Source organism: Bacillus sp. Xin1, from assembly GCF_013314535.1.
Taxonomy (GTDB): Bacteria; Bacillota; Bacilli; order Bacillales; family Bacillaceae_G; genus Bacillus_A.
Genome location: NZ_JABUAE010000010.1, coordinates 57672 through 115342, shown reverse-complemented (window position 1 = coordinate 115342; position 57671 = coordinate 57672). Strand labels below are relative to the sequence as shown.

Annotated in this window: 56 protein-coding genes, 1 tRNA gene, 1 other RNA gene and 1 pseudogene (2 of these 59 cut by a window edge); 44 read left to right on the top strand and 15 right to left on the bottom strand. The window is 38.1% G+C overall.

What is annotated here, in order from left to right:
• From prfB to HRG09_RS12100, 8 genes are all read left to right on the top strand, one after another.
• Positions 1-874 (top strand): peptide chain release factor 2 gene (gene prfB, locus HRG09_RS12135; RefSeq protein ID WP_174101043.1) (it extends 228 nt beyond the left edge of the window). Within the gene, positions 1-874 belong to an annotated coding region that runs on past the window's edge; the region does not span the whole gene.
• 449 nt (positions 875-1323) lie between these two features.
• The gene (gene cccB / locus HRG09_RS12130; protein WP_174101042.1) at positions 1324-1647 is read left to right on the top strand and encodes a cytochrome c551; all 324 of its coding nucleotides are present in this window, start codon (positions 1324-1326) and stop codon (positions 1645-1647) included.
• 521 nt (positions 1648-2168) lie between these two features.
• A complete protein-coding gene (ftsE, locus tag HRG09_RS12125) occupies positions 2169-2855 on the top strand; it encodes a cell division ATP-binding protein FtsE (protein WP_174101041.1) in 687 nt (228 codons plus the stop codon).
• On the top strand, positions 2845-3738 hold the full coding sequence (gene ftsX, locus HRG09_RS12120) for a permease-like cell division protein FtsX (RefSeq protein WP_174101040.1): 894 nt from the start codon (positions 2845-2847) through the stop codon (positions 3736-3738). The genes ftsE and ftsX overlap by 11 nt, the downstream gene beginning before the upstream one ends.
• A gap of 118 nt (positions 3739-3856) precedes the next feature.
• A complete protein-coding gene (locus tag HRG09_RS12115) occupies positions 3857-5293 on the top strand; it encodes a S41 family peptidase (protein ID WP_483862110.1) in 1437 nt (478 codons plus the stop codon).
• A 140-nt stretch (positions 5294-5433) separates the two neighbouring features.
• Positions 5434-6636, top strand: coding sequence for a PDZ domain-containing protein (locus tag HRG09_RS12110; protein ID WP_174101038.1), 1203 nt, complete (start codon positions 5434-5436; stop codon positions 6634-6636).
• A gap of 153 nt (positions 6637-6789) precedes the next feature.
• Positions 6790-8505, top strand: a complete 1716-nt coding sequence (locus HRG09_RS12105) for an ABC transporter ATP-binding protein (protein ID WP_174101037.1) — start codon at positions 6790-6792, stop codon at positions 8503-8505.
• A 93-nt stretch (positions 8506-8598) separates the two neighbouring features.
• On the top strand, positions 8599-8910 hold the full coding sequence (locus tag HRG09_RS12100) for a heavy metal-binding domain-containing protein (protein WP_174101036.1): 312 nt from the start codon (positions 8599-8601) through the stop codon (positions 8908-8910).
• Between the two features lie 157 nt (positions 8911-9067).
• Here the strand turns inward: HRG09_RS12100 and abc-f are convergent, their stop codons facing one another.
• From abc-f to HRG09_RS12085, 3 genes and pseudogenes are all read right to left on the bottom strand, one after another.
• Entirely contained in the window at positions 9068-10702 is a 1635-nt protein-coding gene (gene abc-f / locus HRG09_RS12095; protein ID WP_174101035.1) for a ribosomal protection-like ABC-F family protein, read from the bottom strand.
• A gap of 274 nt (positions 10703-10976) precedes the next feature.
• Positions 10977-11150, bottom strand: a pseudogene (locus HRG09_RS12090) (flavodoxin family protein); the annotation flags it as partial.
• Positions 11147-12040 (bottom strand): LysR family transcriptional regulator, encoded by an 894-nt coding sequence (locus tag HRG09_RS12085; RefSeq protein ID WP_174101034.1) that lies wholly within the window; start codon positions 12038-12040, stop codon positions 11147-11149. The pseudogene HRG09_RS12090 and the gene HRG09_RS12085, both read right to left, overlap by 4 nt.
• Positions 12041-12293: 253 nt before the next feature.
• On the opposite strand from HRG09_RS12085, the gene HRG09_RS12080 reads away from it, so the two are divergent.
• The 4 genes from HRG09_RS12080 (at position 12294) to HRG09_RS12060 (ending at position 15345) form a co-directional block, all read left to right on the top strand.
• Entirely contained in the window at positions 12294-13316 is a 1023-nt protein-coding gene (locus HRG09_RS12080) for a YeiH family protein (protein ID WP_174101033.1), read from the top strand.
• A gap of 333 nt (positions 13317-13649) precedes the next feature.
• Entirely contained in the window at positions 13650-13877 is a 228-nt protein-coding gene (locus tag HRG09_RS12070) for a hypothetical protein (protein WP_174101032.1), read from the top strand.
• Between the two features lie 104 nt (positions 13878-13981).
• Positions 13982-14737, top strand: a complete 756-nt coding sequence (locus HRG09_RS12065; RefSeq protein ID WP_174101062.1) for a MerR family transcriptional regulator — start codon at positions 13982-13984, stop codon at positions 14735-14737.
• Positions 14734-15345 carry a hypothetical protein gene (locus tag HRG09_RS12060; RefSeq protein WP_174101031.1) on the top strand — a complete coding sequence of 204 codons (612 nt, stop codon included), beginning with the start codon at positions 14734-14736 and terminating at the stop codon, positions 15343-15345. The genes HRG09_RS12065 and HRG09_RS12060 overlap by 4 nt, the downstream gene beginning before the upstream one ends.
• Before the next feature lie 18 nt (positions 15346-15363).
• Here the strand turns inward: HRG09_RS12060 and bcaP are convergent, their stop codons facing one another.
• The gene (gene bcaP, locus HRG09_RS12055) at positions 15364-16773 is read right to left on the bottom strand and encodes a branched-chain amino acid transporter BcaP (protein ID WP_174101030.1); all 1410 of its coding nucleotides are present in this window, start codon (positions 16771-16773) and stop codon (positions 15364-15366) included.
• 234 nt (positions 16774-17007) lie between these two features.
• Here bcaP and HRG09_RS12050 point away from each other — a divergent pair, with 234 nt between their 5' ends.
• From HRG09_RS12050 to HRG09_RS11975, 16 genes are all read left to right on the top strand, one after another.
• Complete coding sequence (locus HRG09_RS12050) at positions 17008-17436, top strand: DUF4362 domain-containing protein (protein WP_174101029.1); 429 nt, start codon at positions 17008-17010, stop codon at positions 17434-17436.
• 159 nt (positions 17437-17595) lie between these two features.
• Positions 17596-19572: an excinuclease ABC subunit B gene (gene uvrB / locus HRG09_RS12045; RefSeq protein ID WP_174101028.1), complete on the top strand. Its 1977-nt coding sequence runs from the start codon at positions 17596-17598 to the stop codon at positions 19570-19572.
• A 5-nt stretch (positions 19573-19577) separates the two neighbouring features.
• Positions 19578-22448: an excinuclease ABC subunit UvrA gene (gene uvrA, locus HRG09_RS12040; RefSeq protein WP_174101027.1), complete on the top strand. Its 2871-nt coding sequence runs from the start codon at positions 19578-19580 to the stop codon at positions 22446-22448.
• Between the two features lie 341 nt (positions 22449-22789).
• Positions 22790-23164: a phage holin family protein gene (locus tag HRG09_RS12035; RefSeq protein ID WP_174101026.1), complete on the top strand. Its 375-nt coding sequence runs from the start codon at positions 22790-22792 to the stop codon at positions 23162-23164.
• A gap of 162 nt (positions 23165-23326) precedes the next feature.
• The gene (gene hprK, locus HRG09_RS12030; protein WP_174101025.1) at positions 23327-24256 is read left to right on the top strand and encodes an HPr(Ser) kinase/phosphatase; all 930 of its coding nucleotides are present in this window, start codon (positions 23327-23329) and stop codon (positions 24254-24256) included.
• Positions 24257-24279: 23 nt separating this feature from the next.
• Positions 24280-25092 carry a prolipoprotein diacylglyceryl transferase gene (gene lgt / locus HRG09_RS12025; protein ID WP_174101024.1) on the top strand — a complete coding sequence of 271 codons (813 nt, stop codon included), beginning with the start codon at positions 24280-24282 and terminating at the stop codon, positions 25090-25092.
• A gap of 65 nt (positions 25093-25157) precedes the next feature.
• A complete protein-coding gene (gene ppaX, locus HRG09_RS12020) occupies positions 25158-25796 on the top strand; it encodes a pyrophosphatase PpaX (protein WP_174101023.1) in 639 nt (212 codons plus the stop codon).
• Positions 25797-25817: 21 nt separating this feature from the next.
• The gene (locus HRG09_RS12015; protein ID WP_174101022.1) at positions 25818-26339 is read left to right on the top strand and encodes an acyltransferase; all 522 of its coding nucleotides are present in this window, start codon (positions 25818-25820) and stop codon (positions 26337-26339) included.
• Positions 26340-26469: 130 nt separating this feature from the next.
• Positions 26470-27981 (top strand): tetratricopeptide repeat protein, encoded by a 1512-nt coding sequence (locus HRG09_RS12010; protein WP_174101021.1) that lies wholly within the window; start codon positions 26470-26472, stop codon positions 27979-27981.
• Positions 27982-28058: 77 nt separating this feature from the next.
• Positions 28059-29015, top strand: a complete 957-nt coding sequence (gene trxB, locus HRG09_RS12005; protein ID WP_174101020.1) for a thioredoxin-disulfide reductase — start codon at positions 28059-28061, stop codon at positions 29013-29015.
• Between the two features lie 175 nt (positions 29016-29190).
• Complete coding sequence (locus tag HRG09_RS12000) at positions 29191-29997, top strand: DUF368 domain-containing protein (protein WP_174101019.1); 807 nt, start codon at positions 29191-29193, stop codon at positions 29995-29997.
• Between the two features lie 362 nt (positions 29998-30359).
• Positions 30360-30818 (top strand): NUDIX hydrolase, encoded by a 459-nt coding sequence (locus HRG09_RS11995; RefSeq protein WP_001190078.1) that lies wholly within the window; start codon positions 30360-30362, stop codon positions 30816-30818.
• Positions 30819-30837: 19 nt separating this feature from the next.
• Positions 30838-31719, top strand: a complete 882-nt coding sequence (gene rapZ, locus HRG09_RS11990) for an RNase adapter RapZ (protein ID WP_174101018.1) — start codon at positions 30838-30840, stop codon at positions 31717-31719.
• A gap of 3 nt (positions 31720-31722) precedes the next feature.
• On the top strand, positions 31723-32676 hold the full coding sequence (locus HRG09_RS11985; protein ID WP_174101017.1) for a gluconeogenesis factor YvcK family protein: 954 nt from the start codon (positions 31723-31725) through the stop codon (positions 32674-32676).
• Positions 32677-32763: 87 nt separating this feature from the next.
• A complete protein-coding gene (gene whiA, locus HRG09_RS11980; protein WP_003201892.1) occupies positions 32764-33714 on the top strand; it encodes a DNA-binding protein WhiA in 951 nt (316 codons plus the stop codon).
• 22 nt (positions 33715-33736) lie between these two features.
• A complete protein-coding gene (locus HRG09_RS11975; RefSeq protein ID WP_174101016.1) occupies positions 33737-33994 on the top strand; it encodes an HPr family phosphocarrier protein in 258 nt (85 codons plus the stop codon).
• Between the two features lie 92 nt (positions 33995-34086).
• Here HRG09_RS11975 and HRG09_RS11970 read toward each other — a convergent pair whose 3' ends face one another.
• The 10 genes from HRG09_RS11970 to HRG09_RS11925 all read right to left on the bottom strand — a co-directional run bounded on the left by HRG09_RS11970 (position 34087) and on the right by HRG09_RS11925 (position 40526).
• Positions 34087-35316 (bottom strand): DUF438 domain-containing protein, encoded by a 1230-nt coding sequence (locus HRG09_RS11970; protein ID WP_174101015.1) that lies wholly within the window; start codon positions 35314-35316, stop codon positions 34087-34089.
• Positions 35317-35328: 12 nt separating this feature from the next.
• Positions 35329-35556 carry a DUF1858 domain-containing protein gene (locus tag HRG09_RS11965; protein WP_174101061.1) on the bottom strand — a complete coding sequence of 76 codons (228 nt, stop codon included), beginning with the start codon at positions 35554-35556 and terminating at the stop codon, positions 35329-35331.
• Positions 35557-35910: 354 nt separating this feature from the next.
• Positions 35911-36492: an ATP-dependent Clp endopeptidase proteolytic subunit ClpP gene (gene clpP, locus HRG09_RS11960; RefSeq protein ID WP_174101014.1), complete on the bottom strand. Its 582-nt coding sequence runs from the start codon at positions 36490-36492 to the stop codon at positions 35911-35913.
• Between the two features lie 239 nt (positions 36493-36731).
• Positions 36732-37601 (bottom strand): DUF421 domain-containing protein, encoded by an 870-nt coding sequence (locus HRG09_RS11955; protein ID WP_174101013.1) that lies wholly within the window; start codon positions 37599-37601, stop codon positions 36732-36734.
• 21 nt (positions 37602-37622) lie between these two features.
• The gene (locus tag HRG09_RS11950; RefSeq protein WP_174101012.1) at positions 37623-37829 is read right to left on the bottom strand and encodes a DUF1657 domain-containing protein; all 207 of its coding nucleotides are present in this window, start codon (positions 37827-37829) and stop codon (positions 37623-37625) included.
• An 11-nt stretch (positions 37830-37840) separates the two neighbouring features.
• The gene (spoVAE, locus tag HRG09_RS11945) at positions 37841-38191 is read right to left on the bottom strand and encodes a stage V sporulation protein AE (RefSeq protein WP_098610244.1); all 351 of its coding nucleotides are present in this window, start codon (positions 38189-38191) and stop codon (positions 37841-37843) included.
• On the bottom strand, positions 38188-39204 hold the full coding sequence (spoVAD, locus tag HRG09_RS11940; protein WP_174101011.1) for a stage V sporulation protein AD: 1017 nt from the start codon (positions 39202-39204) through the stop codon (positions 38188-38190). The genes spoVAE and spoVAD overlap by 4 nt, the downstream gene beginning before the upstream one ends.
• Positions 39205-39681: a stage V sporulation protein AC gene (gene spoVAC, locus HRG09_RS11935; protein WP_174101010.1), complete on the bottom strand. Its 477-nt coding sequence runs from the start codon at positions 39679-39681 to the stop codon at positions 39205-39207. It lies immediately after the preceding gene.
• 34 nt (positions 39682-39715) lie between these two features.
• Positions 39716-40204: a YhcN/YlaJ family sporulation lipoprotein gene (locus HRG09_RS11930; protein ID WP_174101009.1), complete on the bottom strand. Its 489-nt coding sequence runs from the start codon at positions 40202-40204 to the stop codon at positions 39716-39718.
• A 115-nt stretch (positions 40205-40319) separates the two neighbouring features.
• Complete coding sequence (locus tag HRG09_RS11925) at positions 40320-40526, bottom strand: DUF1657 domain-containing protein (RefSeq protein WP_174101008.1); 207 nt, start codon at positions 40524-40526, stop codon at positions 40320-40322.
• Positions 40527-40705: 179 nt separating this feature from the next.
• On the opposite strand from HRG09_RS11925, the gene HRG09_RS11920 reads away from it, so the two are divergent.
• From HRG09_RS11920 to eno, 9 genes are all read left to right on the top strand, one after another.
• Positions 40706-40781 (top strand) — tRNA-Arg (locus HRG09_RS11920).
• 706 nt (positions 40782-41487) lie between these two features.
• Positions 41488-42798, top strand: a complete 1311-nt coding sequence (gene rpoN, locus HRG09_RS11915) for an RNA polymerase factor sigma-54 (RefSeq protein ID WP_174101007.1) — start codon at positions 41488-41490, stop codon at positions 42796-42798.
• 9 nt (positions 42799-42807) lie between these two features.
• A complete protein-coding gene (locus tag HRG09_RS11910) occupies positions 42808-43053 on the top strand; it encodes a glutaredoxin family protein (protein ID WP_174101006.1) in 246 nt (81 codons plus the stop codon).
• A gap of 135 nt (positions 43054-43188) precedes the next feature.
• Positions 43189-44217 (top strand): gapA transcriptional regulator CggR, encoded by a 1029-nt coding sequence (cggR, locus tag HRG09_RS11905; RefSeq protein ID WP_174101005.1) that lies wholly within the window; start codon positions 43189-43191, stop codon positions 44215-44217.
• A gap of 26 nt (positions 44218-44243) precedes the next feature.
• Positions 44244-45248 (top strand): type I glyceraldehyde-3-phosphate dehydrogenase, encoded by a 1005-nt coding sequence (gap, locus tag HRG09_RS11900; RefSeq protein WP_174101004.1) that lies wholly within the window; start codon positions 44244-44246, stop codon positions 45246-45248.
• Between the two features lie 134 nt (positions 45249-45382).
• Entirely contained in the window at positions 45383-46567 is a 1185-nt protein-coding gene (locus HRG09_RS11895; RefSeq protein WP_174101003.1) for a phosphoglycerate kinase, read from the top strand.
• A gap of 32 nt (positions 46568-46599) precedes the next feature.
• Positions 46600-47355, top strand: a complete 756-nt coding sequence (gene tpiA, locus HRG09_RS11890; RefSeq protein WP_174101002.1) for a triose-phosphate isomerase — start codon at positions 46600-46602, stop codon at positions 47353-47355.
• Positions 47352-48881 (top strand): 2,3-bisphosphoglycerate-independent phosphoglycerate mutase, encoded by a 1530-nt coding sequence (gpmI, locus tag HRG09_RS11885; RefSeq protein ID WP_174101001.1) that lies wholly within the window; start codon positions 47352-47354, stop codon positions 48879-48881. Before tpiA ends, gpmI begins: the two co-directional genes overlap by 4 nt.
• Positions 48882-48914: 33 nt before the next feature.
• Positions 48915-50210 carry a phosphopyruvate hydratase gene (gene eno / locus HRG09_RS11880; RefSeq protein WP_174101000.1) on the top strand — a complete coding sequence of 432 codons (1296 nt, stop codon included), beginning with the start codon at positions 48915-48917 and terminating at the stop codon, positions 50208-50210.
• Positions 50211-50257: 47 nt separating this feature from the next.
• On the opposite strand, the gene HRG09_RS11875 is transcribed toward eno, so the two are convergent.
• Positions 50258-51208: a nucleoside hydrolase gene (locus HRG09_RS11875; protein WP_174100999.1), complete on the bottom strand. Its 951-nt coding sequence runs from the start codon at positions 51206-51208 to the stop codon at positions 50258-50260.
• 425 nt (positions 51209-51633) lie between these two features.
• Here HRG09_RS11875 and HRG09_RS11870 point away from each other — a divergent pair, with 425 nt between their 5' ends.
• The 7 genes from HRG09_RS11870 to ssrA form a co-directional block, all read left to right on the top strand.
• Positions 51634-52002, top strand: a complete 369-nt coding sequence (locus HRG09_RS11870) for a CidA/LrgA family holin-like protein (protein ID WP_174100998.1) — start codon at positions 51634-51636, stop codon at positions 52000-52002.
• Positions 51999-52691: an LrgB family protein gene (locus HRG09_RS11865; RefSeq protein WP_174100997.1), complete on the top strand. Its 693-nt coding sequence runs from the start codon at positions 51999-52001 to the stop codon at positions 52689-52691. The genes HRG09_RS11870 and HRG09_RS11865 overlap by 4 nt, the downstream gene beginning before the upstream one ends.
• 95 nt (positions 52692-52786) lie before the next feature.
• The gene (secG, locus tag HRG09_RS11860; protein ID WP_017153348.1) at positions 52787-53020 is read left to right on the top strand and encodes a preprotein translocase subunit SecG; all 234 of its coding nucleotides are present in this window, start codon (positions 52787-52789) and stop codon (positions 53018-53020) included.
• Between the two features lie 198 nt (positions 53021-53218).
• Positions 53219-53959: an alpha/beta hydrolase gene (locus HRG09_RS11855; RefSeq protein ID WP_174100996.1), complete on the top strand. Its 741-nt coding sequence runs from the start codon at positions 53219-53221 to the stop codon at positions 53957-53959.
• Between the two features lie 536 nt (positions 53960-54495).
• Positions 54496-56907: a ribonuclease R gene (gene rnr, locus HRG09_RS11850; RefSeq protein WP_174100995.1), complete on the top strand. Its 2412-nt coding sequence runs from the start codon at positions 54496-54498 to the stop codon at positions 56905-56907.
• 93 nt (positions 56908-57000) lie between these two features.
• The gene (gene smpB / locus HRG09_RS11845; RefSeq protein WP_017153345.1) at positions 57001-57468 is read left to right on the top strand and encodes an SsrA-binding protein; all 468 of its coding nucleotides are present in this window, start codon (positions 57001-57003) and stop codon (positions 57466-57468) included.
• 127 nt (positions 57469-57595) lie between these two features.
• Positions 57596-57671: a transfer-messenger RNA gene (ssrA, locus tag HRG09_RS11840) on the top strand; it runs 283 nt beyond the window's last position.

The following is a 57671-nucleotide window of genomic DNA, read 5'->3' as shown; positions in this document are numbered from 1 at the left end:
TGAAAACTTAGAAGTAACACACGAGCTTTTAAAAGAAGAATACGATGAGGATTTACATGAAGAGCTAGAATCTGAAGTGAAATCTTTAATTCAAGAAATGAATGAGTATGAGCTTCAGTTATTATTAAGCGATCCTTATGATAAAAATAATGCTATTTTAGAACTGCATCCAGGTGCAGGTGGAACAGAGTCACAAGACTGGGGTTCTATGTTATTACGTATGTATACAAGATGGGCTGAAAAACGTGGATTTAAAGTAGAGACAGTTGACTATCTACCAGGTGATGAAGCTGGAATTAAGAGTGTTACGCTATTAATTAAAGGACATAACGCTTATGGCTACTTGAAAGCTGAGAAAGGTGTGCATCGTCTTGTACGTATTTCACCATTCGATTCTTCAGGTCGCCGTCATACATCGTTCGTATCTTGTGAAGTTGTACCTGAATTCAATGATGAAGTTGAAATTGAAGTGCGTACAGAAGATTTAAAAATAGATACGTATCGTGCGAGTGGTGCAGGTGGACAGCACGTTAATACGACGGATTCAGCGGTTCGTATCACGCATACGCCAACGAATACAGTTGTAACGTGCCAATCAGAACGTTCGCAGATTAAAAACCGTGAGCATGCAATGAAAATGTTGAAGGCGAAACTATATCAAAAGAAATTAGAAGAACAACAAGCTGAGTTAGATGAAATCCGTGGTGAACAAAAAGAAATTGGCTGGGGTAGCCAAATTCGTTCTTACGTATTCCACCCATACTCTCTAGTGAAAGATCATCGTACAAATACGGAAGTTGGGAATGTACAAGCGGTTATGGATGGAGAAATTGATCCATTTATTGATGCTTATTTACGCTCTCGTATTTCCTAAGAAAAAAGCCAACGGACTGTTGGCCTATCGGTGAGGAGATAGAAGGTATAAAGAGGTATACTTTGTCTCTAGTGATAGAAGAAGGAGGAAGAGAAGTTGGGTGACAACTTCTCTTTTTGATGAGATTGGTTTTATCATACAAGATCGCATATTGTTTTGTAAAAAGAAGAAAATAAAAGAACTGAGCTGTAATTGATGAGGAAACTATATAGGATTTTTTTATTCTGTTTTTTAGAAAAAGGTTCTTTGCGGTAATTTGTATCTGTTCACAGAATTGAAACAATTGCTGGAAGCTTTGTATCAGTAGGTTTCTCATCATTTTGTAAAAAATATCCTCTATAGGTTGGTTTTTCTGTAAGAGGATAATTATTATAATGGCTAGTGAGAGCTGTGTAAAAGTATAGCTGCATCCATAATGAGAAGGACATCAATAACGGGGAGCGATATAAGTGAAAAAGAAATTGTTGACTATTGCATTAGGAACAACATTAGTTTTTGCTGTAGGAGCATGCGGGAAGAAAGAGGAAAGTAAGTCTTCTAATCAATCAGCGAGTACGGATAGTGCCGAACAGATTTACAAAAAGAGCTGTGCAGGTTGCCATGCTAATGATTTATCAGGTGCAACTGGACCGGATTTACGAACAGTAGGCGGCAAGTATGATGCGGCAGATATTGAAAAAATTATTGAAAAAGGCCGCGGCATGATGTCTCCAGGAATTATTCAAGGTGAGGATGCTAAAAAAGTATCAGAATGGCTAGCAGAACATAAATAAGAAAAGCGAAAGCGGCTCGTTTAGAATAGGAGGAGGATGGAGCTTCAGACGAAGAGGTGCAGTTTGTCTCATGGGAAGAAGTGAAGCCACCTCCGCTTCTAATTGGTTTTTATACTTATTTTATAGAAAGCATAATAAGATGATTTATATTTTAATAGAGAATATTTGCAAAACATTATAGATTGTTAAATGATTAAATATGGACTTGTTATCGGTAAAATAGGGCTCTAGATAGCTGTTTTTTCGTGTTTCTTTTTATGCTGTAACATAACTGTAACAAAATTGTATCCGAATTGGAAACCGAATGATGTTACAATGTAGTTTGTAGAATTTTGCTGAAACATGTACATAAGCAGCAGTGATAGACTGGAAATGTTTTCACTGTTCATTGAAACAACAGAAATACATCTATAGATTTGCAGTACAACAGAGTGTAAGTAAGGGTGAAAGCTTTTGCTTTCATGTTCAGATAGACAGAGAAAGTATGTCGAAAAAAATCATTAAGTATTGGGTGATAAATAATGATAAAAATGACGAATGTTTATAAGGAGTATCCAAATGGTATGAAAGCCATCGATGGGCTCACAGTTAACATTAAGCAAGGTGAATTTGTATACGTAGTTGGACCGAGTGGAGCCGGGAAATCTACATTTATTAAGATGATGTATCGTGAAGAAAAATCAACAACAGGATCTATCAATGTGAATGGACTTGTAATTGAAACGTTAGCAGAGCGAGATGTACCATATTTCCGTCGTCAGCTAGGCGTAATTTTCCAAGATTTCAAATTGCTACCTAAATTAACAGTATATGAGAATGTAGCGTTTGCTTTAGAAGTAATTGAAGAAGAACCTGATGCGATTCGTGAACGCGTTACTGAAGTGTTAGGTCTTGTAGGTCTTGATGATCGTGCAGATGCACTTCCAAATGAGCTTTCTGGTGGAGAACAACAGCGTGTGGCGATTGCAAGAGCAATTGTAAACAAGCCCAAAGTTGTAATTGCCGATGAGCCAACAGGAAACTTAGATATTGATACAGCGCTTGATATTATGAATATCTTTAAACGTATTAATGAGCGTGGTACAACAATTGTTATGGCGACGCATAATGCAGATATCGTAAATACAATCCGTCATCGTGTAATTGCGATTGAAGGCGGAAAAATTGTTCGAGATGAGATTGAGGGAGGATACGGATATGAAGAATAAAACCCTTAGTCGACATTTACGAGAAGGTGTAAAAAATCTATCACGTAACGGATGGATGACGTTTGCTTCTGTAAGTGCAGTAACTGTTACATTATTACTTGTAGGTGTCTTTTTAACAGCGATTATGAATATGAACCACTTCGCAACGAAAGTGGAGCAAGATGTAGAGATTCGTGTACACATTGATCCAGCAGCGAAAGAAGAGGATCAAAAGAAATTGGATGAAGATCTTAGCAAAATTGCAAAAGTAGATTCTGTTAAATATTCTTCTAAAGAAGAAGAGTTAAAACGTTTGATTAAAAGCTTAGGTGACAGCGGAAAAACGTTCGAGCTATTTGAGCAAGATAATCCACTTAAAAACGTATTTATTGTAAAAGCGAAAGAACCAACAGATACAGCAACAATTGCGAAAAAAATTGAAAAAATGCAGTTTGTAAGTACAGTTCAATATGGTAAAGGCCAAGTTGAAAAATTATTTGATACAGTGAACACAGGCCGTAATATTGGGATCCTGTTAATTGCTGGTCTATTATTCACAGCAATGTTCTTAATCTCTAACACAATCAAAATTACAATTTATGCGCGAAGTACAGAGATTGAAATTATGAAACTTGTAGGTGCGACAAACTGGTTTATCCGTTGGCCGTTCTTACTAGAAGGTTTATTCTTAGGGGTACTCGGTTCAATTCTTCCGATTATCGTGATTTTATCTACTTATAATTCGCTTCAAAATATGTTTAACCAAAAGCTTGGAGGAACGATTTTCGAACTTCTTCCATATAGTCCGTTTGTATTCCAACTTTCCGGTTTATTAGTGTTAATTGGTGCATTAATCGGTATGTGGGGAAGTGTAATGTCAATTCGTCGCTTCTTAAAAGTATAAAAAGTTGCAAACATAATTCGTACAAGCTTATCATATAGTAGAAATAGGTAAAGGCATCACACAATGTGTGATGCCTTTTGCTACACCACCTGTGTGTTTTGGAAAGGGGAATTCCGCATTGAAACGTAGAGTTGCGATTATTGGAATGGTTGTTGCATTTTTAATTGGTGCTGGCGGAATGTTTGCAGGTATGTATATGTTTGGAATCAATCCATCTTATATGACGCAAACAATTTCAAGTGATAGTACTGGCACGAAGCAAGGGGATTTAGCTAAAATTAATGAAGCGTATGCATTGATTGATTCGCGTTATGTGGAAGACGTGAAGGACGGCAAGCTTGTGGAGGGTGCGATACAGGGAATGTTGTCTACGCTGAAAGACCCTTATTCCACGTATATGGATAAAGAAACAGCGAAACAATTTGAGCAATCACTTGATCCGGAGCTCGAAGGTATTGGTGCTGAGGTGAACAAAACGGACGGGAAATTGATCATTGTCTCTCCAATTAAAGGATCACCGGCAGAAAAAGCAGGCATTAAACCAAATGATCAAATTCTATCAGTAGATGGAAACAGTGTAAAAGATTTATCACGTGAAGAAGCAGTCTTAAAGATTCGTGGTAAGAAAGGAACGACTGTTGCCATTGAAATCAAAAGGCCTGGTGTGACGGATCCACTCGAATTTAAAATTAAACGTGAAAAGATTCCGATTTTTACTGTATTTAGTTCTGTAAAGGAAGAGAAGGGGAAAAATATAGGTTATATTCAAATTACATCTTTCTCTGAAAATACAGCGAAAGAATTTAAAGATCAATTAAAAGAACTTGAAAAGAAAGATATAACAGGTCTTATCATTGACGTGCGTGGTAATCCAGGGGGTTACTTAAATAGTGTGCAAGATATTTTAGGATTAATCATGACAGACAAAAAGCCAATGATGCAAGTTGAACAACGAAATGGTGAGAAAAAGAAATTTTCAACTGAATTAAAAGAGAGAAAACCATATCCGATTTCAGTATTAATTGATAAAGGAAGTGCATCTGCTTCTGAAATTTTAGCGGGTGCATTAAAAGAAGGAGAAGGATACGATTTAATTGGTGAAACAACATTTGGAAAAGGCACTGTTCAGCAAGCTGTTCCGTTTAAAGACGGCAGTAACATTAAACTGACAATGTTTAAATGGCTTACACCAGATGGCAATTGGATTCATAAGAAAGGAATTGCCCCAACAGTGGAAGTGAAACAGCCAGGTTATTATCATGCAACACCAATTCAAATTGAGAAAACACTTTCTTATAATGCGAATGACGTGCAAGTAAAACATGCACAAGAAATGTTGAAAAGTTTAGGGTATGTTCCTGGGCGTGAGGATGGATACTTCAGTAAAGAAACTGAGTCGGCTTTAAAAGCTTTCCAAAATGCAAATGAAATGGAAGTAACGGGCCAACTTGATAAAAAGACAGCTGAAGTCCTTCAAAATAAAATTATTGAAAAAATCCGCTCTGGTGAAAATGACTTACAATTACAGGCTGCATTAAAATTAATGGCGAAGTAAGAAAAAATACAGGCATGTTATTGCCTGTATTTTTTTGTATGTATTTGTAATGTAATAACAGCAAGGAAAGCGAATGTTGAAGAAAACCCCACTGATTAAAGTTTCACTTTATGATAAGATAAAAAGAAAGAATGATATAAATGGTGGTGAATCGGTTCGTGGAGGCATGGTCTTTTGAGATAATGCGAGCAGTTGGGCGTTTTTTCTTACATCCTGCTGTTTATGTGTTTTTGATAAGTAGCATCTTTGTTGGATACTTACGTATATTACGAGAACGAAAAGATTTTTCTTTTAAAGTATATGATGTTTGGTTTGAACTACGAACATCTCTGTTTGCAGGAGTTGGATATGGATTTATTGTATCCATCATAACAGTCGGGGCTGGGCTAGTTTTGTCGCAAGCAAGTATATGGATCATTTTGATTTGGACACTTGTATTTGGATTAGCTGCTGGATATAGATATTTATCTGCTGCTTATACATTTGGTGTGGCAATTGTAGCAGCTTTATTGTCTTCTAAGCTCCCAATCTCTTTCTTACAGTTTGGGGAAGGGGAAGAGAGCACGATTGCATCACTTGCCATTTTACTTGGCTTGATGCTAGTTGTAGAAGGACTATTAATTTCGAAAAATGCAGTGCGGTATTCAACGCCAAAAATGCGTAAAGGCAAGCGTGGTTTGAATATTGGATTGCATGAATCAAAGCGTTTATGGCTCGTTCCAATTTTTATTCTTGTGCCAGGAGATGCTGTCACACAATTTGTTTCGTGGTGGCCAGTCGTTTCGGTTGGCTCGCAAACATATTCCTTATTCCTAGTTCCGTTTGTAATTGGCTTTATGCGAACAATTAGAAGTGAGGAACCGACGGAAGCGTTATGGTTTACAGGAAGACGTATATTTGGATTAGCGACTCTTGTTCTTATTTTAGGTGTAGTTAGTTATTGGTGGTCTGTTTTAGCGATTATTGCAATGGGAGTTGCAATGCTTGGTCGCTTTACTATTTCAATGCGAGAGCGGATCGCTGATGAAACGCGTCCAGCGTACTTTGCAGCGCGCGATGATGGATTAGTTGTATTAGGTATTATTCCAAATACAGTCGGTGCAGAATTAGATTTGAAGCCCGGAGAGGTTATTACGAAAGTAAACGGTGTAATTCCTAAAACTGCAGAGGAGTTTTATGATGCGCTTCAGTTTAAGACGACAGGGGCATTTTGTAAATTAGAAGTGCTTGATACAAATGGTGAGCTTCGCCTTGCTCAAACTGCATTATATGCGGGTGGACATCATGAATTAGGTATCGTGTTTGTAGAGCAAGATCATAAGTGGGATACGGAAGCAGTGTAAATGAAAAGACCTTCATTCATGAAGGTCTTTTTTCATTTAGAATAAGAGATTTGTAGACAGATAACTTGAATAAACACTTGATAATGGTTATCATTTAGTAGGGGCTTTGTTATGATGCAAAGTCTTTTTTATTTTGAATGAGGGAGGAACTTTATGCTACGTCGATTTTTTTCTTACTATAAGCCATACAAAGGTTTATTCGTACTCGATTTTTCCTGTGCGGTTATTGCGGGCTTGCTGGAACTTGGGTTTCCGCTTATCGTAAATCAGTTTATTGATAAATTGTTGCCAGGACAAGATTGGACACTTATTTTATGGGCTTGCATCGGGCTATTCGCAATCTATGTGTTAAATGCAGGATTACAATATATTGTTACATATTGGGGACATATGCTTGGTGTTAATATTGAAACAGATATGCGCCAAAAATTATTTGATCATATTCAAAAGCTATCATTCCGATTTTTTGATAATAACAAAACAGGTCATTTAATTTCACGCCTTACAAATGATTTAATGGAAATTGGTGAAATTGCTCACCATGGACCCGAGGACTTATTTATTGCGATTATGACTTTAATTGGGGCCTTTTCATTTATGATGATTATTAACTGGAAGTTAGCCCTACTTACTTTCTTGGTAATTCCATTCTTACTATGGTTAGCACTTTATTTCAATCGTAAGATGACAGGAACGTTTAGACGTTTATTTTCAGATATTGCTGACTTTAATGCGTGCATTGAAAATAATGTTGGGGGAATTCGTGTTGTCCAAGCATTCGGAAACGAAAAGTTTGAGAAGGAGCAGTTTGCGGTAAACAATGCTCGTTTTCGTACGACAAAGCTAATGGCATATAAAATCATGGCTTTAAATTCATCGATTAGTTATATGTTGATGCGCCTTGTAACATTGTTTGTTTTAATTTGCGGAACTTGGTTTGTTCTGCAAGGAGAATTAACATATGGTGGGTTTATCGGATTTGTATTATTAACGAATATTTTCTTCCGTCCAATTGAAAAAATTAATGCGGTGATTGAAAGCTATCCAAAAGGAATTGCAGGTTTTAAAAGATATGTAGAACTTCTTGAAACAGAACCTGACATTGTAGATTCTAAGGATGCAATAGAAGTAAAACAAGTACATGGTGATATTGAATATAAGAACATCACTTTCGGATATGACAAACAAGAGCCGATCTTAAAAAATATTGACTTAAAAATTAATGCGGGAGAAACGGTTGCGTTTGTTGGCGCATCCGGTGCTGGAAAGACAACGCTATGTAGTTTATTGCCACGTTTCTATGAGCTTGCAGATGGCTCTATCACAATTGACGGTATTGATACAAAAGACATGACGTTATCGTCACTTCGTAAGCAAATTGGAATTGTGCAGCAGGATGTGTTCTTATTCTCTGGAACGATTCGAGAGAATATTGCGTATGGAAACTTACAGGCTTCAGAAGCTGAAATTTGGAAAGCGGTTAAGCGTGCACAATTAGAGGACTTAATTTACTCGCAGCCAGACGGATTAGATACTGTCATTGGTGAGCGGGGGGTGAAACTTTCAGGAGGACAAAAACAACGTTTAGCAATTGCTCGTATGTTCCTGAAAAATCCACCAATATTAATCTTAGATGAAGCAACTTCTGCGCTGGATACAGAAACGGAACTTGCGATTCAGAAATCGCTTGCTGAATTATCAGTTGGCCGCACGACATTAGTAATCGCTCATAGACTTGCAACAATTAAAAATGCAGATCGCATCGTTGTTGTAAATAAAGATGGTATCGCTGAGCAAGGATCCCATGAAGAATTAATCGAGCAAGGCGGTGGATATAGCAGATTATACGAAGCGCAGTTTAGTTCTTAAGATATAAGAGAATTTGATATATGTAATTTAAACGGAAGTGGAGTATCATATATGTAGGTAACAAAAAGATACATATATAGGAGGATGTAAAAAATGATTGTAACAACAACTTCTACTATTCAAGGGAAAGAAATTATCGAGTATATTGATATTGTAAACGGCGAGGCAATTATGGGGGCAAATATCGTTCGCGATTTATTCGCTTCTGTTCGTGACGTTGTCGGTGGCCGTTCCGGTGCATATGAAAGTAAATTAAAAGAAGCGCGTGATATTGCGATGGAAGAGATGAAATCTCTTGCGAAGCAAAAAGGTGCGAATGCGATTGTTGGCATTGATGTGGACTATGAAGTAGTTCGCGAAGGAATGTTAATGGTTGCGGTCAGCGGTACAGCTGTCCGTGTATAACATATAAAGAAAAAAGCCGTGCTCATTGCACGGCTTTTTTATGTTCACGAATGTCTTATATTGTAGAAGCGTTGATATATTTGGGTCACCCTAGCATATCGAACCTCCGATATTTCTTGGGAAATGGCGGGAACCTCGTCGATATATAGGGAAGACGCTAGAGTGCTTCCTTGCAACTCCGAATTCTCTTCAATAACTCTTCATATTCTTGCTCAAGAAGTACAATGTCATCGTAGCGATCTGGCATGGAAATACGTCCGATAACTTCTGTTAGTTTTGTTTGTAATCGTAATAGTTCTTGCTCGGTCGTGTTGACAGAAGTTTGTTCTGTTCGTTTCGTATATTGATCATAATTCCCGTGAAAGAGTCGTGGTTCTGTCTCATCGATATGCAAAATATGATCTGCAACGGAGCGAATAAAGGCGCGGTCATGGCTAATGAAAAGGACGGTGCCAGGGTACTCTTGCAAAATGTTCTCTAGTTCTTCTTGCGTTGTTAAATCTAAATAATTCGTTGGTTCATCGAGCAGAAGCATATTATAGTTTCCTAAAAATACTTTTGCGAGTGCAACTTTTGTCCGCTCACCTCCGCTTAATACGTGCACAGGTTTATGCACATCTTCGCGTCGGAAGAGAAGGCGAGCTAATATTGTACGAACGAATGCTTCTGTGTAATTCGTTTCTTCCATCACGTTTTCTAAAATTGTTTTATCTGTTTTTAAAATGGATAACGTCTGTTCAAAGTATCCGATTTTACAACTTTTTGAAAGTTGAATGCCACGCTCTTTTGCGAGGATCATTTTGAATAACGTTGTTTTTCCGCTTCCATTCGCTCCTAAAATAGCAAGTTTTGCCCTAGGAGCAACACCGCCATTCATATTTTGAAACAGTGTGCGGTTTTCAAGCTTTTTCGTTGTTTTATTAAACTGTATAGCCGTTTTACTGTGAATGGGTGCATGATACTGTACATCAAATTGAGCTTGCGAAAACTCTTTTGGTTTTTCTTTCTTTTCTAGTTTTTCCAGTCTCGTTTCTAATGCTTTTGCTGCTTTGCTAACGTTCTCTTGGCTAAGGGCAGCACCTAATTTATAAAGTTTAGACTCAGAAGAACTATACCGAGTTGGAATCTTTGTCATACTAGAAGCGCGCTGCTTTCGGTGTAAAATAGATTGTTCTAATCGCGTCTTTTCTTGTACGTATTGCTCATATTCGGCTTGTTTTTGGATTCGTTCACGCTCTTTTTGTTCACGGTAATTTGAATAGTTCCCTCTATATTCACGAACTGTACCATCTTCAATTTCAATAATCTTTGTACAAATTGCATCTAGAAATGCACGGTCATGAGAGATTAGGACAATTGCGCCTTTATAAGACAAAAGTGCTTGTTCTAGTTGTTCTGTACCATACATATCTAAATGACTCGTCGGTTCATCTGCAAACAAAATAGATGCTTCTTGCTCAAGAGCATGAGCAATCTTTAAGCGCATCCGCTCACCGCCGCTCATTGTCTCTGAAACGCTCGAAATGTTCCACTTTCCCTTTGCGAGAGAGGAAGCAGTTGCTAACGTCTCTTCGCTAAACTGAGGAATGATAGCGATAGAGCCGTGATGCGTAACCGTAACTTCATCAGGTTCTACTTCTTTGCTTAATATTTGTAATAACGTAGACTTTCCAGCACCGTTAATCCCGACGATTCCGATGCGATCATTCGCCTGTATTTCAAGTGATTGTAATGTGAATATAGTGCGGTTACCGAAGCCTTTTTCAATATTGCGTGCAAATAAAATGGTCATAAAAAATCCTCCCTAGTTTCACTAGAGAGGATAGACGACGCCCATATATGTAAAAAAGTGTGCGAAAATAAGCGATGCACATATTTTTACACGATCACGATAAAAGAAAGTATCGACAAATGGACAGACTAATCCTCTTCTAGTTTTCATCATTTTGTTTCACTATTTGTGATGAATGATTAGAAAAGAGAATTAGAACTTCATTGGCCGGGTTACCTTCCTTTCATAATATTATTTTTATTGTATGCGCATACAAACTAATTTGTCAAACCAATTATTGGTCGTTATTTTTAAAGTGTTCATTATATAGTTTTATTTTTGCTAATGCTTCTTTATCCTTTGAAATTTCACCGGGCGCGTTGGCATCACCGATAATATAGCCTTCAAACGAAGAACCGACAAAATCAAAGATGTATTAGAGTTGTGCGATAAGCGGCAATGCTTTTAAATCTGTTTTTGTACAAATGATTGAACGTGATCTAAAAAGACTTGAATCGCTTTAGAGTGGATAAAGTATTTACCACGAACGATAGAGAAAGGACGGATGAGTTTTTCGTTTGGAACTTCGATATGAAAAATCTCCTTTGCTTGCAATTCTTTCCTTACAGTCCAGTCGGAAAGGATTGCGATGCCAAGCCCCGCGGCAACGGCTTCCTTTACACTTTGAATGCTGCTAAAGGTAAAGAAGCGCTTCATTTTTAAATGGTGATGATGGATAAAGCGATCGCTATAGGCACGTGTGCCAGAGCCAGTTTCTCTCAGAACCCATACTTGATCTTGGAGGGAAGCTTCATCGATTGTATGCATGCTCAGAAGAGGGTGATTTGGTGGAACAACAAGTTTCATTTCATCTTCCATAAAAGTCTCTACATCTATGTCGGTGTATACGACTTGACCTTCTACTAAGCCGATATCGATTTGGTTGGAACGAAGGCTTTGGAGAACTTCTTCTGTATTGGAGATGAACGTATGTACCTCTACGTGCGGATTTTCATTGGCATAGCGCGCCAATATTTTCGGAAGTAAGTACTCACCGATCGTAAAGCTCGCTCCGATGCGCAGCGTTCCCGTGACAACGTTATGTAGTTCGTTAATTTCTTGTTTTGCTTCTTCATAAAGAGATAGCATTTGCTTTGCATGGATATATAAAATGTTACCGGCCTCTGTCACTTGAACATGCTTTGGGGAGCGCTGAATAAGAGTAGTACCAAATTCGTTTTCCAAGTTACGGATATGCATGCTGACGCCGGGCTGTGAAAGATTGAGTAGTTCTGCCGCGCGCGAGAAATGCTTTTGTTCTACGACAGTCACAAATATTTTTAAGATATCAACGTTCATTGTATATACTCCCTTACTTTAGATTTGGCTGTGCTCGGTCTCTTCGCGTCTTCCTGCGAGGCAAAGGACGCCTCTACGTCAGAAGCTCCATCCTCCTCCCATTCTGAACGAGCCACTTACGCTTTTCTAGTTTACCATAAGTTTTTCTGATGATTGAGATTGAATATTGGTATTAAACTTATCATTGAAACTCTTCTATAATGTAAATATAAAGAACATGCATGTTCCAATATGATTATTGGAGTGGTACGAAGTGGAACAAACACTTGTTATACAAAAGAAGAAGCGCCTCGGTTTTTCGCAAGGGATTGGAATTACGTTATTAATTGCCATTGCTGCGAAATATTTAGCAACGCTTCCGTTTTTAAATATTATGGGGCAATTAGTGATCGCTATTCTAATTGGGATGATTTGGAGAGCGACAATTAGTGTACCTTATGAAGCAATCGCAGGAACAAATTTCGCTAGTAAGAAGTTACTTCGCTTCGGAATTATTTTACTTGGAATGCGTTTGAATCTAGTTGATATTGCAAAGGCTGGGCCCAAGGTGTTAGTGATTGCAGCTGTTGTTATTGCATTTACACTTGTTGTTGTATACGCATTAACACGCTTTTTTAAAGTAGATAAAAAGCTTGGTATTTTAACGGCGTGCGGGACAGCGATTTGCGGCGCGGCTGCAGTCGTGGCAATTGCGCCACAAGTGAAAGCGAAGGATGATGAAACGGCAGTTGGAGCGGCGATTATTGCTATTTTAGGTACGATTTTCACGCTCATTTATACGTTATTATATCCGGTTCTCGGTTTATCTCCTTACGGTTACGGTGTATTTTCTGGAGCAACACTTCATGAAATTGCCCATGTCATCGCTGCGGCCGCGCCAGGCGGAAGCGCATCTGTTGATATTGCGGTTATTGTGAAATTAACGCGCGTTACGATGCTTGTACCAGTGGCGATTTTAATTGGTTTATGGTTTAAGCGTAATGAAGGGAATGGACAAAAAAGTTCTTGGCGTGATATTCCGATTCCATGGTTTATTTTAGGATTCTTGGCAATGAGTGCGGTGCATTCGTTAGGTATCGTACCAGAGAATATTGCAGGGTCCATTGTAACCGTCGCTTACATGCTTATCGCGATGGCAATGGCTGGGCTTGGCTTAAATGTAGAGTTTACGACGTTTCGTAAGTTAGGAAGTAAAGCGTTTGTTGCGGGATTAGTAGGATCAGTTTGCCTTTCGGCTCTTGGTTATATTCTTGTATATGCGTTAGGATTTATGTAAGGTAAAAAAGGAGGCATAGTGAATATGTCTCTTTTTTTATTTCGTAAAGACCCCTTTACCTATATATGGAAAAATAATATAATTAAAGTAAAGTGTATGGGTGCGAAAAATAGAACTAAAGAGCTAAGAAAGTAAAATCCAATTACGCGAAATGATGAAAATGATACAAGTGACAAGGTAGATAATTGAGGCGATTGAAAATCATCATTATCATTCAGACTTAGAATTGTCACTGAAGATCACGAAATATTTTCGGATGGGTATGGAGGAGATTTTTAAGGTGGAATAACAGATATAAAGATTTGTAAACAGATAAATAAAGGGGAAAACAGAATGGGATTAGCGGTTTTATGTGTGGTAGCGGCGTTATTTGCATTTATATGGGGGATGCAAAATTTTGTTCACAATCCAGTGCCGAGTATGCTCGTTGTTATTGGAGTTGTTGGATTATCGTATTATTTACTAGTATCAGCACACTATCACAAAACAGCAACAAGTGTTCTAGTTGGTGCGATCTTTTTGACATGTGGACGTACAATTCAAAAAATAGTATTTCCGTAAAAGCTGGTTTATTTATGTAATCAGCTTTTTTTCATTTTTTTACAAAAATACTTGAAAGTTACGTTACGTCATCTTTTACAATGAAAGAGGAAAGGGTGATGGGAATGATTTCGATTCAAGAACTTACAAAGGAAACAGGGGTTACAGTAAGAACGCTCCGTTATTACGATCAAATTGATTTATTAAAACCGAGCGGAAAAACTGAGGGTGGGCACCGTTTATATAGTGAAGTGGATGTCATTCGGTTGCAGCAAATTTTGTTTCTAAAAGAAATGGGTTTCTCGTTAAAAGAGATTATGAATATGCTAATGACAGATGAATTAAGTTTGAAAGGATCGTTGGAAAAACAGCTTGCATTTGTACAAGAAGAGCAGAAAAAATTTAACCGAATGGAAAAGATTTTGCAGGCTGTCGTTTATTCGGCAGAACTTGAAGGAGAACTGGATTGGAAAATCATGTTTGAGCTGATTCAACTTTCAAAGCAGTCTCCGCGTATACGCGAAATGTTTCAAAAAAAGATATTTTCAGAGGAAGAACAAAAATTGCTTGGCAATTTGCCGAATATGAGTGAGGAAGATAAAAATGTTCGAGAATGGGTGGATGTATTCAAGCAATTACGCAGCTTTATGAAAGAAGGAAAAGATGCATCTCATGATGAAGTACAAGAGGCTACAAAAAGGCTAATGGAGAAATGTATGGAGATGGCAAATGGCGATGAAGCATTTCTAGATAAATTGTGGGAAGTAAGAAAGTCAAAAGAAGATTCACAGAAGATGAATATGTATCCAATTGAAGAAGAGCTTCTAGCGTATATGGATGAGGCTTTTCGTATATATGATGAGAGGGAGCGGACGAAATGAGTCTACTTGCAGAATATCGTTGGTATTTCTTGATTGGAGCGGAAGTTGTATTTTGGATATCAGCTATTGGATTTTTTTTACTGCGTTATGGGTTTCGATTACGGAAAGCAAGTTTTATCATGGGGATTGTATTGCTGCTTAATGAAGTATTTATTTTGACTTTAGGAGTTATTGACTATTATCACACAGGGAAATTTTCTAACTTTCAAATCATAACTTTAGTGATATTACTTTACGCACTCTTTTATGGGAAAAAAGATTTAAAGAAATTAGATATACGTATCCAGAAGCTTGTTGCCAAATGGCGAAATGAACCGATGCCTATTATTGAAGATCCATTAGAAGTTACTGGATGGGCTCATACGAAGCAGGAAATATGGGAATGGAGCCTACATCTCATTTTATTTACTGTCGTTCATATTGTATTTTTCTTTATGTATGGGCTCGTGCCAATGGAACAGTGGGGAGATTGGCTTGAAAAAGGTATTGTTTTAAATAAGGCGGCAAGTCGAGTGAGCCAGGTATGGGGTGTTGTGTTTTTAGTTGATACGGTAATTACATTTTCATATCTCATTTTTCCTAAAAAAGAAAAAAAGCTGTCGTCCTAATTGGACAACAGCTTTTTTCTATGCAACGTCTTCTGTTTTTTCTTTTCGAAGAGTACTATTTTTGTAACCATAGCTGAAATAGACAACAAGTCCAATTACAAGCCATACGGCAAAGCCAATCCATGTTGTTACTGGTAGTTGCAATGCAAGGTATCCACAGAATAGAACAGCTAAAGCGGGAATCCATGGTACCAATGGCACTTTAAAAGCACGCGGTAGTTCTGGTTGTTTTTTGCGTAAGATGATTACCCCAATTGATACAACTATGAATGCGAATAATGTACCGATATTTGTTAATTCTGCTAGTTTATTTAAAGGAACAAAACCAGCAAAGAAAGCAACCATAGTTGCAGTGACCCAACTATTGATAACAGGTGTTTTTGTTTTTTTATTTACGCGAGAGAGTGCTTTTGGTAGTAAACCATCGCGACTGATTGCGTAAAATAAACGTGTTTGTCCATAGAGCATAACGAGTAATACAGTTGTAATTCCAGTAATTGCTCCTAAAGAAATGAAACCAGCAACCCAATCTTGTTGAATGTATTGTAGTGCAAAGGCAACAGGATTTTTTACACCTAATTGGTCGTATGGAACGATTCCAGTTAATATTAATGAAACGACAATATATAAAATAGTACAGATTGTTAAAGAAGCAATAATGCCGATTGGCATGTTACGCTGTGGATTCTTTACTTCTTCAGCGGCTGTTGATACAGCATCAAATCCAATGTAAGCAAAGAATACAGTTGCTGCTCCAGCTGTTACGCCAGAGAAGCCAAATGGCATAAATGGTGTCCAATTTTCAGGCTTTACATAGAAAGCACCAACGCCGATAAATAGAAGGATGACAAAGAGTTTTATAGCTACCATAATGGCATTGAAACGAGCTGATTTTTTCGCACCTTTTGTTAATAATAATGTCATTAGAAAAATAATACAGATTGCCGGTAAGTCTACGTATGTTCCAGCCTCGGGATTATAAGCGCTTGTTAGAGCGGTAGGTAATGTAATACCGAAACCACTTAATAACCCTTGGAAATATCCTGACCAACCCGACGCAACAGCTGAGGAAGCTAACCCGTATTCCAGGATTAAATCCCATCCTAAAATCCAAGCGATTAATTCTCCAAATGTTGCGTAGCTATAAGTGTACGCACTACCTGAAACCGGTACAGTTGAAGCGAATTCAGAGTAGCATAGTGCCGCAAATATACAGGCTAAACCGGATAAAATAAATGATATAATAAGTGCTGGTCCTGCATGCTCTGCCGCGACAACACCGGTAAGAACGAAAATGCCGGTTCCGATAATAGCGCCGACCCCTAACATAGTAAGGTCAAATGCGCCGAGTTCTTTCTTTAAAGACGCCCCTTTTTGTTCGGACTGTGCTAGTAATGCTGAAATGGATTTTTTTCGAAATAGATTCATATAGTTTCCTCATCTCCTTTTTGTTTAAAAATTCTGAAAAACAACTCCGTTTTGTCGTATAATGTCGAATCCTTGTAGTTTGTATTCTAATGTGGAAAAATAACTTTGTAAATAATTATTTTTTAGAAAATTCTACCTTTTCTTATTTGTGAGTATATATGCATTTTTCTTTTACCAACTGATTTCGTGTTGAATACATAGTATAAAGCCAAAACGAGCTGGAGAGGATTGAATATGAGAAAAGGAATTACTTCATTGTGTTTTCTATTTTGTATTAGCAGTTTAGTAGCATGTTTACACCCTGACAGTAAAATCGATGAGAAAAATGATGTAATTGCAAAAGGGCATGAAATTTCTAATTTACATAAGTTCGAGAAGTTCATTACAAATGTTGAAAAAGGAGACAGAGATAAAATAAGGATTGTGAATTATACAGATGAAGGAGACCCAATCTTTCAAACGTTAGAATATGATGAAAAAGAAATTAGCTATTCTTTAGATAGTTCCTATGATAAATTTGCAGGTAAAGATAAAGGGATTTACTCTGATACTTGTAAAAAGGTAATAAAAGATATTCGTGAAGATATAAGGTATACGCTACATGATTGTAAGAAGGAAACTGGTCATAATGGGTATCACTTGTTCGGTTTGCCAATAAAATAAATGAGATTAAACAGGAAGGGACTTACATAAAGAAGGATCCTTCCTTTTTCTATTTATATTGTCGAAAACTTTACCGAATATCTGTTCGTTTCTTGGTTTTTTTATGGGCATTCGTGGTAAAATGGGAATACAGATTTTTTACGAGGAGGTCGGTTTTGTTTGGAACATCAATTTGAGATTGTCTCAGAATATTCCCCGCAAGGTGATCAGCCGAGGGCGATAAAGCAGCTGGTCGCGGGGATTAATAATGGTAAGAAACATCAAGTATTGCTTGGAGCGACAGGAACGGGTAAGACATTTACGATTTCGAATGTGATTAAAGAAGTGAAGAAGCCAACACTTGTAATGGCTCATAATAAAACGTTAGCGGGACAGTTGTATAGTGAGCTCAAGGATTTCTTTCCGAACAATGCGGTTGAGTATTTTGTGAGTTATTACGATTATTATCAACCGGAAGCGTATGTACCACAAACCGATACGTTTATTGAGAAAGATGCACAAATTAATGATGAGATTGATAAATTGCGCCACTCCGCAACATCAGCTTTATTTGAACGTGATGATGTCATTATTGTGGCAAGTGTTTCTTGTATTTATGGTTTAGGTTCACCAGAAGAATATCGTGAACTTGTCGTTTCTTTGCGCGTTGGTATGGAGAAGGACCGTAATCAGTTGCTTCGTGAACTTGTTGATGTGCAGTATGGCCGTAATGACATTGATTTCCAGCGTGGGACATTTCGTGTACGCGGGGATGTAGTTGAGATTTTTCCAGCATCACTTGATGAACATTGCATTCGGATTGAGTTTTTTGGAGATGAGATTGATCGAATCCGTGAAGTGAATGCCTTAACAGGTGAAGTATTAGCAGAACGTGAACATGTAGCAATCTTCCCGGCATCTCACTTCGTTACACGTGAAGAAAAAATGAAAGTTGCCATTGAAAATATCGAAAAAGAATTAGAAGAACGTTTAAAAGAATTAAATGATAACGGTAAGTTGTTAGAAGCACAGCGGATCGAACAGCGAACTCGTTACGATTTAGAAATGATGCGCGAGATGGGCTTTTGTTCAGGGATTGAGAACTACTCCCGTCATTTGACGCTTCGTCCAGCGGGTTCAACGCCTTATACATTAATAGATTACTTCCCTGATGATTTCTTAATTGTTATGGATGAGTCACATGTAACAGTGCCCCAAGTAAGAGCTATGTATAACGGGGATCAGGCACGTAAACAAGTGCTTGTTGACCATGGGTTCCGTCTGCCATCAGCGATGGATAACAGACCGCTTATGTTTGAAGAGTTTGAAGAGAAAACGAATCAAGTTGTGTATGTATCAGCAACGCCGGGTCCATACGAACTAGAGCATGTACCGGAAGTTGTGGAGCAAATTATCCGTCCAACGGGGCTTTTAGATCCGCAAATTGATGTAAGGCCAATTGAAGGACAAATTGATGATTTATTAGGAGAAATACAAGACCGAATTGCGAAAAATGAGCGCGTATTAATTACGACACTAACAAAGAAAATGTCAGAGGATTTAACAGATTACTTAAAAGATGTGGGGATTAAAGTAAACTATCTGCATTCTGAAATTAAAACGCTAGAGCGGATTGAAATTATTCGTGATCTTCGTCTTGGTAAGTTTGATGTGCTTGTCGGTATTAACTTATTACGAGAAGGACTCGATATTCCGGAAGTGTCACTCGTAGCGATTTTAGATGCGGATAAAGAAGGTTTCTTACGTTCAGAGCGATCTTTGATTCAAACAATTGGTCGTGCAGCGCGTAATGAAAACGGTCATGTAATCATGTACGCAGATCGGATCACGAAATCGATGAATATTGCAATGGAAGAGACGAAACGCCGTCGTCAAAAGCAAGAAGCTTACAATGAGGAACATGGTATTACGCCGAAAACAATTCAAAAAGAAGTGCGTGACGTAATTCGTGCAACAACAGCCGCAGAAGAAACAGAAGTATATGAAACAACGCCGGCTAAGAAAATGACGAAGAAAGAACGGGAAAAAACAATCGCGAAGATGGAAGCAGAAATGAAGGAAGCGGCAAAAGCACTAGATTTTGAGCGTGCAGCTGAGCTGAGAGATTTACTGCTAGAATTAAAAGCGGAAGGGTGAAAAGAGTGAGCAAAGATTTTATCGTTGTAAAAGGTGCGAGAGCGCATAACTTAAAAAATATTGATGTAACCATTCCGAGAAATCAGCTCGTTGTTGTGACAGGTTTGTCTGGTTCAGGGAAATCATCATTAGCATTTGATACGATTTATGCAGAAGGGCAGCGCAGATATGTGGAGTCTTTATCCGCGTATGCGCGCCAATTCTTAGGACAAATGGATAAACCGGATGTGGATACAATTGAAGGTTTGTCTCCAGCCATTTCAATTGATCAAAAAACGACGAGTCGTAATCCTCGTTCAACGGTCGGAACCGTGACGGAGATTTATGACTATTTACGTCTATTATTTGCACGTATTGGGACGCCAATCTGTCCGAATCATGGGATTGAAATTACATCACAAACGGTAGAACAGATGGTAGACCGTGTTTTGGAATACCCAGAGCGTACAAAATTGCAAGTGTTAGCACCGGTTGTGTCAGGACGTAAAGGTGCACACGTGAAAGTATTAGAAGATATAAAGAAACAGGGTTATGTTCGTGTTCGTGTTGATGGAGAAATGCTTGATGTTTCTGAAGAGATTACATTAGATAAAAACAAGAAGCATTCGATTGAAGTTGTAATTGACCGTATCGTTATAAAAGAAGGAATTGCGAGCCGCCTTGCCGACTCCCTTGAGAGCGCACTCAAGCTTGGCGGAGGTCGTGTATTAATTGATGTGATTGGAGAAGAGGAGCTTTTATTTAGTGAGCATCACGCTTGTCCGCATTGCGGTTTCTCGATCGGGGAGTTAGAGCCTCGTATGTTCTCTTTCAATAGTCCATTTGGAGCTTGTCCGTCTTGTGATGGGCTCGGTTCGAAATTAGAGGTAGATTTAGAACTAGTGATTCCAAACTGGGATTTATCTTTAAATGGGCATGCGATTGCCCCTTGGGAACCGACTAGTTCGCAATATTATCCGCAATTATTACAATCGGTATGTAATCATTACGGCATTGATATGGATATGCCTGTAAAGGATATACCGAAAGATTTGTTTGATAAGGTATTGTATGGAAGCGGAGAAGAGAAGGTTTATTTCCGTTATGTGAATGACTTTGGTCAAGTGAAAGAGAGTGAGATTTTATTTGAAGGAGTTATTCCAAATATTGAGCGTCGTTACCGTGAAACGAGTTCGGATTATATTCGTGAGCAAATGGAGAAATATATGGCCGAGCAGGCGTGTCCGAAATGTAAGGGAGGCCGCTTAAAGCCAGAAAGCTTAGCTGTTTTTGTTGACGGAAAAACAATTTCGGATGTAACAAAGTATTCTGTTCAAGAAGTGTATGATTTCTTCGATGCCATTGAACTAACAGAAAAACAGGAAAAGATTGCTCGTTTAATTTTACGTGAAATTAAAGAGCGGGTAAGTTTCTTAATTAACGTAGGACTTGATTATTTAACATTAAGCCGTGCGGCGGGAACATTATCAGGCGGTGAAGCACAGCGTATTCGTCTGGCAACGCAAATTGGTTCTCGTTTAACAGGTGTATTATATATTCTTGATGAACCTTCTATTGGCTTACACCAACGTGATAATGATCGTCTCATTCGTACATTGCAGGAAATGCGCGATTTAGGAAATACATTAATCGTTGTTGAGCATGATGAAGATACAATGATGGCGGCCGATTACTTGCTTGATATCGGTCCTGGTGCAGGGATTCATGGTGGGCAGGTTGTATCAGCTGGATCACCAGATGAAGTGATGAATGATGATGATTCATTAACAGGACAATATTTAAGTGGTAAGAAGTTTATTCCGGTTCCACTTGAAAGGCGTAAAGGGGACGGACGAAAAGTTGAGATTATTGGTGCAAAAGAAAATAACTTAAAAAATGCGAAAATGTCATTCCCGCTTGGTACATTTGTAGCAGTAACAGGTGTATCTGGTTCTGGAAAAAGTACGATGATCAATGAAGTTTTATATAAATCGTTAGCGCAGAAATTATATAAAGCAAAAAGTAAGCCAGGCGCACATAAGGACATTAAAGGCCTTGAACATTTAGATAAAGTTATTGATATTGATCAATCACCAATTGGACGTACGCCACGTTCAAACCCTGCAACATATACAGGTGTGTTTGATGATATTCGCGATGTGTTTGCACAAACGAATGAAGCGAAGGTACGTGGATATCAAAAAGGACGCTTTAGCTTTAACGTCAAAGGTGGCCGCTGCGAAGCTTGTCGTGGTGATGGCATTATAAAAATTGAAATGCACTTCTTACCGGATGTATATGTTCCATGTGAAGTATGTCATGGAAAACGTTATAATCGTGAAACGTTAGAAGTGAAATATAAAGATAAGAACATTTCTGAAGTACTAGGAATGACGATTGAAGATGGGGTAGAATTCTTTGCGAATATCCCGAAAATTAAACGGAAGTTACAGACGCTTGTAGATGTAGGACTAGGTTATATGAAATTAGGACAGCCGGCCACTACATTATCGGGTGGTGAAGCGCAGCGTGTGAAACTTGCCTCTGAATTACACCGCCGTTCTACAGGTCGTACGTTATATATTTTAGATGAGCCAACAACAGGTTTACATGCACATGATATTGCACGTCTTCTAGAAGTATTGCAGCGCCTTGTTGAAAGTGGGGAAACTGTGCTTGTCATTGAGCATAATTTAGATGTAATTAAAACAGCTGATTACATTGTTGACCTTGGCCCAGAAGGTGGAGACAAAGGCGGACAAATCGTTGCTTCAGGGACTCCGGAGCAAGTTGTAAAAGAAGAGCGTTCGTATACAGGAAAGTATTTAAAAGGTATTTTAGAGCGTGATACAGCTCGTATGAAAGAGAAAATGAAAGAAGTTGAAGTAGGGAGCTAAGCCGATTTGGCTAGCTCCTTGCTTTAGTTTTGAGAAAGAACCAGTTTTAGTGTGATAGGTATACAAGTATGAAGAATGGAATAAGCTTTTATATGATTTTATTTTGTTCTTCCGCAATATACGTCGTGGTTATGAAAATACAACCAGATTCCCTACTCACATTCTCCCTATGTTTTCACAAGGCATGGGGTGAAAAAGGGCCCTGACCGCTCCTATGCATGGGCGGACGCTCTCTTCCCACCAAAAAAGAAAGGTTTTCATTCGTTTTATAAATGGTCACTTGGCGTTTGCAACCCATTAGCGTATGATTAAATATATATATCAAAAGGATGTGTAAGAAAATGAGATGGATTCTATCACTTCTTGTGAATAGCGTCGTGTTAATTGTTGTATCAGGTCTTCTGAAGGGAATTGCACCAGACGCATTTTACATAGAAAATATACAAACGGCAATTATTGCGAGCATTATCTTATCGATTTTAAATGTGTTTGTAAAACCGTTATTAATTTTAATTACGTTGCCGATTACGGTACTGACATTTGGATTCTTCCTAATCGTAATTAACGCGATTACGCTGAAAATGACAGATTCTTTATTAGGTGATGCTTTTAATATATCTGGATTTGGTGTAGCGATTGTTGCGGCAATTTGTATTTCTATTTTAAATATGCTGATTGATAAAGTAATTGTAGAGCCATTATCTGAAAAAAAATAGAAAAGTGACAAAAAGAAAAACATTTCATGAACGCCATGAAATGTTTTTTTTTATTTAATAGAAACCACATTTCTTGTTTACAGAAAAAAATGGTACAATATCGGATAGAATGGAATTTTACATCAAATGAGACTGAACCCGCAGCGGAGTGGAGGTTTACATATGCCGAAAGTACGGACAAAAGATTTAATTGAACAATTTCAATTAGAGTTAGTGAGTGGTGAGGAAGGGATTCACCGTCCAATTGATACAAGTGATTTATCGCGACCTGGAATTGAAATGGCAGGATTCTTTACATATTATCCAGCTGATCGCGTCCAGCTTCTTGGAAAAACGGAGCTTACCTTCTGTGAGACGTTAACAAGTGAGCAAAAGCAAGAAAGAATGAAAGTTCTTTGTACAGAAGAAACGCCTTGTATTATTGTAACGCGTAGTCAAGATGTGCCAGAGGAATTATTGCAAGCATCACGTGAATCTGGGGTGCCTCTTTTACGTTCTGCCCAAACGACGACAAGACTATCAAGTCGTTTAACAAACTATTTAGAGAGTAAGTTAGCGCCAACAACTGCTGTTCATGGTGTATTAGTAGATATTTACGGTGTTGGTGTTTTAATTACAGGTCAAAGTGGTGTCGGAAAAAGTGAGACAGCGCTTGAACTTGTAAAACGTGGTCATCGTCTAGTTGCAGATGATAGCGTTGAAATTCGTCAAGAAGATGAAGATACATTAGTAGGAAGTTCACCAGATTTAATTGAGCATTTATTAGAAATTCGCGGTTTAGGTATTATTAACGTAATGACGTTATTTGGTGCAGGTGCTGTACGAAATTATAAGCGTATTACACTTGTGATTAACCTCGAGATTTGGGATCAAAAGAAAAACTATGATCGCCTAGGTCTGGATGAAGAGAAAATGAAGATTATAGATACAGAACTTACGAAGATTACACTTCCAGTGCGACCTGGTCGAAACTTGGCTGTTATTATTGAAGTAGCAGCGATGAACTTTAGGTTAAAACGAATGGGAGTCAATGCAGCCCAACAATTTTCAGAGCGCCTAATGAGTGCGATTGAACTAGGGAATCAGGAGTAATTGAGGAGAGGGAGGTCATCCATATGCTGTTAGGGTCTGTACCACAGTTAGACCGCATAGCCATTCAACTTGGACCATTCCCAGTCTATTGGTATGGACTTATTATCGGGACAGGTGTTTTGCTTGGCCTTTGGCTTGCTACACGCGAGGGTGAACGGTTAGGTATTCCAAAAGATACGTTTGTCGATCTTGTTTTAATTGCGGTGCCAATCGCGATTCTTTGCGCACGCGCATACTATGTTATTTTTGAATGGGAATATTATATGCAAGATCCCAAGCAAATTATTAATATTCGTCAAGGTGGCTTAGCGATTCATGGTGGTTTAATCGGGGCGGTTATTACGGGGATTTTCTTTGCGAAGAGACGCGGGCTTTCTTTCTGGAAGTTAGCTGATATTGCAGCACCGAGTATTTTGCTTGGACAAGCAATCGGACGCTGGGGCAACTTTATGAACCAAGAGGCTCATGGTGGTGAAGTAACGAGACAGTTTTTAGAAGGCTTACATTTACCAGAGTTTATTGTGAACCAAATGTATATTGATGGTGTTTATTATCATCCAACGTTCTTATATGAATCATTATGGAGTTTTGCAGGTGTAATCCTATTGTTGTTATTACGAAAAGCGAATTTACGACGTGGTGAATTATTCTTTACGTATTTAATTTGGTATTCAGTTGGCCGTTTCTTTGTGGAAGGGTTACGTACAGATAGCTTAATGTTAGGGCCACTTCGTATTGCACAAGTGGTGTCTATCGGACTTGTTGTTATTTCAATCATTTTCATTATTGTGAGACGTAAAATGGGGCAAGCTGATAAAAGATATTTAGAAGACTAGAAAAAGTAGCATCTTATATGAGATGCTGCTTCTTTCATATTCAGATAGCGAAAGGACCTTAGCATATGAAAATAAATACAGTGTTATTTGATTTAGATGGGACGTTAATTAATACAAATGAACTCATTATTTCTTCTTTTTTACACACGTTAAACAAGTACTATCCAAATCAGTATAAGCGCGAAGATGTATTGCCGTTTATCGGTCCGTCTTTGCATGAGACGTTTAGTTCAATGAATGAAAGTAAGGTAGATGAGATGATTCAGTGCTATCGCCAGTTTAATCATGACCATCACGATGAACTAGTGGAAGAATATGAAACTGTTTATGAGACAGTCCAAGAGCTAAAGAAGCAAGGATACAAAATTGGAATTGTAACAACGAAGGCAAGACAAACGGTGGAAATGGGTTTAAGGCTTTCTAAATTAAATGAGTTCTTTGATGTGGTTGTTACAATTGATGATGTACAGCATGTGAAACCACATCCAGAACCGATTCAAAAAGCATTAAAGCTACTACATGCAAATCCAGAAGAAACGTTAATGGTTGGTGATAACCATCATGATATAGTGGGCGGACAAAACGCAGGTACGAAAACCGCGGCAGTTGCCTGGACGATTAAAGGTAGAGAGTACTTAGAGTCATATAAGCCGGATTATGTATTAGATAAAATGAGTGACTTGTTATCCATTTTGTCTGAATAGTAGGTAAGGGGAGAGAGTAAAGTGCGACGGACAACGCGCTACCCTGTTTCAGGAGCAAATCCACTATGGAATGTATATAAGACAGTATCTTTCTTTAAGGTGATGAAAAATTTTATTGTCATTCAAATTGCACGTTATACACCATTTTTACGAATGAAAATTTGGCTGTATCGCACATTTTTACGAATGAAAGTAGGAAAGCAAACATCATTTGCGCTTATGGCAATGCCGGATATTATGTTTCCAGAAAAGATTAAAATTGGAACGAATTCAATAATTGGCTATAACACAACGATTTTAGCTCACGAATATTTAATTCATGAATATCGCCTCGGGGAAGTCATTATAGGGAATGAAGTAATGATTGGAGCAAATTCAACTATATTGCCAGGTGTAAAGATTGGGGACGGCGCCATTGTTTCAGCAGGTACACTTGTTCACCGTGATGTACCAAGTGGTGCTTTTGTAGGTGGAAATCCGATGCGTATCATTTATACGCAGAAAGAAATGGCAGAGAAGAGAAGTTCGTTGTTAAAAATGTAACATTTCTCTTCTCTTTTTATGAATAAAAAGGAAATAATTGATTATAATATACTGTTTTGTTTTTTACGGAATCGTTTATACTTATAAATAGAAAATGTATGAGCGAAGAAAACAAAAAACTGGAGGATATATGGGGAAAAATCAACGGATGTATAAGGAGAACGGACAAGTTATCTCTTTTAATCAATTAGCTGATTTCTTTTATAAAAAAGGAATGAAAGCTTATCAAAGTCATAAATTACAAGATGCAATTAAATATTTTCGAAGAGCGGCACAAAGTGAGAAAGAGCCGTTTATTTTATGTCAATTAGCGACGGTATTATCTGAAGTCGGTGAGTATCAAGAATCAAATCAAATTTTCTTGAAATTAATTCGTTCGAATTCTGATATTGAGCAGTGCTATTATTTTATCGCAAATAATTACGCATATCTCGGTTTGTTTCAGCAAGCAAAGAAGTATGCGGAGAAATATTTAGAGGTAGCAACGGAAAAAGAATTTGTAGAAGATACGTTAGAATTACTTGAGATTATGGAAGAAGAATCGTTGGATACGGAAGAGATTGAAGATGAAGATGAATTAATTGTTATGCAGGAAGAGGCGAATCGCTATATTCGTAACGGACAATTGGAGGAAGCGATTGCTACGCTTGAAGTTGTAACGAAGGATTATCCAGAATTTTGGTCGGGTTATAATAACTTAGCAATTGCGCATTTCCAATCAGGAAATGTAGATCAGGCACTAAAGTTAACAGAAATGATTTTAGAGAAAAATCCTGGTAATATGCATGCGCTTTGTAATACGCTTATTTTTCTATATTCAATTGGAGAGCATAAACAAGTAGAAGCGTTAGCGGGGCAACTAGAATCAGTATATCCGATGTCATTTGAGCATCGATTAAAGCTAGGAACAACATTTGCAACAATTGGTTACTTTGCATCAGCATATAAATGGTTAAGGTTATTAAAGCGTCAAGGTTATGAAGGTGATGTCAGCTTTTACTATTGGTTTGCATACTCTGCTTATATGATACAAGATCAACATACAGCCGAAAAAATGTGGCAATCTGTTGTAGAATTACACCCTGATAAAAAAGGGAAAGAGCCGTGGAATGCCCTGCATTTAGCTGATGAAGGGCAGAATGTTTTGTTTGAAGAGCTGCGGAAATCTTTTGGGCAAAGTGAAACGTTAGAAGAGAAAATGCTAGCACTATATTTAATGAATGAACTAACAACACCAGAGAAAATTAGCTTTTTCTTTGAGGTGGCGCAGGCGAAAAATGGTGTGCCGATCGTTTCACAACTGGCAAAATATTTCTTTTTAATGAGTAGTCATAAGAGTATTCCAGGCGAGTTACAAGCGTTTGAACAATGCGTCAGAATTTCGGATGCCTTATATAACTATACAAATAAAGAAGATGAATTGATTGAAGAATGCTTGCATTTTTGGTTTTGTACGTTTATCCGTTTATATACATCTGGTACGGTCTTTACGAATGTGTTTGGGTGGTCTGCGGCAATCGAATATATTGTGCGCGGCCAGCAGAGAAATAAAATGACACAGGCCGAACTTGGAAATATATATAATGTATCTGTAGCAACTGTGAGAAAATATGTGCAAGTAGTAAAGCGTACTCATGCATAGGCAAATCATTGGGAAAAAACAGGTGCTAACAGTATAATGAGGGTAAGTTATGGTAGGAATGAAGAGGAGTGAATAGTGTGTCAGAAGAAAAAATTTATGATGTCATTATTATTGGTGCTGGACCAGCTGGGATGACAGCTGCAGTGTATACGTCTCGTGCAAATTTAAGCACGCTTATGCTTGAACGCGGTATTCCAGGCGGACAGATGGCGAATACAGAAGATGTAGAAAACTATCCAGGTTATGAATCCATTTTAGGACCTGATTTATCAAATAAAATGTTCGAGCATGCAAAGAAATTCGGTGCTGAATATGCGTATGGTGATGTAAAAGAAGTCATCGATGGTAAAGAATATAAAACAGTTGTGGCTGGTAAAAAGGAATATAAAACACGCGCAATCATCGTTGCAAGTGGTGCAGAGTACAAAAAAATCGGTGTGCCAGGTGAAAAAGAACTTGGAGGCCGCGGTGTATCATATTGCGCAGTATGTGATGGTGCATTCTTTAAAGGGAAAGAACTTGTTGTTGTTGGCGGCGGAGATTCTGCTGTTGAGGAAGGTGTGTATTTAACACGTTTCGCATCAAAAGTAACAATCGTTCACCGTCGTGATACACTTCGCGCACAGAAAATCCTGCAAGATCGTGCTTTCCAAAATGAAAAAGTAGACTTCATTTGGAATCATACTGTAAAAGAAATCAATGATGAGAATGGTAAAGTAGGTAGTGTAACACTTGTAGATGTGAACACTGGTGAAGAACAAGAGTTCAAAACAGATGGTGCTTTCATTTATATCGGTATGTTACCACTATCAAAACCATTTACTGAGCTAGGTATTACAAATGAAAATGGTTATATCGAAACAAATGAACGCATGGAAACGAAAGTTCCTGGTATTTTCGCAGCTGGTGATGTTCGCGAAAAAATGCTTCGTCAAATTGTAACAGCAACTGGTGATGGCAGTATCGCAGCACAAAGTGCACAGCACTATGTAGAAGAGCTGTTAGAAGAATTAAAAACTGTAACAGAAAAATAAGGATATGAATCTTTTTTAGAGAAGAAAGCTACCTTCATAGATGGTGGCTTTCTTCTTTTATTTTCTTCCTAAAATGTCAAATGTTTGTCAAAATTTCTTTGGATTACAAGATTCCTTATTGTTATACTAGAATTTATGGGAAAAATGACTATGAGAAATGAGGAGTTTATTCAATATGGAATGGCGTAATATATATCGTGGTTTTTGTATGGGCGTTAGTGATTTAATTCCTGGCGTTAGTGGTGGCACAATTGCTGTTGTATTAGGGATTTATGAAAGGTTGCTTGCGGCAATTAGCGGATTCTTTAGTCGCGAATGGAAAAAGCATTTAGGCTTTTTAATTCCGCTTGCTATGGGCGTAGCGGCTGCGTTTTTAACATTAAGTCATGTGATTAAGTATTTGCTAGAATATCATTATGAGCCAACGCAGTTTTTCTTCCTTGGTTTAATTATAAGTATTTTACCAATGTTGATGAAGGAAGCGAATGCGAAAGAAACATTTAAAGGTGGACATATTGTTATATTAATCGTTGCAGCGGCTCTTGTAGCTGTAACAGCACTTTTTAAGCCAGATAAAGCGGCAGATTCAATTACGACGTTAACTATTTTAAATGCAATTGGGCTATTCCTGGCAGGATGGATGGCTAGTATGGCTATGTTACTTCCAGGGATTAGTGGGTCATTTATTTTATTAATCATCGGTGTATATCCAACAGCGATTAATGCGTTAACAACATTAAATCTGCCACTAATTGCAGTGATTGGCGCAGGGGTTATGGTTGGATTCGTTGTAAGTAGTAAAGGAATTAGTTACTTATTGACACATTTTAAAAGTGCAACATTCGCAGTAATTATCGGACTTGTTATTGGATCGATTGCAGTAGTGTTTCCAGGTATTCCGGCCGGTGGCATGTCGATTGTAAGCTCTATTATTACGTTTATTTTAGGATTTGCGATTGTATCGTATTTCAGTAAAAAATAAGTGGTAAATCTCCTTGACGATAAAATTCGTTAAGGGGATTTTTTTATGTTCTTAGGAAGAATAAGTTTATCTATATCCATTTTATTTTTTTGACATATAAGTCACCGTTATGAAAAGAAAAGAAGGTCTTCGCTCATTTTTTCCTTCTGTTTTCACATGGCATGGGGCGAAAAAAGGAACTAACCGCTTCTATCCATGAGCGGATTCTCTCTCCCACCTAAAAGGAATGATTTTGGTTGTTTAACCCGTATTTGGCTTGTTTAAGGAGCTAGCCTCCTTCATTGTGACAAACTGTTTTTGATAGTATAATGAAATGAGTATGTGATGAAGAAATTCGTCATAAGTAGCTGAGGTGAAGAGGCATGCAAAGAGTAACAAACTGTGTGTTAATTAAAGATAATGAAGTTCTCCTACTACAAAAACCTCGTCGGAACTGGTGGGTTGCACCGGGCGGGAAAATGGAGCGCGGTGAAACAGTGAGGGATTCCGTTGTCCGCGAATATCGTGAAGAAACAGGCATTTATTTAAAGAACCCAGCATTAAAGGGAGTCTTCACTTTTGTCATTCAAGAAGGCGATAAAGTTGTTTCTGAGTGGATGATGTTCTCCTTTTTAGCGACAGATTTTGCAGGAGAAAACAAATTAGAAAGCGAAGAAGGCATCATTGGTTGGCATACATTTGATAAGATTGATGAATTAGCAATGGCGCCGGGAGATTATCACATTATTGATTATTTAATTAAAGGAAATGGAATCATCTACGGTACGTTTGTATATACACCAGATTTTGAATTACTTTCATATCGATTGGATCCAAGCTAAACCGCCGAGGAGGGATACAATGACAGTAAATAATGATATTAAAATGGTAATTATTACAGGGATGTCCGGTGCAGGAAAAACAGTAGCTCTGCAAAGCTTCGAAGATTTAGGATATTTTTGTGTAGATAACTTACCGCCGATGTTATTGCCAAAGTTTGTTGAACTGATGGCAGACTCGAAAGGGAAAATGAACAAGGTGGCACTTGGTATTGATTTACGTGGCCGCGAATTTTTTGAGCATTTATGGGGAGCGCTTGATGATTTATCAGAACGCACTTGGATTATACCTCATATTTTATTTTTAGATGCGAAAGATAGCACGCTTGTAACGCGTTACAAAGAAACGAGACGTTCGCATCCACTTGCGCCAACAGGACTTCCGTTAAAAGGGATTGAGGCCGAGCGTAATTTATTAACAGACATGAAGGCAAGGGCGAATATTGTGCTTGATACGTCTGAGTTAAAACCGAAAGAATTGCGCGAAAAAATTGTTCATCTGTTTTCAACAGAAAACGAGCAAGCATTTCGTGTAAATGTGATGTCATTTGGATTTAAGTACGGCATTCCAATTGATGCAGATTTAGTATTTGATGTTCGTTTTTTACCAAATCCATATTATATTCCACAGATGAAGCCGTTAACAGGACTGGATGAAGAAGTTTCATCATATGTGCTCAAGTTTAATGAGACACATAAATTTTTAGAAAAGTTGACGGATCTTATTAGTTTCATGCTTCCTCATTATAAAAGAGAAGGCAAGAGTCAGCTTGTAATTGCGATTGGATGTACAGGTGGGCAACATCGTTCTGTTACACTTGCAGAATACCTTGGAAAACATTTGAAACCAGAATATATCGTTCATATATCTCATCGTGATGTGGAGAAGAGAAAGGGCCATTAAGGGATGAAAAAAGAGAGGAAACCTAAAATTGTCATCATGGGAGGAGGAACTGGACTATCGGTTTTATTACGAGGATTGAAGAAATATCCTGTTGATATTACAGCGGTTGTTACAGTAGCTGATGATGGTGGCAGTTCAGGTAGATTGCGTGATGAGTTAGAAATTCCACCACCAGGCGACATTCGTAACGTGCTTGTTGCGTTATCAGATGTCGAGCCGCTTGTGGAAGCTTTATTTCAACATCGTTTTACATCCGGAAAAGGTTTAACGGGTCATGCATTAGGTAATTTATTATTAGCTGGTATGACGTCGATTACAGGAGACTTTTTCCATGCCATTACAGAAACGAGTAAAGTGTTAAATGTGAGAGGGCGTGTTTTACCAGCCGCCAATCAAAGTGTTGTTCTTCATGCCGAACTGGAAGATGGGCAAATTGTAACAGGTGAATCTAAAATTCCGTATTTTGGGAAAAAAATCAATCGTGTGTTTTTAACACCAGGCGATGTAGAACCATTGTATGAAACATTGATGGAAATTAAACGAGCAGATTTACTTGTCTTCGGTCCAGGTAGTTTGTACACAAGTATTTTGCCAAACCTAATTGTAGAAAAAATCGGTAAAGCCGTTCTTGCTGCAAGGGCCAAAAAAGTATATGTCTGTAATGTCATGACGCAAGCTGGAGAAACGATGGGGTATACAGCATTTGATCATGTGCAGGCTTTACATGATCATCTTGGGGAACCTTTCATTGATACAGCAATTGTAAATAATCATGATATTCCTGCTGAATTACGTAAATTGTATGAAGAAGAAATGTCTGAACCGGTTGTGGTTGATGAACATCGTTTTGCTCAAAATGACATTCGCTTAATTCAAGATGAATTAGCAAAGTATGATGATCAAGTTGTAAGACATGATACATTAAAATTAGCTTCTATTTTATATTCGTTATTATAAGCATGCGTTATCTCTGTAAGAGATAACGCTACTCATTCATATAGGACAAGATTTTTGTTCCAAAATATCGTATAAGGAGGTGGGGCTGTGTCATTTGCATCAGAAACAAAGAAAGAACTCACGAAGCTTGAAATGAAGGAGTGCTGTGAGAAAGCAGAATTATCAGCATTGCTTCGAATGAACGGATCACTTTCTTTTTCAAACCGTCGTCTTTCGATTGATATTCAAACAGAAAATGCAGCAATCGCAAGAAGAATTTACACATTGCTGAAAAAGGGATATGACGTGACGGTAGAATTGCTTGTTCGTAAAAAAATGCGACTGAAGAAAAATAATGTATATATCGTTCGGCTTGTTGAGAAATCCCGTGAAATATTGGCGGATTTGCATATTGTTAGAGAAGACTTTTCATTTATTCGCAATATCTCACAGGAATTGATTGAAAAGAAATGCTGCAAACGATCGTATTTAAGAGGTGCATTTTTAGCAGGTGGTTCAGTAAATAACCCAGAAACATCATCTTATCATTTAGAGGTCTTTTCGTTATACAAGGAACATAATGATTCTATATGTGAACTGATGAACGGATTTGATTTAAATAGTAAGACGCTGGAAAGGCGTAAAGGGTACATTACGTATTTAAAAGAAGCGGAGAAAATTACGGAGTTTTTAAACATTATCGGTGCACATAATGCATTGTTAAGATTTGAGGATATTCGTATTGTCCGCGATATGCGTAATTCAGTTAATCGATTAGTGAACTGCGAAACAGCCAATTTAAATAAAACAATTGGTGCGGCTTTAAGGCAAATTGAAAATATTCGTTACATTGATGAAACGGTTGGGCTCGATGTTTTACCAGATAAATTAAGAGAGATTGCACAATTACGTATTAATTATCAAGATGTAACATTGAAAGAATTAGGCGAGATGGTATCTGGAGGGAAAATTAGTAAATCAGGTATCAATCATCGCTTGCGTAAGATCGATGAAATTGCAGAGAAATTACGCGCGGGGGAACCGGTAGCAAAAAAATAACGGTAAAGGGGAAATGGGAGCTATGGTCCAGAAACAAGTTGAGGTTGCATTAAAAAACGGCTTACAAGCACGTCCGGCTGCGTTGTTTGTACAAGAGGCAAATCGTTTTCATGCTGATATTTTTATTGAGAAAGATGGAAAAACAGTCAATGCGAAGAGCATAATGGGGATTATGAGCTTAGCGATTGGATCTGGCAGCAACGTAACGATTATAACAGAAGGTTCAGATGAAGAAGCTGCTTTAGAAGCGCTGGCAGCATATGTACAAAATAAACAGTAAAAGCTATCGCATGCAGCGATAGCTTTTTTGATTGGGGCAATTTGTTGTGGCGAATCGCCAATTAAAGGTTCACTTTATCATTCTCATATGAATTATGAAAGAATCCGTTTTTCTCCTTGAAGTTCACGAATCGGTTGAATATTTTGCGTAAATTCAAGAGTACCCATATATTTTCCATCTGTATTTCGCACTGCGAAGTAGCGAATATATACATATTTATCTTGAAATTTAATCCAGAAATCTTCACAATCTTTTTTTCCAGATTTGAAATCTTCTAAGAGTTTTTCAACGACATGAACGCTTTTTGGAGGATGACAGTTTTGCACTGTTCGACCAATGACAGCTTTCGTGCGGGCAAAGATTCGTTCTTTTCCATAGGAGAAGTAGCGCACAACATCATTTTCGTCAATGAACGTAATATCCACAGGTAAGTGATTTAACATCAGTTCTAGCTGTTTCAAAGATAATATACCTGTTTCGAAACGAATCAACCCTTCGGATATAGCTTCTTCTTTGATCATATTTCTTTCTGGTTTCCATGTATTTATAGGACTCGTTAAGCAGTAGCCGATTTCATCACTTTCATGAGCGATTTTTAGCCATTCATCTTCTGTGAGAGTTTGAAGAGCCATTGGAAATAAAATGTTTTCTTCTTTAAAAATCATTTCGGTTACGTCCTGGATGACGAAAGAAATACTGTCTAAGACTGATTTTTTATCTTGATTATAATTTAATAATTGTTGTTTTGCTTTTTTAATAGCGTCACGAATTCTGTCATCAACGCCCCACATAACTTGAGTTGGTCCGTAAATACCGTATTTCTCTAAATAAGGGAAAAGCAGATTTTCTTTCCGGCTATAATGTTTATCAACATCTAGTAATAAATTTAAGTCTTCTAGTAATTTATAAATGTTTTCTTCGCTATCTTCTTTTTCAAAACGTTCATAGTGAAGTTGAAGTTTGAAATTCACAAGTAGGTCGATTTCTTTATTTTCTATTTTAAATGTATGAATCGGATGTCCCGGCTGTTCTTCTTGTTTATTAGATTGATGGATTTCTTCAATAGATCCCTTAAAAACAGCTGTATGCACGGAACATAAACGTTGTACTTCTTCTACAGGAATTCCTTCTTCCTCCATAAGTGCCTGTTCGAGTTTTGAAATTTCTGCGACGGTAATATTTCCGATTGCTTCTTGAAACTGAGCGGTTACATCTTCTACGCTTTTTCCGTTATGAAGATCTTTAATAATAGTCTTTAAGATTGTTTGTCGTTCAGAGCTATTTATATTTTCTTGTTCACGGTTATTAATCATTTCACTCATAAGGATTCTCCTCTACTCGTTAATGTTAAATCCATTATTTTGAAAAGCCTCTTTTACTACGTCGAATGAAATACCTTTCATTCGGCAGCCTTTCGGAATAGTCATTATACGACCGGCTGTTTGCAGCATATTAGGTTTCGTTATATTTTCAAATCCAAGGTTCTTTAAAATGGGGATAATTTCAGGATATTGAGTCGTTAAATCATAAACAGTATGATGAAAATTAATTTGTTTTATCATCATTATCACCTCGAAACAATTGATATGAATTATCAATTACACTGTAACATAAAGATCGGAATAAAATTGTGAGTCAAATCACACATTTGTTTTATTAACAAGTTTGTCACTTTTCGATATGGAATAAATGTGTATGGAGAGGGTGGGGGAGAATGGGTATTTTGTCGAATAGTCGATATGTTGTGTCGAACCGCTGATATATTTCAATTTGCGCCGATATATTATGAGAAACAGCTGATATATTGAAAAAATCGCTGATATATTTTGGGAAGTGGTCAATAAGAAAGGCTATCGCATGTGCGATAGCCTTTTGGGGTAGCGATTCTAAACGAGCCGCTTCCGCTTTTAAGTATATTAACGATTTGTAAAGATTTTATCGATTAAGCCGTATTCTAGTGCTTTTTCTGCTGTCATGAAGTTGTCGCGGTCTGTGTCGCGTTGTAGTACTTCTAACGGTTGACCTGTGCGATCAGCAAGAATTTGGTTTAGTTTTTCACGTAAGAATAGGATACGTTTTGCAGCAATTTCGATTTCAGTTGCTTGTCCTTGTGCACCACCAAGTGGCTGGTGAATCATTACTTCACTGTTTGGAAGAGCAAAACGTTTTCCTTTTTCACCCGCTGCAAGTAGGAAAGCACCCATAGATGCTGCCATACCGATACAAATTGTTGATACGTTTGGTTTAATAAACTGCATTGTATCGTAGATTGCCATACCTGCTGTGATAGAACCACCAGGGCTGTTAATGTATAAGTGAATATCTTTTTCTGGATCTTGAGATTCCAAGAATAAAAGCTGGGAAACGATTGAGTTTGCTACGTTGTCATCAATTGCGCTACCAAGCATAATGATGCGGTCTTTTAATAGTCGAGAGTAAATATCGTAAGCGCGTTCTCCACGGTTTGTTTGTTCAATTACTGTAGGAATTAAATTCATCTGTTATTTCCTCCTTTGAAAGCTTTCTTAGTCTTATAATACAATTATGGTCAATAAAGGTCAAACGAAACCACTTTAAATCAAAAAAATATGTAGTTGTACCATGATTTATTCGCTATGTTTTTGAAATTCCCTGCTTATGCATCTTCAACATGATAACCGAATTATATAAATTTAAACGTATGTAATAGGCTAAATAACAAAAGAACGCCTTTTCTATAGAAGCGTTCTTTTGTGTATTATTCTTTTAGGAGATAAGTTACTCTATTTAAAATATGTTGGATTTGTTTTGCGTTTTTGCTATACATTTGACTTGCCGATTTCGATTTTGTTTCTAATGAGAATAATTCAAGATCAGCTTGACATTTTTTTAGAGAAGCCAACAATAATGGTTTATCCTGAGGGGATGGCATTTGAAGTTTATCATCATATATATCGACAGTAAGTTGTCCGTAAGAATCGACTTGCCCGATAAAGACATTTTCTATCACCACGCCAAGTTTCTCTAACTCGGCGTGAAGCCAAGCACGATTATGACCACTGGCTGAAAGTGGTTCATCTAGTACGTTTCCATCCATAATTACCGTTTGTGTTTCTTTTGCAGGTGCTATTTGTAAGCCGATATCTTTTGGAGTAAGTGGCTGTTTGTCTCTTTTTAACAAGACATTTAGTTCACCGCCCGACTCCAATACAGCATATTCAACATCTGCTATATTAAAAGCATTTTTCTTTCTAAGAAGTTCTAGTAATTCATCAATTGTATAATTTTCTTTCTTTAAATTATCTTCAAGGACTTTCCCGTCTTTTATAAAAATAGTCGCTTTTCCTTCAATGAAATTTCTGAGTCGCTTGTTTTTTAAAGCAACAATACCTGCGAAAAATGGTATGAGCGAAAAAATAAGCATACTAGAAACACCATGCCAAAAGTTGCGCTCTAGTCCCGTTGTAATTTCAGCAGCGATGTTACCGATTGTCAAACCTGCAACGTATTCGAAAAATGACAGCTGTGAAATTTGCCTTTTTCCAAGCAATTTTGTCATTGAAAATAAAATAACTAAAAGAGCTAAGGAGCGTATAATGACAAGCAGCCAATCTGGTACATGAGGCATAGTTAATTCCCTCCTGTTCAGCTAAAATCCTTTATATTGTGGTTCTTCTCGTTCTAATACGGAAATTCTACTGTTAAGGTCAGCGATTACACTGTCCATTTCCATCATACATTCATGGAAGACTCGTTTTGCTTCTTCTTCAGCAGCGTTTTGTGAAAGTGTGCTTAAACCTGCTTGTGCACTTTTTAAACTAGCGAGACATGTTTTTACACTAGCAACAACCGTCATGCAAACACCTCTTATCCTTTTGGTTTAAATAATAATGCTCCGATAAATCCGAAGATAATAGCTGCAGATATACCAGCACTTGTTACTTTAAACATTCCGGTTATAACCCCGACAATACCATGTTTTGCTGCTTCAGCCATGGCTCCATGAACAAGGGCATTTCCGAAACTTGTAATCGGAACCGTTGCTCCAGCACCTGCAAAATCAATTAAAGGCTCGTATAGACCAAATCCATCTAGTATTGCACCAGCAACAACGAGCGTTGACATTGTGTGAGCGGGTGTGAGCTTACCGACGTCAAACATAAGTTGCCCGATTACGCAGATGAGTCCACCGACGACAAAAGCCCAGAAAAAAATCATTGCCTTGCACCTCCAAATTCAATCGATACGGCATGAGCGATACACGGAATAGACTCGTCTTGTTGGAAGGTAAGAGGGGATAGTAAAGCGCCGGTAGCCACGACAAGTATTCGATTGAATTCCCCTTTTTTCATTCTGTTCAATAAATGTCCGTATACGACGGTCGCTGAACAACCTGGACCACTCGCTCCTGCTATTACGGGCTGACCTTCTCTATAAATGAGTAATCCGCAATCTTGAAACTGTTCGCTTGTTACTTTTGTTCCGTGCTTATGCAGTAAATCATAAGCAATTTCCCGTCCGACATGACCGAGATCGCCTGTAACGATTAAGTCATAGTAGGATGCATCAATTTGTCTTTCGCGTAAATGAGCTTCGATTGTATCGACGGCAGCAGGAGCCATCGCACCTCCCATGTTAAAGGGGTCGGTTAAACCCATATCGACAACTCGACCAATTGTCGCTGATGTAACACGTGGCCCTTCTCCTTGATCGCTCAAAAGAGCGGCACCAGCTCCGGTGACGGTCCATTGAGCAGTAGGTGGTTTTTGCCCGCCATATTCAGTAGGATAGCGAAATTGTTTTTCAACAGCGGTATTGTGACTGGATGCTCCTGTTAATAAATATTTTGCTCCTTTTGCATTTACAATACTTGCACCGAGGGCAAGCCCTTCCATAGAAGTAGAACAAGCGCCAAATAATCCAATATAGGGAGCACCGAGCGTACGGCAAGCAAAGCTAGAGGGCGTAATTTGGTTGATAAGATCACCTGCTAAAATGAACTGAATATCTTCTTTTCGAAGCTTTGCTTTTTCCGTGGCGCGACTGCAAGCTTCTTCAAATAACACTTTATGTGCTTTTTCATAAGAATCTTGCCCAAGCCATAAATCTTCATGAAGGGCATCAAAGTCTTCGGGGATTTTTCCTTTTGCTTCGAATGGTCCACCGATAACTCCTGTTGAGATGATAACCGGCTTATTTTCAAATACCCATGTTCGGTGTCCTTGTAACATTTACAGTCCTCCCAATTGGATGAGAATGGTTTTAATAAGACCGATAACAAAAGCAGCGAATACACCAAATAAAATCACGGATCCCGCTAATTTAAACATGTTGCCACCTACTCCAAGGACAAAGCCTTCTGTCTTATGTTCAATACAAGCGGATATAACAGAATTTCCAAATCCGGTAACAGGTACAGCGGTACCAGCACCTCCAAATTGTGCGAGACGGTCATATACGCCAAATCCCGTAAGCAGCATAGAAATAAAAATCAGTGTTGCTACAGTGGGGTTTCCGGCCGACCTTTCACTAAAATCAAAATAGGTAATATAAAAGGTTGAGATGAGTTGACCGATTAAACAAATAAAACCACCTACAAAAAAAGCTTTTATGCAATTTTTTAAAACGGGCCTTTTCGGTTCGCGTTGTTGCTCAAATTTTTTATATTCTTGTTGTACTGGTGTTAAGTCTTTATCTTTACTTGGCATGTGAATCCTTCCTTTTCCTTTAAAGAACGTACAATTAAGTATCAGAGTTCATTTCTGCATGAACTGTCTTTAATTTCTTTTTAATGTATTCTTTATCGGCTTCTTTTTTCTTAATTTTGTTTTCCAGTTTATCTAATAGGATGAAAATCTTTTGATCCGTACTGACATAGACATTGAAAGTAGGGTTCTCTTTTTTTAATTTCTTTTTGATTTTTGACTTTAATGGTTTTAACTGAAACCGTTCATGATGCTCAGGTTTAACAGCTACATAAAGATCTGTGTTAGAGTTAGCAGCTCTAGCTTCTAGTATTTCTTCCATGGCAAGTACCCTTTTTTTCGCGTCATGTGATATAGATTGATTAAAAGATTCTTCCATACTTACCTTCGTTAACTGCGGTTCTTCTTTTTTCTTTGTTTTCTTATGAGTTTCTTGTTGTACTTCTTTATCTAAAGAATGAGTACATCCTGTTGTTAAGCCTAGTAAGAGTATAAATAACACGGCAATTGTGCTAAATTTTCGCATTGCAATCCTTCCATTTCTATTGCTTTATGTAATTTGAGTGAAAAAGGATGATATAGCATCATCCTTTTTCTGTTTCTCAAAAAGTGTGTACCATAAGATAAAACGGCACTTTCATTTATTGTTGTCCGTATTGAGGCTCTTCTTGCTGAACTTCTTCAACACGTGGATTTAAAGTATCAATAACGGATTGTGTTTGCTGCGCAGCTGTTTGGAAAAGTTGTTTTGCTTGTTGGTTGTCCGTATCAAGAGCGAACCCCTCTAAGCTTGCTTGTGCACTTTTTAATCCAGCGACAGTTTGTTTTAATTTTGTAATTACAGTCATCGAATGAAGCCTCCTTATGGAATATGAATTCAAAGGTTATGATTTGTGAATAGGGGTGAAAATATGATTTCCAAATTTAGGTTTGTGACGTTTTTTGAAGAAATGGGAGGGAGCTTTTTTGCGTAATAGTAGTTGCGTACATTGACATAAGGAGATATAATTACCAGTATATTATTCATGCGCCCATAGCTCAGTTGGATAGAGCGGTGGTTTCCGGTACCACGTCTGCCGGGGGTTCGAATCCCTCTGGGCGCGTCAAAAAGTCCTAACTTACATTTGTAAGTTAGGACTTTTTTTATTGAGCGCTTATCAAGATATATCGGTGATTCGGCACACCATATCGACTGTTCGACAATATACACAATGATTATCTCGTCACAAGCGATTCTATCTTGTTATATCTACTTATAAGAGTTAGTATTGGTATTAGGTAATAAAATTTCTGTTTAGTTATTTTGATTTTCAAACGTATACGTCACTTCTATGAAAACAAAAAAAATCTTCGCTCGTTATATCTTTCTGTTTTAACGAGGCATGGGGCGAAATAGGACCCTGACCGCTGCTATGCATGATCGGATCCTCTCTTCCACCCAAAAAAGAAAGGTTTTAGGTCATTTCGTCAATTTATTTCGACTTCCCATCACCTAACTCACGGCCGTGGAAACAAAAAAATCTTCACTCGTTATATCTTTCTGTTTTAACGAGGCATGGGGCGAAATAGGACCCTGACCGCCACTATGCATGATTGGATCATCTATTCCATTCAAAAAAGAAAGGGTTCATGTCTTTTTATCCGTATTTACATACTTTTTATTATTTTCTTTCAATATTATTCAATTTGCAGTTGTAAGATGTAAACGTCATTAATACATATAAATTAATAATATTTTGGAATGGGTATCTGCGCAGGATTCTCCTTTTACCAAACTTATTGTACAATAGAAACAAGGGGGAGATTAGATTGAAGGCAAGTCTTTTACAAGAACAAAGCTTACGTTTGGCCATGACACAAGAATTAAGACAAGCGATTACAATGCTCCAATATAATGTGCAGGAATTATCGGAGTTTTTGTATGAGCAATCGATGGAGAATCCCCTTATTGAGTTAAATGGCTTTGAGCGGGAAAAGAAAAAGAGTTCAAGCAAAAGTAAAAGTACAAGCAAACAAGTCGATAACCAAATGGAGATTTACAGTGTAGATTCTACGTCGATTCAGCAACATTTATTAGATCAATTACAGTATTATAAAATAGATGAAGAACAGCGAAAAACAGCTTCTTTCATCATTATGAACATGGATGGAAATGGTTATTTACAAGAAACGAATGAAGAATTAGCAGAGTTACTAACCGCACCTATTGATGTAGTAGAACGCTCTATGGAGCTCGTTCAGTCGTTAGAGCCAGCAGGGGTGGGAGCGCGTAATATTCAGGAGTGTCTTTCACTTCAATTGAAGCGCTTACAAAAGAGGGATGTATTCTCAGAAATGATCGTGGATGAATATTTTCCGTATTTTGTTAAGAAAGATTGGCGAAAGCTTGCCCATCTTATGAAATGTAGTAATGAGGAATTACAGTCAGCTGTTGATTGTATTACATCGCTTCAGCCAAAACCAGGGCTTGCGTTTTCTTCTGAGAAGCCGCATTATATTGTTCCTGATATGGCTGTGAAAAAAGAAGGCGATGATCGGCTTGTGTTGCAAATGAATGAACGTAACATGCCGAGAATTGAAATTCATTCGGAGTATAGTGCGCTTCTTCATAATAGTGAGAGTGAAGTGGCTACCTATGTATCTGAGAAGTATCAGCATGTACAATGGATTATGCGCAGCTTAAAGCAACGAAAACAAACACTTCTGCAAGTAATGGAAATTATAATGAAGAAACAACGTGATTTCTTTTGGAAAGGTCCTGAGTATTTAAAGCCACTTTCTTTAAAAGAGGTAGCAGAGGAACTCGGCGTACATGAATCTACTATTAGTCGTGCTACACGTAATAAATATGTGCAGACGCCACATGGTTTGTTTGAAATGAAGTCATTCTTTAGTAACGCAGTGGTTACAACAGAAGATGAGGCGGTTTCTACAAAGCGTGTCAAACAATTAATTCAAACGCTTGTAGAGCAAGAAAATAAGAAAAAACCACTTTCAGATCAAAAAATTTCGAAATTGTTAGAAGAAGAGCATGAAATCGTTATTTCACGAAGAACGGTTGCGAAATATCGAGAGCAAATGAACATTCCTGCTTCTTCTTTAAGAAAAACAATTGGATAGGTGAAGAAGATGAAAGTTGTTTTATATACGAAAACAGACTGTGGTCTTTGCGAAAAAGCAAAACAGCTTTTGAAAGAAGTGCAACATGAATATTCCTTTGAAATTGAGGAAATAGATATATATGAAGATGATGAGCTTTTAGAAAAGTATCAAATTATGATTCCTGTTGTGGAAATTGACGGAAAACAGGCATTGTGCGGTGTCATTCACAAAGATGTCATAATAAACTATATAAAGAATGTAGTTAAGAGTTGAATAAGTTTCTATCTCCTGTTACAATAATACACGTAGCAGGGATTATTTTTTTAAACCTAGTGGGACACAAAATGTCACTACGGGACATAAAATGACCACAGGGGAAAATGAACCGATGCAGTGAGGAGAAAAGATATGCGCTCATGGATTCAAAATACAAAAAAATTATTACCTGATCTGCTACCTGTTATGCAAACAAGAATGCAAATTCTTCAGCACATTCGTCTTATGCAGCCGATTGGAAGAAGAAACTTATCTGCAAGTCTTGGTATGACAGAACGAGTATTGCGAAGTGAAGTGCAAGTTTTGAAAGAACAAAACTTAGTTCACGTCGCCTCTTCTGGAATGACTTTAACAGAAGAAGGAACAACTGTGGTTCTTGCTTTGGAAGACTTTATGAAAGAAATTTCCGGGTTAAAGGTTTTAGAAAAACAGCTTAAGGAAACATTAGACTTGGATGAAGTTTTCGTTGTCCCTGGTGATAGTGATGAATCACCTTGGGTCAAATTGGAGATGGGCCGTGCTTGTGTAACTTGTATAAAAGACCGTCTGACAGCGAATAATATCGTTGCTGTGGCTGGAGGAACAACGCTAGCTGCCGTTGCGGACATGATGCAACTAGATTGCAAAGATTTACATATGCTATTTGTCCCAGCGCGTGGTGGAATTGGAGAAGGCGTCGAATTAGAAGCCAATACCATTTGTGCGAAAATGGCACAGAATACGATGAGCAATTACCGCTTATTGTATGTTCCAGACCATGTTAGTAGCGAAGCATATGCGTCCATTGTGACTGAGCCTTCCGTGAAAGAAGTTCTTGAGTTGATTCGATCTTCCAATATCGTCATTCATGGAATAGGCGATGCGTTAACAATGGCACGTCGCAGAAATACTTCAGAAGCAGATTGGATGAAAATTAAAGCAAGTGAAGCAGTCGGCGAAGCTTTCGGTTATTACTTCAATGAACAAGGTAATGTCGTTCATAAAGTACAAACGGTTGGCATGCAACTAAGAGATTTACAAAATGTATCTAACGTTGTTGCAGTCGCTGGAGGTTCTTCAAAAGCAAAAGCAATACAGGCTGTAATTAAACAAGGGCACACTTCGATTCTAATTACAGATGAAGGTGCAGCAAAACAATTAACAAAGGGTATTACCCTTTAATATAATCCCCCAAGGAGGAAATTCAAATGACTAAAATTGGTATTAATGGATTTGGACGTATCGGACGTAACGTATTCCGCGCAGCTCTTAACAACTCTGAGGTAGAAGTAGTAGCAATCAACGACTTAACAGATGCTAAAACATTAGCTCACCTTTTAAAATATGACACAGTTCACGGAACTTTAAATGCAGAAGTATCTGCTAACGAAAACAGCATCGTTGTTAACGGTAAAGAAATTAAAGTTATCGCTGAGCGTGACCCAGCTCAATTACCATGGAGCGACTACGGAGTAGAAATCGTAGTAGAATCTACTGGACGTTTCACTAAAAAAGCAGACGCTGAAAAACACTTAGGTGGATCAGTTAAGAAAGTTATCATCTCTGCACCAGCTTCTGACGAAGACATCACTGTAGTTATGGGTGTTAACCACGAAGAATATGATGCAGCTAACCACAACGTAGTATCTAACGCTTCTTGTACTACAAACTGCTTAGCTCCATTCGCTAAAGTATTAAACGAAAAATTCGGCGTAAAACGCGGAATGATGACAACAATTCACTCTTACACTAACGACCAACAAATCTTAGACTTACCACACAAAGATTTACGTCGTGCTCGTGCAGCAGCTGAAAACATGATCCCAACATCTACTGGTGCTGCTAAAGCTGTAGCATTAGTATTACCAGAACTTAAAGGTAAATTAAACGGTGGCGCAGTACGTGTTCCAACTGCTAACGTTTCTCTTGTTGACTTAGTTGTTGAACTTGATAAAGAAGTAACAGTTGAAGAAGTAAACGCAGCATTCAAAGCAGCTGCTGAAGGCGAATTAAAAGATATCCTTGGATACAGCGAAGAGCCATTAGTATCTATCGACTATAACGGATGCACAGCTTCTTCTACAATCGATGCATTATCTACAATGGTAATGGAAGGTAACATGGTTAAAGTACTTTCTTGGTACGATAACGAAACTGGTTACTCTAACCGTGTAGTAGACTTAGCTGCATACATGACTGCTAAAGGTCTTTAATTCTTAAGTTTATAAGTTATCAATGACAAAACGAGGGAGAGGGTTTGTTCCCTCTCTCTTCTTTCGTTTTAGAAGCAAATGTGATAAGCTTTTGAATGGGTTTTGTCAATCCTAACTAGTCGGAGGGAAATCCAATGAACAAAAAATCAATTCGTGACGTAGATTTAAAAGGTAAAAGAGTATTTTGCCGCGTTGACTTCAACGTACCTATGAAAGATGGCAAAGTAACAGACGAGACTCGTATTCGTGCAGCTCTTCCTACAATTCAATATTTAGTAGAGCAAGGTGCGAAAGTTATTTTAGCTAGTCACTTAGGTCGTCCAAAAGGCCAAGTAGTAGAAGAAATGCGTCTTACTCCAGTAGCTGCACGTTTAGGTGAGCTTCTCGGTAAAGATGTGAAAAAAGCAGACGAAGCATTCGGACCAGCTGTACAAGAAATGGTTACAGCAATGAACGAAGGCGACGTATTAGTTCTTGAAAACGTACGTTTCTATGCGGGCGAAGAAAAGAACGATGCAGAACTAGCAAAAGAATTTGCAGCTCTTGCTGATCTTTTTGTTAACGATGCATTCGGTGCAGCTCACCGTGCTCATGCTTCTACAGCAGGTATCGCAGACTACCTACCAGCAGTATCTGGTTTCTTAATGGAAAAAGAGTTAGAAGTATTAGGTAAAGCACTTTCTAACCCAGAACGCCCATTTACAGCAATCATCGGTGGCGCGAAAGTAAAAGATAAAATCGGTGTAATTCGTCATCTACTTGACAAAGTTGATAATCTAATCATTGGTGGTGGCCTTGCTTACACATTCGTTAAAGCATTAGGACATGAAATCGGACAATCTCTATGTGAAAATGACAAAATTGACTTAGCAAAAGAGTTTATGGAACTTGCGAAAGAAAAAGGCGTAAACTTCTACATGCCAGTTGATGTTGTAATCACAGAAGAATTCTCTGAAACTGCAACAACAAAAGTTGTAAGTATTGATGCAATTCCTGAAACTTGGGAAGGCGTAGATATCGGACCAAAGACACGTGAAATTTATGCTGATGTAATTAAAAATTCTAAGCTTGTTGTATGGAACGGACCAATGGGTGTGTTTGAAATGACTCCATTTGCAGAAGGTACAAAAGCAGTAGGACAAGCATTAGCAGATGCAGAAGGTACATACTCTGTTATCGGCGGCGGTGACTCTGCAGCAGCTGTTGAAAAATTCGGTATGGCTGATAAAATGAGCCACATTTCTACTGGCGGCGGTGCGTCATTAGAATTCATGGAAGGTAAAGAACTTCCAGGTGTAGTTTGTCTTAACGACAAATAAGTAGCAGCCAAAGAAAAAGGACGGTGCAAAGCATGCGTAAACCAATTATCGCAGGTAACTGGAAAATGAATAAAACTCTATCTGAAGCAGTTAGCTTCGTAGAGGAAGTAAAAGGTCAAATCCCAGCAGCTTCAGCTGTTGATGCAGTAGTTTGCTCTCCAGCTCTTTTCTTAGAGCGCTTAGTAGCGGCAACTGAAGGAACTGACTTAAAAGTAGGTGCACAAAACATGCACTTCGAAAAAAATGGTGCATTTACTGGCGAAATTAGCCCAGTAGCACTTAGCGACTTAAAAGTGAGCTACGTAGTACTTGGCCACTCTGAGCGTCGTGAAATGTTTGCTGAAACAGACGAAACAGTAAACAAAAAGACTCTTGCAGCATTTGAACATGGTTTAACACCAATCGTTTGCTGTGGTGAGACTTTAGAAGAGCGCGAAAGCGGAAAAACATTTGATCTAGTAGCAGGTCAAGTGACAAAAGCACTTGCAGGTTTAACAGAAGAGCAAGTTAAAGAAACTGTTATCGCTTATGAGCCAATCTGGGCAATCGGTACAGGTAAATCTTCTTCTTCTGCAGATGCAAACGAAGTATGTGCGCATATCCGTAAAGTTGTTGCAGAAGCTGTTTCTCCAGCAGCTGCAGAAGCTGTTCGTATTCAATACGGCGGTAGCGTAAAACCAGAAAACATTAAAGAATACATGGCACAATCTGACATCGACGGCGCTTTAGTTGGCGGTGCTAGCTTAGAGCCTGCTTCCTTCTTAGGTCTTCTGGGGGCGGTAAAATGAGAAAGCCAACAGCTTTAATCATTCTTGATGGTTTCGGACTACGTGAAGAAACTTACGGGAATGCTGTAGCACAAGCTAAGAAACCTAATTTCGACGGTTACTGGAACAAGTTCCCTCACACAACGCTTACAGCATGTGGTGAGGCAGTAGGTCTTCCAGAAGGTCAAATGGGTAACTCTGAGGTTGGTCACTTAAATATCGGTGCTGGCCGCGTAGTATATCAAAGCTTAACACGTGTGAACGTTGCAATTCGTGAAGGTGAGTTCGATAAGAACGAAACTTTCCAAAATGCAATTAAAAGCGTAAAAGAAAAAGGTACTGCTCTTCATTTATTCGGTTTACTTTCTGATGGTGGTGTGCACAGTCACATGAACCACATGTTTGCTCTTCTTCGCTTAGCTGCAAAAGAAGGCGTGGAGAAAGTATACATCCATGCATTCTTAGATGGCCGCGATGTTGGACCACAAACAGCAAAAGGTTATATCGATGCAACAAATGAAGTAATTAAAGAAACAGGAGTAGGACAATTCGCGACTATCTCCGGTCGTTATTACTCCATGGACCGTGACAAGCGTTGGGATCGCGTAGAAAAATGTTACCGTGCTATGGTGAATGGCGAAGGACCTACTTATAAATCAGCACATGAATGCGTAGAGGATTCTTATGCAAATGGTATCTATGATGAATTCGTATTGCCATCTGTAATTGTGAATGAAGATGAAACGCCAGTTGCAACAATCAATGATGATGATGCAGTTATCTTCTATAACTTCCGTCCAGACCGCGCAATTCAAATTGCACGTGTATTTACAAACGAAGACTTCCGTGAGTTCGATCGTGGTGAAAAAGTACCTCGCATTCCAGAATTCGTTTGTATGACACACTTTAGTGAAACTGTAGATGGTTACGTGGCATTCAAGCCAATGAACCTTGATAACACATTAGGTGAAGTTGTTGCGCAAGCGGGATTAAAGCAACTTCGCATCGCGGAAACTGAAAAGTATCCGCACGTTACATTCTTCTTTAGCGGTGGTCGTGAGGCTGAATTCCCAGGAGAAGAGCGTATCTTAATTAACTCACCGAAGGTTGCAACGTATGACTTGAAACCTGAAATGAGCATTTACGAAGTAACCGACGCTTTAGTAAATGAAATCGAAAATGATAAACATGACGTGATCATTCTTAACTTTGCAAACTGTGATATGGTTGGCCATTCTGGGATGATGGAACCAACAATTAAAGCAGTAGAAGCAACTGACGAATGTTTAGGAAAAGTTGTAGAAGCGATTCTTGCAAAAGATGGTGTAGCACTTATTACTGCTGACCATGGTAATGCTGACCAGGAGCTAACTTCTGACGGACAACCAATGACAGCTCATACAACGAACCCGGTTCCTTTCATCGTTACGAAAAATGATGTTGAATTACGTGAAGGTGGCATCTTAGGAGATATCGCTCCAACAATGCTTACACTTCTTGGTGTTGAACAACCGAAAGAAATGACAGGTAAAACAATTATTAAATAATTAAATTGTATATATAAAAGGAGAGAAAATATTATGTCAACAATTATTGATGTTTATGCTCGCGAAGTCCTTGATTCTCGTGGTAACCCAACTGTAGAAGTAGAAGTTTACACAGAAAGCGGCGCATTCGGACGCGCTATCGTACCAAGTGGTGCATCTACTGGTGAGCACGAAGCAGTAGAATTACGTGACGGTGACAAATCTCGTTACCTTGGTAAAGGTGTTGTTAACGCAGTAAACAACGTTAACGAAATTATCGCTCCAGAAATCGTTGGTTTCGACGTAACTGACCAAGCTGGTATCGACAACGCTATGATCGAATTAGATGGTACTCCAAACAAAGGTAAATTAGGCGCTAACGCTATCCTTGGTGTATCTATGGCAGTAGCTCACGCAGCAGCTGACTTCGTAGGTCTTCCATTATACCGTTACCTTGGTGGATTCAATGCAAAACAATTACCAACTCCAATGATGAACATCATCAACGGTGGTTCTCACGCTGATAACAACGTGGACTTCCAAGAGTTCATGATCTTACCAGTTGGTGCTCCAACATTCAAAGAATCAATCCGTATGGGTGCTGAAGTATTCCATGCATTAAAAGCTGTATTACACGAAAAAGGTCTTAACACTGCAGTAGGTGACGAAGGTGGATTCGCTCCAAATCTTGGTTCTAACCGTGAAGCATTAGAAGTAATCATCGAAGCAATCGAAAAAGCTGGTTACAAAGCTGGCGAGAACGTATTCTTAGGAATGGACGTTGCTTCTTCTGAGTTCTACAATAAAGAAACTGGTAAATATGACCTTGCAGGCGAAGGCCGTACTGGCTTAACTTCTGCAGAAATGGTTGATTTCTACGAAGAGCTTTGCAAAGACTTCCCAATCATCTCTATCGAAGATGGTTTAGACGAAAACGACTGGGATGGTCACAAATTATTAACTGAGCGTATTGGCAGCAAAGTTCAATTAGTTGGTGACGACTTATTCGTAACTAACACTCAAAAACTTGCTGAAGGTATCGAAAAAGGTATCTCTAACTCAATCTTAATTAAAGTTAACCAAATCGGTACTTTAACTGAGACTTTCGAAGCAATCGAAATGGCTAAACGTGCTGGTTACACAGCAGTTGTATCTCACCGTTCTGGTGAAACTGAAGATGCTACAATCGCTGACATCGCAGTTGCAACTAACGCTGGCCAAATCAAAACTGGTTCTATGAGCCGTACTGACCGTATTGCTAAGTACAACCAATTATTACGCATCGAAGACGAACTAGGCGAAATCGCTGTTTACGATGGTTTAAAATCTTTCTACAACTTAAAAAAATAATTGTAGAAAATAATGACAGGCCGTGAGAAATCACGGCCTGTTTTTTATTAAAATTGTTCATCAGTCATAATCGTCATAAAGTGTTTAAAGAACTGGTTGTAATCAAAGTCAATTGCAATTCGCTGTTTAGGCCTATTGGTGAAAGGTTTGGAATTGGACAATGAACGGAAATCGGCAACACTTTGTCCACGAGCGAATTGTTCATTCATAACGTAAACTGGTGATTCATAATAGGTAAACATTGAATCATTAAGGAGTGCCATAATAGGCATCGTGTCATGAAAAGGACAACCTTTTAATTGTGGCAATGCTTTTTGATAATACCCATAATAGTAGTGATCGAATAGAGGTTTGATGAGAGGTGCTTTTCCTTTTGCATCAATATATTCAGCCATTTCAGGTGTAACGATAGAGTATTGTGTAACATTCAGTGGGTATATAGACATGTTAGGAATGGATTGTAATACAATATTGGCAGCGACAGGATCACCATAAAAGTTTGCTTCAGATACAGGTGTTACATTTCCGGGATGTAAAAAGGCACCACCCATTATGTAATAAGATTTAATTTGTTTCATCAAGCTTCCGTACGAAATAATTAGAAGTGCAAGTGAAGTCAAACGTCCTATACTAACAATAATTAATTCATCTTTATAGTTATTAATCAAATTGATAACTTCAAGAAAATTCTCTATTTGTTCATTTGTAAGAGATTCCTCCGGTACAATAGGACCTAATCCATGTATGCCATGCACATCTGTGAAGAAATCAGGATTCCCACTAGTAAGAGGTCTTGCAGCACCACCGAATATTTTAATATTCGCATCTCCTACTTTATCTTGAAGGAATAAGGTATTTTCCACCGCCATTTTTTTGGGGACATTTCCATAATCTGCAATAATGCCAACGATTTCGATTTCATCTGCAAAGTATGCGAGTATGAGAGCGATTGTATCATCGATACCAGGATCAGCAAAAATCAAAACCTTTTTGGTCATATATTCACCACCCGTAGCTTTTAATAAAATGGGAATGACGTTTTATAGACATGTATTGCCTATCTATATAGACAATACATGCTGTGCAGTTGAAAGTATTTTGGAGGGTATGAGTAAATATATGTCATTTCAGAGCGAATAGAATCCATTTCAATGGATTCTATTCGCAAGTAGTAAGCTTGGCATATTTCTGACGGAATATTTATTTTATTGAAATAATAACATAAAAATTCAGAAAATATAAACTTTTCGTTTTAGGTCAATGTTTTTGACGTAAATTTCGCTCGAAAATACAGTCATATCAAGGGTGTAAGCGTATAACATATGTCATTTTTGTTGTCAAGTTGGTAAATTGCAGGTTTTTACAATTTATACTATGATAAAGATATAAAGCGAAGATCGTATAAACATGAGGGATGATGAACATGAAGTTTACAAAGATTATTGTCCAAGTTGCAGCTCTTTACGTGTTTTACATGATAGGAACATGGGTGCAAGAAATGTTGGATATTCCAATTCCAGGAAGTTTGATTGGGATGTTTCTACTACTTGTTTTACTAAGCCTTAAGGTTCTTCCTGTGAAATGGTTTGATTTAGGAGCAGAAACACTCGTTGCTATTATGCCGTTTTTATTGATTCCACCAACGATTGGTTTAATGAATTACGGTGCTTTTTTTATGAGTAAAGGAATTTCTCTTTTCATTACTGTTGTAGCGAGTACATTTTTAATTATTATTGTCGCAGGACATACAGGGCAATATCTTGCGAATAGAAAGGAAAAAGAAACGCGATGAGCCAAATATTAATCGGAATTGGTTGGGTTATTCTTACATTGTTATTATATCAATTATCTAAAAAGATTTATAAAGTATTACCAACACCATTTACCATTCCAATGCTTGTAGCAACAGCATTAATGATTGTTTTATTACTTGTGCTGGATATACCATATCAACAGTACATGCAAAGTGGTGGTGGCTGGATTTCCAAACTGCTTGGACCAGGTGTTGTAGCATTTGCCATTCCACTTTATAAACAGCGTCACGTATTGCAAAAGTATGTTGTACCAATTGCTGGTGGTGTACTAGTCGGAACAACAGTGGCGATTGCAAGTGACTTCGTTATTGCGTCGCTTATGGGAACAGATAAAAGTTTAATTTTATCTTCTTTACCAAAATCAGTAACAATGCCAGTTGCAATGAGTGTATCAGAGCAAGTTGGCGGTGTTCCATCATTAACAGCAGCGTTCGTTGTTGTAGCTGGGATTACGGGGACAATTACAGGTCCAATTCTATTAAAATGGAGCCGCGTTACAAACTCTGTTGGTAAAGGAATCGGTTTTGGATGTGCATCTCATATTATGGGAGTAATGAGAGCCATGAAAAATAATGAACATGAAGGTGTTATTGGATCGGTAACAATGACATTAACAGCGATTTTAACTTGTTTGCTTGGACCGTTATTTGCAACGATGTTTATGTAATAGATGAAAGCGAGAGCGATAGGAACAGCTCTCGCTTTTCTATAGAATTTATGCTAACATTTAAACTAACTGAATCTATGTAGGAGGTACGCCAGGTGCATACGTTATTATCAGTTTTACTTATTATTGTATCGATTTTAATGATTGTTTTAGTACTTATGCAGTCTAGCAATAGCTCAGGCCTTTCAGGTGCTATTTCAGGTGGTGCAGAACAATTATTTGGTAAGCAAAAAGCACGCGGAATTGAAGCTGTATTAAGCCGTATTACTGTGGTTTTAGCTGTACTATTTTTCGCACTAACAATTGGTGTTACGTACTTGAATTTATAGTAAAGGCTTTGCTTTTAAAAGATATGGAAAAAGAAGAAGCGTTAGCGGATTCGTGCTAAAGGTTCTTCTTTTTTTGTGCTCATTTGTATTTCATTATTCGAAAAAAGTTTCTAATTAGATTATGGAAATGGAACTATGGTAAACTAAGTGTAGAAACAATACGACTAGATTACAGAAGAGAAAGAGGAGAAGAAGATGATGAAATTAGCATCTCCGAAACCATTTACATTTGAAGGTGGAGACCGTGCTGTTTTATTACTGCATGGATTCACGGGGAATTCAGCTGATGTACGTATGCTTGGACGTTTCTTAGAGAAAAAAGGCTATACTTGCCACGCTCCAATTTATAAAGGCCATGGTGTACCACCAGAGCAGCTTGTTCATACAGGTCCTGAAGATTGGTGGAAAGATGTTATGGCTGCTTATCAACATTTGAAAGATCAAGGATATGAGAAAATCGCCGCTGTTGGACTATCACTTGGCGGTGTATTCTCATTAAAACTTTCTTATACATTACCGATTTTAGGTGTTGTTCCAATGTGCGCGCCAATGTACATTAAGAGCGAAGAAATTATGTACCAAGGTATATTGGCATATGCACGTGAATATAAAAAACGTGAGCAAAAATCACCAGAACAAATTGCAGAAGAAATGATGGAATTTAAAAAGACGCCTATGAATACATTGAAAGCACTGCAAGACTTAATTCGTGACGTACGCAACAATGTTGATATGATTTATGCTCCAACATTTGTTGTACAAGCACGCCATGATGAAATGATTAATACAGACAGTGCAAACATTATCTATAACGGGGTAGAATCCACTTTAAAAGACATAAAGTGGTATGAAGACTCTACACATGTCATTACGCTTGATAAACAGCGTGATGAGCTACACGAAGATGTATATAACTTCTTGGAGCAACTAGATTGGTAAGATCTAGTTGCCTCTTTTTTTCATGGGGTATTAAAAGCATTAAAAAAACCATTCTTTTTAGGGTGGAAGAGAGGATCCACCCGTGGATAGAAGCGGTCAGTACCTATTTTATCCCCATGCCATGTGAGAACAGAAGGAGGAAACAAGAGGAGGTCTTCTTTAGTTTTCGAGGCCGTGACTTAGGTGCTTAAAAAATAATATATAAATTAAAATAGAGATATAAAACCTTTCTTTTTGGGGTGGAAGAGAGGATCCGCCCGTGGATAGAAGCGGTCAGTACCTATTTTATCCCCATGCCATGTGAGAACAGAAGGAGGAAACAAGAGGAGGTCTTCTTTAGTTTTCAAAGCCGTGACTTAGATGCCGTTAAATCAAAATGTATTTATATAGAAATAAACTTTTAAGATAAGAATTTTACTGTACATAAGTAGCAGAATAAATGGTGAAAAACGAGTGTTTATAGAAGTTTCACTTTATACATAGTGTGTATTTCGGATACACTAAATAATATGAGGGTTTAAAGGAGGTATTTTTGCTTGGAAGAGATTATTCAAGAACATATTGATAAGTTATTGTTATTTATGAAAGAAGAAGCGTATAAGCCGTTAACGATACAAGAATTAGAAGAGGCATTTGGTATTGTAGATTCCGTTGGCTTTAAAGACTTTGTAAAGGCACTAGTTATGATGGAAGAGAAAGGGCTTGTTGTTCGAACTCGCAGCAATCGCTACGGTCTTCCAGAAAAGATGAATTTAGTGCGCGGTAAGTTAATTGGTCATGCGCGTGGGTTTGCTTTTGTTGTCCCAGAAGAGAAGAAGACAGGGGATGACGATATTTTTATTCCACCTACAGAACTAAATGGTGCACTTCATGGTGATACAGTACTAGCACGTATTAGTTCGCAATCTAGTGGGTCACGCCAAGAAGGGACAATCATTCGTATTGTAGAACGTGGTACGAAGGAGTTAGTTGGTACATATACAGAGTCGAAAAATTTTGGATTTGTACTTCCAGATAATAAGCGCTGGACAAGTGACATTTTTATTCCGAAAAGTGCATCTATGGGTGCAGTAGAAGGGCATAAAGTTGTTGTGAAAATTACAAGCTATCCGCAGGAGCGTTTAAGTGCGGAAGGTGAAGTGATTCAAATTCTGGGTCATAAAAATGACCCAGGGGTAGATATCTTATCTGTTATTCATAAACATCATTTGCCATTAGCATTCCCAGAAGATGTGATGGAACATGCTAACAGTGTACCAGAAACGATTTCAGAAGAAGATTTAAAAGATCGCCGTGATTTACGCGATCAAATGATCGTTACAATTGACGGTGCAGATGCAAAAGATTTAGATGATGCGGTTACAGTAACAAAACTTGAGAACGGTAATTATAAACTTGGCGTTCATATCGCGGATGTAAGCCATTATGTCCATGAAGGATCTCCAATTGATGTGGAAGCAGCGGAGAGAGCAACGAGTGTATATCTTGTTGACCGTGTAATTCCAATGATTCCGCATCGTTTATCAAACGGAATTTGTTCACTAAATCCGAAAGTGGATCGTCTTACACTTTCTTGTGAAATGGAAATTAACAATCTTGGTGACGTTGTTAGCCATGAAATCTTCCAAAGTGTTATTAAAACAACAGAACGTATGACGTATGCTGATGTAAGAAGTATTTTAGAAGATGAAGACGAAGCGTTAATTGAGCGTTATGAAACGTTAGTACCAATGTTCAAAGAAATGGGGCAGTTAGCACAAATCTTACGTGAAAAACGCATGAGACGCGGTGCGATTGACTTTGACTTCAAAGAAGCAAAAGTATTAGTAGATGAAGAAGGTAAACCAACGGATGTTGTCATGCGTGATCGTTCTGTATCAGAAAAACTAATTGAAGAGTTCATGCTTGTTGCGAATGAAACAGTAGCAGAGCATTTCCATTGGATGAACGTACCGTTTATGTACCGTGTCCATGAAGATCCGAAAGAAGATAAATTAGAACGTTTCTTCGAGTTTGTCACAAACTTTGGCTATGCAGTAAAAGGGCGTGCGAATGAAGTACATCCTCGTGCTCTACAACAAATTCTTGAAATGGTACAAGGACAACCTGAAGAAGTCGTGATTTCAACAGTTATGCTTCGTTCGATGAAACAAGCTCGTTACGATGCAGATAGCTTAGGTCATTTCGGTTTATCAACAGAGTTCTATACACACTTCACATCACCAATTCGCCGTTACCCAGATACAATTGTTCATCGATTAATTCGTGAATATATCATTAACGGTAAAATTGATAACGAAACACAAGCAAAATGGCGTGAAAAGTTACCGGAGATTGCAGAGCATTCTTCTAATATGGAACGCCGCGCTGTTGAAGCAGAACGTGAAACAGATGAACTGAAAAAAGCTGAGTATATGCTTGATAAGATCGGTGAAGAGTACGATGGTATGATTAGCTCTGTAACTAACTTCGGTTTATTCGTAGAGCTTCCGAATACAATTGAAGGTCTTGTTCACGTTAGTTATTTAACAGATGACTACTATCGTTATGATGAACAGCATTTTGCGATGATTGGTGAGCGTACAGGTAACGTCTTCCGCATCGGTGATGAAATTACAATTCGCGTTATTAACGTAAACAAAGATGAGCGTGCGATTGATTTTGAAATCGTCGGTATGAAAGGCACGCCAAGACGTAAGTTTAAAGATCGTCCAGTTGTGATTGAACAGCCAAAAGGTGGTAGAAAGAGACGGAGCGGACCTGGTGAGGAACGTGGTAACGGCCGTAAGCAAGAACGAGGTGGTCGTGGCGAACGTAATAACGAGCGTGGCGGTCGCGGAAAAGGAGCATCCGGTCGTCCAGGACAAAAAGATGGCAATGGTAAAAAGAAAAAGCCATTCTTTGAAAATGTTCCAGGTTTTAAGAAGAAAAAGAAAAAGCGTAAGTAAGAGAGGGGGTGGCTTCGCTTAGTATATAAGTGAAGCCACTTCCACTTTTTAATAACTTTTGTTAAAATAGTACAAATAGAGGAGGGACAGATGATGCCAAAAGGTAGTGGTAAGGTTATTGCACAAAATAAAAAAGCATTTCATGATTATTTCATCGACGAAACATACGAAGCAGGGCTTGTCCTTCAAGGAACGGAAATTAAGTCTATTCGCGCTGGGCGCGTTAACTTAAAGGATGCTTTCGCTCGTGTACATAATGGTGAAGTTTGGGTACATAATATGCACATTAGTCCGTATGAGCAAGGGAACCGTTTCAATCATGATCCGCTTCGCACAAGAAAATTGCTTCTTCATAAGAAGGAAATTCAAAAACTGATCGGTTATTCAAAAGAAACAGGCTATACACTTGTTCCGGTTAAAATCTATTTGAAAAATGGATTTGCGAAAATGGCACTTGGATTAGCTCGAGGTAAGAAACAATATGATAAGCGCCATGATTTAAAAGAGAAAGAAGCAAAACGTGAAATTGCTCGCGCATTCCGTGATCGTCAAAAGATGTAATACAGAAATTTACATTTGTAAAATGTCGAACGTATGATATAATGATTCATGTAAGGCCAGTGAACATTGAAAAACAGCTCATTAAGTAGCTATCACGAATATACTTCGTATGCTCCATTTCTTATATGGGGACGTTACGGATTCGACAGGGGTAGTTTGAGCTTAAGTTGCGAGTCGAGGGGATCGGCCTCGTTAAAACGTCA

Bases quoted from the DNA above. Each gene is read 5' to 3' on its own strand.
- ftsE (WP_174101041.1), top strand. From the start codon at position 2,169: ATGATAAAAATGACGAATGTTTATAAGGAGTATCCAAATGGTATGAAA.
- ftsX (WP_174101040.1), top strand. From the start codon at position 2,845: ATGAAGAATAAAACCCTTAGTCGACATTTACGAGAAGGTGTAAAAAAT.
- HRG09_RS12110 (WP_174101038.1), top strand. From the start codon at position 5,434: ATGGTGGTGAATCGGTTCGTGGAGGCATGGTCTTTTGAGATAATGCGA.
- HRG09_RS12105 (WP_174101037.1), top strand. From the start codon at position 6,790: ATGCTACGTCGATTTTTTTCTTACTATAAGCCATACAAAGGTTTATTC.
- HRG09_RS12100 (WP_174101036.1), top strand. From the start codon at position 8,599: ATGATTGTAACAACAACTTCTACTATTCAAGGGAAAGAAATTATCGAG.
- abc-f (WP_174101035.1), bottom strand. From the start codon at position 10,702: ATGACCATTTTATTTGCACGCAATATTGAAAAAGGCTTCGGTAACCGC.
- HRG09_RS12085 (WP_174101034.1), bottom strand. From the start codon at position 12,040: ATGAACGTTGATATCTTAAAAATATTTGTGACTGTCGTAGAACAAAAG.
- HRG09_RS12070 (WP_174101032.1), top strand. From the start codon at position 13,650: ATGGGATTAGCGGTTTTATGTGTGGTAGCGGCGTTATTTGCATTTATA.
- HRG09_RS12065 (WP_174101062.1), top strand. From the start codon at position 13,982: ATGATTTCGATTCAAGAACTTACAAAGGAAACAGGGGTTACAGTAAGA.
- HRG09_RS12060 (WP_174101031.1), top strand. From the start codon at position 14,734: ATGAGTCTACTTGCAGAATATCGTTGGTATTTCTTGATTGGAGCGGAA.
- bcaP (WP_174101030.1), bottom strand. From the start codon at position 16,773: ATGAATCTATTTCGAAAAAAATCCATTTCAGCATTACTAGCACAGTCC.
- HRG09_RS12050 (WP_174101029.1), top strand. From the start codon at position 17,008: ATGAGAAAAGGAATTACTTCATTGTGTTTTCTATTTTGTATTAGCAGT.
- HRG09_RS12035 (WP_174101026.1), top strand. From the start codon at position 22,790: ATGAGATGGATTCTATCACTTCTTGTGAATAGCGTCGTGTTAATTGTT.
- hprK (WP_174101025.1), top strand. From the start codon at position 23,327: ATGCCGAAAGTACGGACAAAAGATTTAATTGAACAATTTCAATTAGAG.
- lgt (WP_174101024.1), top strand. From the start codon at position 24,280: ATGCTGTTAGGGTCTGTACCACAGTTAGACCGCATAGCCATTCAACTT.
- ppaX (WP_174101023.1), top strand. From the start codon at position 25,158: ATGAAAATAAATACAGTGTTATTTGATTTAGATGGGACGTTAATTAAT.
- HRG09_RS12010 (WP_174101021.1), top strand. From the start codon at position 26,470: ATGGGGAAAAATCAACGGATGTATAAGGAGAACGGACAAGTTATCTCT.
- HRG09_RS12000 (WP_174101019.1), top strand. From the start codon at position 29,191: ATGGAATGGCGTAATATATATCGTGGTTTTTGTATGGGCGTTAGTGAT.
- HRG09_RS11995 (WP_001190078.1), top strand. From the start codon at position 30,360: ATGCAAAGAGTAACAAACTGTGTGTTAATTAAAGATAATGAAGTTCTC.
- rapZ (WP_174101018.1), top strand. From the start codon at position 30,838: ATGACAGTAAATAATGATATTAAAATGGTAATTATTACAGGGATGTCC.
- HRG09_RS11985 (WP_174101017.1), top strand. From the start codon at position 31,723: ATGAAAAAAGAGAGGAAACCTAAAATTGTCATCATGGGAGGAGGAACT.
- HRG09_RS11975 (WP_174101016.1), top strand. From the start codon at position 33,737: ATGGTCCAGAAACAAGTTGAGGTTGCATTAAAAAACGGCTTACAAGCA.
- HRG09_RS11970 (WP_174101015.1), bottom strand. From the start codon at position 35,316: ATGAGTGAAATGATTAATAACCGTGAACAAGAAAATATAAATAGCTCT.
- HRG09_RS11965 (WP_174101061.1), bottom strand. From the start codon at position 35,556: ATGATAAAACAAATTAATTTTCATCATACTGTTTATGATTTAACGACT.
- clpP (WP_174101014.1), bottom strand. From the start codon at position 36,492: ATGAATTTAATTCCTACAGTAATTGAACAAACAAACCGTGGAGAACGC.
- HRG09_RS11955 (WP_174101013.1), bottom strand. From the start codon at position 37,601: ATGCCTCATGTACCAGATTGGCTGCTTGTCATTATACGCTCCTTAGCT.
- HRG09_RS11950 (WP_174101012.1), bottom strand. From the start codon at position 37,829: ATGACGGTTGTTGCTAGTGTAAAAACATGTCTCGCTAGTTTAAAAAGT.
- spoVAE (WP_098610244.1), bottom strand. From the start codon at position 38,191: ATGATTTTTTTCTGGGCTTTTGTCGTCGGTGGACTCATCTGCGTAATC.
- spoVAD (WP_174101011.1), bottom strand. From the start codon at position 39,204: ATGTTACAAGGACACCGAACATGGGTATTTGAAAATAAGCCGGTTATC.
- spoVAC (WP_174101010.1), bottom strand. From the start codon at position 39,681: ATGCCAAGTAAAGATAAAGACTTAACACCAGTACAACAAGAATATAAA.
- HRG09_RS11930 (WP_174101009.1), bottom strand. From the start codon at position 40,204: ATGCGAAAATTTAGCACAATTGCCGTGTTATTTATACTCTTACTAGGC.
- HRG09_RS11925 (WP_174101008.1), bottom strand. From the start codon at position 40,526: ATGACTGTAATTACAAAATTAAAACAAACTGTCGCTGGATTAAAAAGT.
- HRG09_RS11910 (WP_174101006.1), top strand. From the start codon at position 42,808: ATGAAAGTTGTTTTATATACGAAAACAGACTGTGGTCTTTGCGAAAAA.
- cggR (WP_174101005.1), top strand. From the start codon at position 43,189: ATGCGCTCATGGATTCAAAATACAAAAAAATTATTACCTGATCTGCTA.
- gap (WP_174101004.1), top strand. From the start codon at position 44,244: ATGACTAAAATTGGTATTAATGGATTTGGACGTATCGGACGTAACGTA.
- HRG09_RS11895 (WP_174101003.1), top strand. From the start codon at position 45,383: ATGAACAAAAAATCAATTCGTGACGTAGATTTAAAAGGTAAAAGAGTA.
- tpiA (WP_174101002.1), top strand. From the start codon at position 46,600: ATGCGTAAACCAATTATCGCAGGTAACTGGAAAATGAATAAAACTCTA.
- gpmI (WP_174101001.1), top strand. From the start codon at position 47,352: ATGAGAAAGCCAACAGCTTTAATCATTCTTGATGGTTTCGGACTACGT.
- eno (WP_174101000.1), top strand. From the start codon at position 48,915: ATGTCAACAATTATTGATGTTTATGCTCGCGAAGTCCTTGATTCTCGT.
- HRG09_RS11875 (WP_174100999.1), bottom strand. From the start codon at position 51,208: ATGACCAAAAAGGTTTTGATTTTTGCTGATCCTGGTATCGATGATACA.
- HRG09_RS11870 (WP_174100998.1), top strand. From the start codon at position 51,634: ATGAAGTTTACAAAGATTATTGTCCAAGTTGCAGCTCTTTACGTGTTT.
- HRG09_RS11865 (WP_174100997.1), top strand. From the start codon at position 51,999: ATGAGCCAAATATTAATCGGAATTGGTTGGGTTATTCTTACATTGTTA.
- HRG09_RS11855 (WP_174100996.1), top strand. From the start codon at position 53,219: ATGAAATTAGCATCTCCGAAACCATTTACATTTGAAGGTGGAGACCGT.
- smpB (WP_017153345.1), top strand. From the start codon at position 57,001: ATGCCAAAAGGTAGTGGTAAGGTTATTGCACAAAATAAAAAAGCATTT.